The organism is Actinoallomurus sp. NBC_01490 (genome assembly GCF_036227085.1).
Classification (GTDB): Bacteria; Actinomycetota; Actinomycetes; order Streptosporangiales; family Streptosporangiaceae; genus Actinoallomurus; species Actinoallomurus oryzae.
Map to the genome: position 1 here is coordinate 10128329 of NZ_CP109433.1, position 57671 is coordinate 10185999.

A 57671-nucleotide genomic window follows, 5' to 3' on the forward strand; every position below is an offset into this window, starting at 1 on the left:
ACGAGCTCGGGGCCGTCCGGCGCGGACCGCCGGGGCGGACGGTCGGCGGTGGCCGTGGCCGACTCGCGCCGTGGGCCGGTCGTGGCCGTCCCCGTCCGGGTGGCCGACTTGGCGGCGCGCGCCGTCTGGCGCTTGCCGTACCAGTGCCGGTCCTCGGCCTTCGGGGTGTGGCTCGACCCCTTCTTGCGACGCTTGGCCATCCGTGTCCTCCGCTGGTGCCCGGGGCGATCCCGCCCCCGGCCACAGACTACGCGGAGTCGCGGCCCGAACCGTCCCGCAGCAGCCGTTCGATGCGCTCCAGACGATCTTCGATCGCGGTCAGCCGGCTCTCGATCGCGGACATGCCCGCCCCGCCTCCGACGCCGAAGAGGCCCGGCGACGGCCGTCGCTGCCGCTGGCCGGAGCGCAGTACGGCCAGGACGCCGCGCCGCAGCTCCTCGGTGTCGACCCCGAGCCGGCGCAGCACCTCCGTGCCACCGCCCTCTCCCTCACCCTCGCGGAGCAGCCCGAGCAGGATGTGCTCGCTGCCGATGTAGTTGTGGCCGAGCTGCAGCGCTTCGCGCAGCGAGAGTTCGAGCACCTTCTTCGCCCGCGCGGTGAACGGGATCTCGGCGACGGACGGCTTCTCGCCGCGGCCCAGCATCGCCTCCACCTGAACGCGCGCGGGTGCGAGCGCGGCGCCGAGTGACGTGAGCACCTGGACGGCGGTCTCGGTGTCGTCGCGCAGGAGGCCGAGCAGGATGTGCTCCGTGCCGATGAAGTCGTGGTCGAGCAGCAGGGCTTCTTCCTTGGAGTAGACCACGACGCGGCGGGCGGTGTCGGTGAACCGCTCGAACAACTGGACCACCTCGGATGCGGTGGGGTGTGGGTGTAAGCCTCTCGAACGTTACGTCCCCGGACTCCTGCCCACCAACCGTCTCAGGAGCGCTTGAGTTCCCAGCGCGGACCGCGTGGTGTGTCCTCGATGATGACGCCGGCGGCGGCGAGACGGTCGCGGATCGCGTCGGCGGCGGCGTAGTCCTTGCGGGTGCGGGCCGCCTGCCGCTGTTCGAGCGCCACCGAGACGAGCGCGTCGACGACGTCGCTGAGGTCGTCGCCGGCGCTCTCCCACTGCGGCGACAGCGGGTCGAGGCCGAGGACGCCGAGCATCGCGCGCAGCTCGCCGAGGACGCGGACGAGGGCGTCCTTGTCGCCGGCGGCCATCGCGGTGTTGCCCTCGCGGACCGACTCGTGCACGACGGCGAGCGCCTGCGGCACGCCGAGGTCGTCGTCCATCGCGTCGGCGAACGCCTGCGGAACCGCGCCGGCCTCGACGCGCCCGGCCATCTCCACGGCGCGTACGACGAACGCCTCGATGCGGCGGTACGCGGCGGCGGCGTCGTGCAGGGCCTCGTCGGTGTAGTCGATCTTCGAGCGGTAGTGCGCCGCGCCGAGGTAGTAGCGCACCTCGGCCGGGCGTGCCTTGTCCAGCAGGTCGGACAGGAGCACGACGTTGCCGACGGACTTGCTCATCTTCTCGCCGGCGACCGTGAGCAGCCCGTTGTGCATCCAGTAGCGGGCGAACCCGTCGCCGGCGGCGGTGGACTGGGCCAGCTCGTTCTCGTGGTGCGGGAAGATCAGGTCGACGCCGCCGCCGTGGATGTCGAAGGCCGGGCCGAGGTACTTGGTGGCCATCGCCGAGCACTCCAGGTGCCAGCCGGGACGGCCCGGGCCCCACGGCGTCTCCCAGCTCGGCTCGCCCGGCTTGGCGCCCTTCCACAGCGCGAAGTCGCGCGGGTCGCGCTTGCGCTCGTCGCCCACCGAGTCGCCGGCGGGCCGCATGTTGTCGAGCTTCTGGTTCGACAGCGAGCCGTACCGGTCGGCCCAGGACAGCACGTCGAAGTAGACGTCGTCGCCGACGTTGTAGGCGTGTCCCTGCTCGATGAGGCGCCGCATCAGCACGATCATCTCCGGGACGTGCCCGGTGGCGCGCGGCTCGACGGTCGGCGGAAGGCAGCCGAGCACGTCGTACCCGCGGTTGAACACGCGCTGGTTCGCCTCGGCGACCGCGAACCACGGCACGCCCGTCTGCGCGGCGACGTTGATGATCTTGTCGTCGACGTCGGTGACGTTGCGGACGAAGGTCACGTCGTACCCGGAGGCGAGCAGCCAGCGGTACAGCAGGTCGTACGTCACACCGGAGCGCATGTGTCCGATGTGCGGCGCGGCCTGCGGTGTGGCACCACAGACGTACACACCCGCCCGGCCCGCCGTCAGCGGGACGAAGTCGCGGATGGTACGGGTGCCGGTGTCGTAGAGGCGCAGGCTCACGCGTAAAAGGCTATTCGATGCGGGTCGGCGCCCGGCACGGAAATCCACATTGTTGGCGGATCCCGGACGCCGGCGATGCTCATTCCGTACGGGCCTGCCGCACGTAACGCGCCAATTCACTGAAGGCCACGGCATTCGGGACCTCCCCGGCCGTGGCCGTCATGCCGGCCAGCCGGTCGCGCCGGTCCACCCGGACCATGCCGTTGCTGATCTCCACCTCGGCCACGTCCTGCCAGGGCACTCTGTCCCCGTCCTTGGCGATGCCCTCGCGGGAGAGCGCGAACGGCCCGAAGCGCACCTCGCCGCCCGTCTCGATCCGGGACATGTACTTGGGCAGCAGGCGCTCGGTCACGGCCGCCGACACGGTCTCCACCACGTCCTGGACGCGAGGGAACTCCGGGCCCAGGACCGCCTCGGTGCCGTCGTCGCGCACCAGCGCGCAGCGCCAGCTGACCGCGTCCGCCGAGCCCATCCGCACGCCGGAGACGCGCAGCTCGCGGATGGCGTCCCAGGTGAACGCGGTCGTGTCGCGCCTCGTCACCAGGATCAGGCCGTTCTCGTAGACGTACAGCATGCGGCCGTACCCCGGCAGCACGTCGCGGACCAGGACGCGGCCGGCGGCGCCGAGGTAGCCGGCGGTCAGCAGGACGCTGAGCACCGTGGCCCAGCCGAACCCGTGGATCAGGAACCGCACGGCGAACGGCAGCAGCACGAGGCCGGGCAGCCCGAGGAACACCAGCCACGTGCGAGAGCGGGGATTGACGGTGCGGGGATCATGCACGCTGTGCAGGTCTCCGAGCCGTTGATCCTTCGCGAGGCTGTCGATGGGGGAAGGGGGAGTCACGTCTCTCAAGGGGACACCAGATCACAACCGTGGCCGACAGAACAACACTAATGCTCGCAAACCAACTAGCCGACCGCCGGAAGCGGCACAACATACTTTCGGCCGGGCTTCCGAGGGGCGCACCACGGGTATGCCGTCGGTGGCGAGCGTGGCCGGCGGGTGGCCGCCCTGGGTTCAGGCGGCGACACGCGGTCCGCGCTCACCCCGAGATCCGTTGGATACGGCCAAGATGGTGTCACCCCGTACGCCCTGATGGTTGGCTGCCTCCCAAATGACAATCACCCCCGCGCAATATTCGAAGGCACAGCGACGGCTCCTCACCACGCTCGGCGGCCTCGGCGTCGCCGCGCTGGCCGCGGGCACGTTCGTGCTGTCCTATGACGACCTTCGGCTGCTCGCGCTCCGCGGCGGCGCCGCCCGGCACTGGGCGTTCCTGTACCCCGGGATGCTCGACGGCCTGGTCGTCGTGATCATCCTGGCGATCCTGAGCGCCCGGCGGTCGGGCTGGTTCTCCCGCGCGGTGCGCTGGCTGCTGCTCGTGATCCTGATCGCGGGCGCCGGCGCGGCCGGCGTCCAGCGTGCCGTCAAGGGGTACGCGGTCCTGCCGGACACCCCGATCGACGTCGGTGTCGCCGTGGCGCCCTGGTCGATCCTGATCCTCGCGGTGTGGCTCTGGATCGCCATGATCAAGCAGGTGCTGAGCCGGCGGACACGGCGCTCGCGGCGCGGCGAGCCGGCCGAGGCCTCTGAGCCGGCGCCGGCCGCGCCGGCCGCGCCGTCCGCTTCCGAGGCGGAGGCCGTGCCCGCGACCGTCGTGGACGGATCGATCATTCCTGGCCTGGGCGGGGAGACGCGCCCGCTGCCGCGCCCGGCCTCCGTACGGGAGCTGGAGCCCGTACGCGAGCCCGCGCCGCCCGCGACCGAGGAGAACCCCTGGGAGGCCGCGCGCCTCGATCCGGAGCCGTGGGAGGAGGACACCGAGCCGGTGCCGGCGGCGTCCTCCGCCGAGCAGCGCGAGCCCGCGGCGTGGGACGCGCTGTCGACCGGGTCCTCCCCGGAGACGGCGCGTCCGCCCTCCGCCGAGGACGGCCCCGGCGCGTGGAACGGATTCGGCGCACCCGCGGCCGATGAGTCCTGGCCCCCCGAGCCGGGCGACGACGGCGCCGACTCCTCGTCGAGCGGCCCGGCCACCGGGTCCTGGAAGCTCGCGGAGCCGGGCGAGGCCCCACCCGGCCGTGCGGCGGACGAGCCCGCCGCCGGCGGGGAGGCGAGCGACGCGGAGCCGGGCGGCTCCGTTCCACCGTCGTGGGACGGCGGAGAGGCCGCGGGCGACGACGCAACGGCCGATCAGGGGGCTGAGCCCGCCTCGCCGGAGGCGCGCGACGACGAGTCCGAGCCTGAGGACGAGGCCGACGAAGAGCCCGCTCCCCTGCTGCCGCCGCTTCCCGGCCGGGCCGCGGCGGGTCCGGAGAGGCCCACCGGGCGCGCCGCGTCACCGGCCGTCGCGCCCGCCGAAGACGCGACCGAGCCCGAATCCGACGTGGAGGCACCCGTGAACGACACGCCCGCCCAGCCCGCCGAAGAGGAGCCCAGACCCCGCTACGTCGCCCGGACGTCACTGCCGACCGACGTCAGGCTGGTCGGCCCGAAGCCCCGGACGCCCCTCGCCGACACCCAGCCGGACGGGATCAAGCTGCCGGTCACCAAGCCGGACGGCATCCCGATCGTGACCACACCCCCGGACGACGAGCACGACACCTACGCCGACGAACGCGCCGAAGACCCGGAGGCCGGCATGGAGTCGAACCCGCCGTCGAGCAAGTTCCGCAGCGGCCCCACCCCACCCCGCGGCTGACCCCGGCGAGCGATCGCATCGAGTCCCGGCGGCGAGGACGCGGCCCGCATACGGCCGCGACCGACCGCGCAACGCCTCTGGCGAGCACCGGCGATCGGCAGGTTCGGGCGGTGACCGGCCGGTGCACGATCCCGTCGTAGGACAGTCGGCTCTGAGACGGGCCGAACCTTATGGCGGCGGCGTTCCGGCCGGCATCGGCGCCCGTGGCCGAGCATGTCCGCAATGCGCCGTGGCGGCTTGGTGAAAGCCGGGCTGAGGGGGAACGCTGAGGAGATGAGAACCTGGGTGCCCGTGCCTGAGGGCAGCGGCTTCGGAGTGAACAACCTTCCGTACGGCGTGTTCTCCCAGCGGGGTGAGCTTCCCCGGGTCGGTGTGGCGATCGGGGAGCAGGTGCTCGACCTGGCCGAGCTGGCGGCGTCCGGACTGCTCGCCGACCGGCGGTGGTTCGCCGCGGGATCGCTGAACTCCTTCATGGCCGCCGGACGCCCGGTGTGGCAGCCGACGCGGGATCGCATCATGACCCTGCTCACCGACATTTCCTACCGCGACGAGGTCGAGCCCGCTCTGTATCCGATGAGCGACGTCGAGCTGCACATGCCGTTCACGGTGGCGGACTATGTCGACTTCTACTCCTCGCGCGACCACGCGACGAACCTCGGGCGGATCCTGCGGCCCGGGGACGAACCGCTGCTGCCGAACTGGACCCGCCTGCCGGTCGGCTACCACGGCCGCGCCGGCACGGTGGTGCCGTCGGGCACCCCGGTCGTACGGCCCAGGGGGCAGCGCAAGGGCGAGCCGGAGCCGGTGTTCGCGCCGACGGCGAAGCTCGACGTCGAGGCCGAGGTCGGCTTCGTGATCGGGGTACCGTCGGCGCTCGGCCAGCCGGTGCCGACGGGCGCGTTCCGCGACCATGTGTTCGGTTTCGTGCTGGTCAACGACTGGAGCGCGCGCGACATCCAGGCCTGGGAGTACCGGCCGCTGGGCCCGTTCCTGGCCAAGTCGTTCGCGACGTCCGTCTCGCCGTGGGTGGTCCCGGTCGACGCGCTGGAGGCGGCCCGCGTCCGCCCGCCGGCGCAGGACCCCGAGCCGCTGCCGTACCTGCGCTGCGACGAGCCGTGGGGCCTGGACCTCACCCTGGAGATCGAAGTGAACGGCCACGTGGTGAGCCGACCGCCGTTCGCCGAGATGTACTGGACGGCGCCGCAGCAGCTCGCCCACGCGACCGTGAACGGCGCCGCTCTGCGCACGGGCGACCTGATGGCCTCGGGCACGGTCTCGGGCCCGAGGCGCGACCAGCGCGGCAGCCTCATCGAGCTGACATGGAACGGCACCGAACCGCTCGAACTGCCCGACGGCACGAAGCGCGTCTTCCTGGAGGACGGCGACACCGTACGCATCACCGCCACGGCACCTTCCCCGGACGTCGACCCGATCGGCTTCGGCGAGGTGATCGGCACGATCTACCCGTCCCCCACCTGACCGGAGCCACGCCGCGGCCGAGCGCCGCCGCCGTACGGCCGTGAGACGGCCGAGCCCGCCACCGACGGGCGACAACCGCCGGGAGACCCGGCCGTGGCCGTTCCGCCGCCCTCAGACGGCGGTGAGGCCGCAGACGACCGCGCGGGCAGGCGCCACCCGAACACCGCCGAGCAACGCGATCCCCGCCCGCCTCAGCCATGACTCTGCGGTCCGGCTGTACGGCCTCGGTCGGCGTCTCTCCGGCTCTTAGCGGTAGACGAGGGCGGTGGCGACGGCGGCGATGCCCTCGCCGCGGCCTGTGAGGCCCAGGCCGTCGGTCGTGGTGGCCGAGATGCCCACCGCCGCGCCGCCCAGGGCCTCGCTCAGTGCCTTTTCCGCCTCCTGGCGACGGGGGGCCACTCTTGGGCGGTTGCCGATGATCTGGACGGCCACGTTGCCGATCGTGTACCCGGCCTCCTCCAGGCGGCGGTGGACCTCCTGGAGGAGGGTGACGCCTGAGGCGCCCGACCAGCGTCTGTCGCTCGTGCCGAAGATGGCGCCCAGGTCGCCCAGGCCCGCGGCCGTCAGCAGTGCGTCGCAGATCGCGTGGGCCGCCGCGTCTCCGTCGGAGTGACCTTCCAGGCCGTCGCCCTCACCGGGCCAGTCGAGGCCGGCGAGCCGGAGCGGGCGACCAGAACCGAACGGGTGGACGTCGACACCGACGCCCACCCGTGGAAGAAGCGTGACCAAACCTCTAGCCCGCGAGGACTTCGTCGAGCAGCGCCTCGGCCTTGTCCTCGTTGGTCTTCTCGGCCAGCGCCAGCTCGCTGACCAGTATCTGCCGCGCCTTGGCCAGCATGCGCTTCTCGCCGGCCGACAGGCCGCGTTCCTTGTCGCGCCGCCAAAGATCACGGACAACCTCAGCGACCTTGTTGACGTCGCCGGACGCGAGCTTCTCGAGGTTCGCCTTGTAGCGCCGCGACCAGTTGGTGGGCTCTTCGGTGTAAGGTGCCCGCAGCACCTCGAACACCCGCTCCAGCCCTTCCTGGCCTACGACGTCACGAACGCCGACGAGCTCGGCGTTCTCCGCAGGGACACGAACTGTGAGATCGCCCTTGTCGACCTTCAACACCAGGTAGGTCTTGTCCTGACCCTTGATGGCACGAGTCTCGATGGCTTCGATCCGAGCAGCCCCATGATGGGGGTAGACGACAGTGTCGCCGACCTTGAAAGTCATGTGACAAGTACCCCTTCCGCTATGGATAGGGTAGCACGCTGCGCGGACCCTCTGAACCGCCGTTCTCGACATATGCGCAGGTCAGCACGGTAATTAGGGTATTGACAAAGGTTGAATCGCGTGCAATAGGCGCACCTGCGGATCGGATTGGCCCGCACCGCGCACACAGCGGCGGAAGCGGCTCATACTGGAGGTGGACGGATCCGTAGCGGGTCGCCCGCCCCTGCGTCGCGGGGTCTCGGCGCCCGCACGCGACCACAGCGGTCCGAGAAGGTAGGTGTGGCGTGGGGCTTCACGGCGACCATGACGACTACGGGCTGCCCAAGGTCGACGTCGTCGTACCGGACGACGCGCGGGAACTCGATCGTGACGTCATCGCGTACCGACGGGAGCTGCGGCAACAGCGCCGTCGCGAGCGCTGGCAGCGCATCGGCCGGCCCTTCACGCGTTACGGCATCGCCGCCCCCTTCATCGCGAGCGCGGTGCTCATCGCCCTCATCAGCGGCGTGTTGATGACCGTCATCTCCCCCCGTCCGGGCCCGCGGGCGATCCAGGTGCCACCGACGGGGCCGCAGCGCTTGCGTCCCGGCGACGTCGGCGGCGGTCTGCCCGCCGGCAATGTGATCTACCGCCATAAACCCGTTCCGGTGACCGAACTCATCAATGTCGCCGGAGTCGTCCTGGTCGTACCCCGTGAGTGCGGATGTGACGCAGTTGTGCAGGGCATCATCCGGCAAGCCGGAGACCAGCGGCTTCAGGTATGGCTCATCGCGGACGACCGCTCGGGCAAGGACGACGACGCCGATGTGGCGCGTCTCGCCGCGAGCGCCCCGCCCGGTTCCGCCCTTCTCGCCGACGACCCCGACCGGGTCCTCTCCTCCACGTACCGGGCCACCGGGCTGACCGCGGTGCTCGTCCGCACCGACCGCATCGTCCGTAAGATCCTCAAGAACCTCCAGACGGGCCGCGACATCACCGCCGACCTCCGCCCCCTCCAGACGCCGAGCTGACCCGAGCCGCCTTGGGCCGGCGCCTGGGCCGCCCCGGACGGATGCCGAGGCCGCCGCCGGGCCAACGCCTGAGCCGTCCAAGGACCGGCACCCGAGCGCCCGGACCACCCGCCCCGAGCCGACGCTGAGCCGCCGCCAGGACACGCCCGTGCCACCTCTGGGGCGCCCCGGCCGACGCCCGAGCCACCTCCGGGTGACGCCCCCTGGCCGCGGACCGCGTGGGCCTCGTTCGTGGCGCCGTCCGGGGGCGGCTCTCCACGGTGGGCGGGTCTCGGGCGGTCCGCCGGAGGCGCCGTGCTCGGCCCCCCGCGTTCCTCCCTCGCGGCTAGCGCTACGCTTCCGTGTGGCGTTTCGCGCGCCTGTCGAAACATCCCGGAATAACCCGCAAGGAGAGTAGGCCGCCGTGAGCCGCAACAGCCGCCGGGCGCTCGCCACCGCCGTCGTCGGCGTCTTCGCCATCGCCCCGCTGGTGACCGCTTGCGCCGCCGGACGGCATCCGCAGAGCGCGATGCCCACCCAACTGGCCGAAGGCGTCAACGCCTCCGTGCACGCGCTCGACGTACGCAACGCGTTCGTGCTCGGGCCCGCGCCGGGCAAGAAGCTGGCCGCCGGTGGCGACGCTCCGCTCTACGCGTGGTTCGCCAACAACGCGGCGTCCCCGGACCGTCTCATCGCGGCCGAGGCCCCGGGCGTGGCCCAGTCGGTGCAGATCGCCGGCGGCGCCCTCACCCTGCCTCCGGGCCGGCTCGTGAACACGGTGGAGAAGCCGGGCACCACGCCGTCGTCCCCGGCCTCGAGCCCCACGCCCACCCCGCCGAAGACCCCCGCCAAGACCCCCGCCAAGACTCCGGGCAAGACGGCGGGCCGCACCCGTACGCCGAGCGGGGGCGACGCCCCGAACACCACCAGCACGCCGCCGCAGAGCCCGCTGACGCCCGCGGCCGGCACGACTCCGACCGGCTCCACCCCGACCGGCGCCACGACGCCGACCGCGGCGCCCTCGGCGTCGTCCACGCTGATCCTCAAGGGCCTGGCAGGGGACTACTCCGGCGGTGAGACGGTGCGCGTGACCCTGCACTTCCAGCAGGCGGGCACGCTGAACCTCACGCTGCCGGTCGTGCCCTGGAACGGCTACTACTCGACGTACTCCCCGGCGCCGGCCGCACCGCCGGCCCCGCCGGCCGCGCCGACCATGAAGCCGCAGTCCACGCCGCCGGGTTCGACGCCCACGGCCACGGCCGCCAAGGCGCACAAGACGAAGAAGACGCGGAAGAAGGCCGCGGCCACCCCGTCGGCCTGAGGGCCCGCCCGGGACCCCGCCGCACGGCGGGCACAGGTCCCCGAGCGGTCGCTGAGACAACTGAGAGCCCCGCCCGTCGCCGAGCGACAGGCGGGGTTCTCACGCGATCCGCGGGCGCTCGTACGCAAAGGCGGCGCGCGTCTCCGTCCCGCGCCGCCTCCGCGGCATCACGGGACGGAGCGGCTCACTCGTCAGGCTCGAACTTGTAGCCCAGGCCCCGTACGGTGATGATGAAGCGCGGCGTCGAGGGGGCCGGCTCGATCTTGGCGCGCAGCCGCTTGATGTGGACGTCGAGGGTCTTGGTGTCCCCCACGTAGTCCGCGCCCCACACCCGGTCGATGAGCTGCATGCGGGTCAGCACCCGGCCGGCGTTGCGGAGCAGCACCTCCAGCAGCTCGAACTCCTTCAGCGGAAGCGGCACCTCACGGCCCGAGACGGTGACGACATGGCGTTCGACGTCCATGCGCACCGGCCCGGCCTCGAGCGTGGGCGGGGCGAGCTCCTCCACGTCGCCGCGGCGGCGCAGCACGGCGCGGATGCGGGCGACGAGCTCACGTGAGGAGAACGGCTTGGTGACGTAGTCGTCCGCGCCCAGTTCGAGGCCGACGACCTTGTCCACCTCGCTGTCCTTGGCGGTCAGCATGATCACTGGGACGTTGGACTTGGTGCGCAGCTCCCGGCACACCTCGGTGCCGGGCAACCCGGGCAGCATCAGGTCGAGCAGGACGAGGTCGGCACCGGCGCGGTCGAAGGAGTCGAGGGCGTCGGGTCCGGTCGCCGCGACGGCGACCTCGAAGCCCTCCTTCCGCAACATGTACGACAGTGCGTCGCTGAACGACTCCTCGTCTTCCACGACGAGCACTCGAGTCACTGGGGGGCCTCCCGTACGGTGGCTGGCTCAGGGGTTTCCTTCGCGATCGCGGAGGTTGTCAACAACGGCAGGCGGATGGTGAACGTCGATCCGGAGCCTTCCTTGCTCCAGACGTTGACCTCGCCTCGATGCCGGGTCGCGGCGTGTTTGACGATGGCGAGCCCGAGGCCGGTGCCGCCGGTCTGGCGGGACCGCGCCGGGTCGACCCGGTAGAAGCGTTCGAAGATGCGCTGCAGGTCCGCCTCCGGGATGCCGATGCCCTGGTCGGTCACGCTGATCTCCGCGTGCCGCTCGTCGGCGAGCCGGGTGCAGACGACCACGCGCGTGTGCTCGGGGCTGTAGGCGACGGCGTTGTCGATGAAGTTGCGCACCGCGGTGATGAGCAGTTCTTCGTCGCCGTGCACCTTGAGCCCCTCGCGGCCGCCGATGGCGAGGGTGATGTCCTTGGGCTCGGCCTTGAGCCGGCAGCGGTCCACGGCTTCGTGCACGACGTCGTCGAGGAACACGACCTTGGGTTCGGCCACCGGCTCGCCGCCCTGGAGGCGGGACAGGGTGATCAGGTCCTGGACGACGTTCGTGAGGCGTACGGACTCGTGCTGCATGCGCTTGGCGAAGCGGCGCACGGCCTCGGGGTCGTCGGCGGCGTCCTCGATCGTCTCCGACAGGAGCGAGAGCGCGCCGACCGGCGTCTTGAGCTCGTGGCTGACGTTGGCCACGAAGTCGCGGCGGATCGCCTCGACGCGGCGGAGCTCGGTCAGGTCCTCCGCGAGCACGAGGACGAGGCCGGTCGTGCCCATCGGCGCGACGCGGACCGCGAACCAGCGGCCCTCCCGCCGGCCGTGGATGACCTCGATCTCCTCCTCGCGGATCTCCCCGTCGCGGCGTACGAGGCGGGCCATGGCCAGGAGGGCGTCGACGACGAGCCGATCACCGCTGACGAGACCGAAGGCACGCGCGGCCGAGCTGGCCCGCAGGACGCGGTCCTGGCTGTCGATCACCACCGCGGACGAGCGCAGGACGCTGAGCACCGAGGCGACGCCCGGGGGAACGCCCGCGGACTGCGTGGGAGGGGCGACGGGGCGCTGGGCACGCTCGCTGACGCGCACGGCCAGGGCGGTCACCAGACCGGTCACCAGGCCAGCGGCGCCGGCAAGAGTCGCGACAACCTCCACATCCACATCTTGGATCGTAGGCGGGGCGGTGACCAGGTCTGACCCCGCATGCGCCTACCTGCAAGGACGTTCGCGCAAAGTTAACCTGCCCCTCCACAGTCGTTCACGGCGGAGGACCATCCTGCTATGCGGATAGAACTGCCTGTTGAGCGCCAAAACCGTAAGGAATCACATGCGAGACGCTTACCACGAGGAGCTGGACGGTCTCTCCGACAAGCTCGTGGAGATGACGCGGCTGGTGCGGTCGGCGATGGCCCGCGCCAGCACCGCCCTGCTCGACGCCGACCTGCGCCTCGCCGAAGAAGTGATCAGCGCCGATGAGCACGTCAACAAGATCGAGACGGACATCGAGGAGACCGTCTTCGACCTGATGGCCCGCCAGCAGCCGGTCGCCAGCGACCTGCGGACCCTCATCACCTCCCTGCGCATGGCCGGTGACCTGGAGCGGATGGGCGACCTCGCCGTGCACCTGGCCAAGACCGCGCGGCGGCGCCACCCCGAGTCGGCCATTCCGCCCGAGCTGCACGCGACCGTCCTGGAGATGGGCCAGATCGCCGAGCGCATGATCGCCAAGGCCGGCAGCGTGATCGCGTCGCAGGACGTTCAGATGGGCCTGGAACTGGACGCCGACGACGACCAGATGGACCGCCTCCACCGCCGGCTGTTCGACACGATGCTGTCGCCGAAATGGAAGCACGGCGTGGAGCCCGCCGTGGACATCTCCCTGGCCGGGCGCTACTTCGAACGCTTCGCCGACCACGCGGTGCACGTCGCGGAAGACGTCGTCTACCTGGTCACCGGACAGCACCCCGAAGACATCGGCGACATCGCGGACTGACCCCCCGTACGCGAGGGGCCCCGGCGACCACCGGGGCCTTCTTCGTCTTCCTGGCCGGATCACCAGCCCTCCAGGAAGAGACAGAACCGGTGCCCGTGCGGGTCCCGCATGACCCGGACGCCCTCCGGCGCCGGCTGGTGCTCCTCCACCGTCGCCCCCAATGCCGCGGCCCGCGCCACCTCGGCGTCGAGGACGTCGAGGTGCGCCTGCATCTGCTGGGTCCCGCGGCGCGGCGGCCAGACCGGCGGGACGTGGTCCGGTTCGAGCCGGAAGCTCAGGCCGGCCCCCATGACCACTTCAACGTCACAAGTCCGGGACGTGTCCGGTCTTTACGGCATGAGGCAATCCTTGGAGTCGACGACCGGCGTCGATGAGCCGGTCACCGTGATCAAGAACTACGCCGTGCCGGCGGACGAAGCCGAGTATTTCGTCGAGGTGTATCGGGAGAACGCCCGGATCATGTCGACCCAACCCGGTTTTCTCCGCTCGCGCCTGCACAGGGCGCTCGCCGAGGCGCCTGAGGCGCGGTTCGTCCACATCGCCGACTGGAGTTCGGGCACCTCGCTCGACAAGGCCACCGCCAATCCCGAGTGGCTTGCCTCCCTGCGACGCATGTTCGACGATCCCGGCCTCCACATCACCTCAGAACCCACCGCCTATCGCGTCGCCGTCGAACTTCACCCCTCCTGACCTCGGCCGCGCAGACGGCCCCACAACCACAACGGCCCTCTCATCTGCGACAGAGTCGCAGATGAGAGGGCCTTTCCGTGACCGTCCTGGAAATGGGCCAGATCGCCGAACGCACGATCGCCAAGGCCGGCAGCGTAACCGCGTCGCAGGACGTCCAGGCGCGGTCATCGGCGTCACCGCCGGCCGCCCATCGGCGTTCTGGCGGTCATCATGGCCGGGGGACCCGTAGGTGTCGTCGTTCGGCCAGTTCCTCCGCGCTGACCACGGTCAGGACCGGGGTGCCGGGTGGCGCGAACATGGTCACCACCAGCTGCGACTGCGCGTCCGGCAGGTTGTTGGCGCCCTGGATGTGGATCACGTCTCCCCCAGGCTCGAACACGGCGTCACCGGCCTTGAGCACCCTGGGCGGCTCCCCTTCCAGCTCGAAGAGGATCTCGCCCTGGGTCACGTAACCGAAGAGCGGCCCGGGGTGACGGTGCGGCGGCGCGCCGGGGTCACCGGGCGGCAGGGTGACCCGGACGGTCCTGGCCTCGGAGCCGGCCGGAATCCTCGCCGCCGCCTCCGGCAGGGTCGTGATCACCTCAACGCCTGGGGGCAGTTGTGGGTGCTCAGCGCTCATGTCTTCCTCCAAACAGGGATTGTCCGAAGTAACGACAAGACGGACTCCCCGTTCGTGACAGCCCCGCCCGGGTAAGGGCCGGAGGCGGCGCCTCCGCACGAGAGCACGACATGCAGGCCCTACGGACGGCCCAGAGACACGAACGGCCCTCTCACCCGCGGCGGAAACGCGGGTGAGAGGGCCCTTCCGTGATCAGGACTACTTCTTGCCCTGGTTCTTGACCGCCTCGATGGAGGCCTCGGCGGCCGCCGGGTCGAGGTACTCGCCGCCCTTCTTGCGCGGCTCGAAGTCGTCGTCGAGGTCGTACAGCAGCGGGATCCCGGTCGGGATGTTCAGGCCCGCGATGTCCTCGTCGGAGATGCCGTCGAGGTGCTTGACCAGCGCGCGGATGGAGTTGCCGTGCGCCGCGAGCAGCACGGTCTTGCCCGAGGCGAGGTCCGGGACGATCGCGTCGTACCAGTACGGCAGCAGCCGGTCGACCACGTCCGCGAGGCACTCGGTGCGCGGGATGAGCTCCGACGGCAGGAGCGCGTAGCGCGGGTCGTCGACCTGGGACAGCGGGTCGTCGTCGGCGATCGGCGGAGGCGGCGTGTCGTAGGAGCGGCGCCAGGTCATGAACTGCTCCTCGCCGAACTCCTCGAGCGTCTGCTTCTTGTTCTTGCCCTGCAGCGCGCCGTAGTGCCGTTCGTTGAGCCGCCAGGACCGCCGGACCGGGATCCACAGCTGCTCCGCCGCGTCGAGCGCGATGTTGGCCGTACGGATCGCGCGCTTGAGCACCGAGGTGTGCACGACGTCGAGCTTCAGGTCGGCGTCGAGCAGCAGGTCGCCCCCGTTGACCGCCTCTTCCTCGCCCTTCTCGGACAGGTCGACGTCAACCCAGCCGGTGAAAAGGTTCTCGGCGTTCCAGACGCTCTCTCCGTGCCGGAGAAGTACCAATGTCGCCATAGCCAGCGAGCCTACTGGGTCGGCCTTCTCCGCCGGAGCACGCGGGTCGCCCATCGGCGCGCGGCTCGCCGCCGCGAAGGCTCAGGCCTTGCGGGCGACGCCGGCCAGGAAGTACGGACGGCGGTACTTCTCGGCGATGCGGCGGGTCTCCACCGAGTCCGGGCGCCACTGGGCGACGTTGACCACGCCGGGTTCGAGGAGTTCGAGGTCGCCGAAGAAGCCCCGGATCCGGTCCGGCGTACGGGGCAGGATGGGGGTCGTGGAGTGGCGGTAGACCTCGGTGACGCCGGGGACCGACGCGGGAAGCGCGTCGCCGCAGACGTGGCTCAGCACGAGGTGGCCGCCCGGCGGCAGCGCGTCGCGGAAGCGCGCCACGATCGCCTCGGGGTCGTCGGTGTCGGGGACGAAGTGCACGATCGCCACCAGCAGGATCGCGATCGGCTGGTCGAAGTCGAGGCGCTTGCGCACCTCGGGGTCGTCCAGGATGTCCTCGGGGCGGCGCAGGTCGGCCTGGACGATGTCGACGTTCTCGTTCCCGCCGAGGATGGCGCGGCCGTGGGTGAGCACGACCGGGTCGTTGTCGACGTAGACCACGCGGGCGTCCGGAGCGACGCTCTGGGCCACCTCGTGGACGTTGTTCTGGGTCGGCAGCCCCGTGCCGATGTCGAGGAACTGCCGGGTGCCGGTCTCGGCCAGGTGGCGTACGGCGCGGCCCATGAACGCCCGGTTCTGCTGGGCCGCGAGCCGGATCTGCGGGGCGAACTCCAGGGCCTTCTCGGCGGCCTCCCGATCGGAGGCGAAGTTGTCCTTGCCGCCGAGGTAGTAGTCGTACATCCGGGCGACGTTGGGGGTGCTCAGGTCGACCTCGCGTGGTTCTCCGGCCCGGTCCTCCATGATGTACCCCCCGTCCGTTGGCTCACGGACAGAACTTAACCACCACTCGCCACATTCAGTAACGGAACCGTACAGAAAAGTGAAACGCGTTTCAATCGGCTGCGCCTGGGATGATCCGGGCGAACGCCTGGAGGTTGGCGAGGCTCTCCCCGCGCTTGACCCGCCAGTCCCACTCCCGCTGGATCGAGCCGGCGAACCCGATCTCCAGCGCGCGGTCGAAGTTGTCGTCGGAGTAGGTGAGCACGCAGCCGAGGATCCGGTCGATCTCCTCGGGCGTCACCGCCGACAGGGGAAGCCGGCCGACGAGGTAGACGTCACCGGTCTGGTCCAGCGCGAACGCCACGCCGTACATCCCGCCGTTCTTGCGGAGCAGGAAACGGTAGAACTCCTCGTGGTTCTCGTCCGGCTGGCGGCAGAAGAACGCCTCGACGTGCAGGCTGTGCTCGCCGGCGACGAGCCACGTCATCGTGGCGAGCTTGTGCTGCCCGGGCAGCTTGACCAGGTAGGCCCCGGGACGCGGCCGTTCGTACTCCAGCCCCTGGTCGTCCAGGATCGCCTTGAGTGAAGCATCCACGGCGCCGTCCATGAGACCTCCTTCGCCCCACCCCGCGGAAACATTCCGCGGGCTCCATGTTTCCCCGGGGACCCCGGGAGAGCGGAGAGACCAGGTGAGCTCGCCGATTCACTCGCTTCGCTCGCTCGTGATCGCTCCTCAGGTCGCTCTCGAAAGCCACCATCATCCACGACGCGGACCGACGCCGACGCGGCCGGAACCTACGCCGAAGCGGCCATCGCCCGCTCTCCCACGGCCTGCGTGTAGACCTCCAGCAGCCGGTCGACCGTCGTCTGCCAGCCGAACGCCCGGCTGTGCCGTACGGCGGCGCGGGACATCCGGCGCAACCGCCGCGGGGCGCTCAGCAGGTCGGCCAGCACACGGGCGTAGTCGGCCGGGTCGTGTCCGCGCACCAGCATCCCGGACTCGCCGTCGCGTACGGCCGTCCGCAGGCCGCCGACGCCGGCCGCGACCACGGGCGTGCCGCACGCCTGCGACTCGACCGCGACCAGCCCGAAGGACTCACTGTGGGACGGCACGACGGTGACGTCGGCCGCGCGGTACCAGTCGGCCAGCTCGGCCTGGGGGCACGGCGGTTCGAAGCGCACGATGTCGGCCACGCCCAGGCGCGTGGCGAGTTCGACCAGCTCCGTGGGGCGCGTACGGCCCGAGCCGCTGGGGCCGCCCACGACGGTGACGAGCAGGCGTTCGCGCAGCCGCGGGTCGCGCTCCACCATCGCCGCCGCGGCGCGGACGAGCACGTCCGGGGCCTTCAGCGGCTGGATGCGGCCGACGAACAGCAGCACCGCGCGGTCCCGCGGCACGCCGAGGCGGTGGCGCGCCTCCTCGGTGTCCTCCGGCGTGAACGTGCCCAGGTCGACACCGGGCAGGACGGTCTGCACCTGGTGCGGGCCGGCGTCGTACAGCGTGCGGAGCTGGTCCGCCTCGTCGGCCGTGTTGGCGATCAGGCGGTCGGCGCTGTCGACGACCCGCTGCTCGCCCAGCACCCGGCCGAGCGGCTCGGGCGTGTCCCCCTCGGCGAGCGCGGCGTTCTTGACCTTGGCGAGCGTGTGCATCGAGTGGACCAGCGGGACGCCCCAGCGCATGCGCGCGGCGTGGCCCGCCTGCCCGGAGAGCCAGTAGTGAGAATGGATCAGGTCGTAGTGGCCGGGCTCGTGGGCGGCCTCCGTACGCAGCAGGCCCGAGGTGAACGCGCACATCTGGCGCGGCAGCTCGGTCTTGTCGAGTTCCTCCAGCGGCCCGGCGGTGACGTGCCGGACCATCACGCCGGGCGCCAGCTCGACGTCCGGCGGCAGCGCCCGCGAGGTGGCCCGCGTGAACAGGTCGACCTCGATGCCGCGCTCCGCCAGCCGCCTGGCGACCTCGACGATGTAGACGTTCATTCCCCCGGCGTCCCCCGTACCCGGCTGGTCCAGGGGCGACGTGTGAACGCTGATCGTCGCCACCCGGGCAAGACGTGACACGGACACCACCTCCGATAAGAGAACCTATCCACCGCAATGCGACATTCCCCCGCCGGGTGTCCCCGGTCGGCCACTCCGCAAACGGCTGCGATGATGGCTCCCGTGCGTAAGACAGCAGTGGTGACCGGGGCGAGCAGCGGCATCGGCGCGGCGACCGCGCGCAGGCTCGCCGCCGACGGGTTCGACGTCGTACTGGCCGCGCGGCGGCTCGACCGCCTCGAAAAGCTCAAGGTGGAGATCGACTCCGCGGATCCGGCCGGGCGCCGTCCCGCCGCGGTCCACGCGCTGGATGTGACCTCGGCGGAGTCGGTCGCCGCCCTCGCCGAGGCCGTGCGCCGGTGCCACGTGCTGGTCAACAACGCGGGCGGGGCGTTCGGCCTGGACCCGGTCTCGGCCGCCGACGCCGACGACTGGCAGCGCATGTACGACACCAACGTCCTCGGCCTCATGCGGATCACCAAGGCCCTGCTGCCGAAGCTCATCGACAGCGGCGCCGGCCACATCGTCAACATCACCTCCCTCGCCGGGCACGCGGTGTACGAGGGCGGCGCCGGCTACACCGCGGCCAAGCACGCCGCGGCGGCGGTCAACGACACGCTCCGGCTGGAGCTGTACGACCAGCCGGTGCGGGTCACCGAGATCGCGCCCGGCATGGTGGCGACCGAGGAGTTCTCGCTGGTCCGCTTCAAGGGCGACGCGGAGAAGGCGGCCAAGACGTACGAGGGCGTGGCCGAGCCGCTGGTCGCCGACGACGTCGCCGACTGCGTCGCCTGGGCGGTGACCCGGCCCGCGCACGTCAACATCGACCGCATCGACGTCAAGCCGCGCGCCCAGGCCGCCCCGCACAAGGTCCACCGGGTCTGAGAGACCCCACGCGCGGCGCATGGCCGGGGTACGGCGTCCCGAGGGGACGATCACACGCGGCAAGACGGCCCCCAACCGGCTGCGGCGGGTCGACCGCTGGATCGTCCGCGTCCACGGCCCGCGGCTGCGCCGCCAGGAGCGGCCGCTCGTCGTGGACCTGGGGTACGGCGCCTCGCCGATCACCACCGTCGAGCTGTTCGGGCGGCTCCGCGCGGTGCATCCACGGGTCGAGGTCGTCGGCGTCGAGATCGACCCGGAACGCGTCGCGGCGGCCCGGCCGTACGAACGGGAGGGGCTGTCGTTCCGGCTCGGCGGCTTCGAACTGCCGGTCGGACGGCCGCCGGCGCTGATCCGTGCGTTCAACGTGCTGCGACAGTACGAGGAGGCGGAGGCCTGGCACGCCTGGGACCGGCTCTGCGGGGGCCTGGCTCCCGGCGGCGTGCTCGTGGAGGGCACCTGCGACGAGATCGGCCGCCGCGCGGTGTGGGTGACGCTGCACGGCACGGACGGTGGAGCGCCGGGGGTTCCGGCGCCGCGTGACCCGGCGGAGGGCGCCGGTGCCCGGGGAGCGTCCCGGCGCCGCGGGCCGGGAGAACGACGGACGGCGCTCCGCCCGCGCGCCGGCGTACCGCAGATGATCACGTTCGCCGCGCACCTCGCGACGCTGTCCCGCCCCTCGGAACTGACCGAGCGGCTGCCCAAGACGCTGATCCACCGCAACGTGCCCGGAGAGCCGGTGCACGCGCTGCTGACCGCGTTCGACCGCGCGTGGGCCACGGCGGCACCCCGGTCGGTGTTCGGCCCCCGCCAGCGGTGGATCGCGGCGGTGGAACTGCTCTCCCGCGAGCTCCCGGTGCACACCGCCCCGCCGCTCGGCGGCCGCGGGCGGTGGCGGCTCGGCGAGGTGACCGTGCCCTGGTCCGCCGTCGCTCCCCGGCCGGGCGGCCTCTGACCAGGAGTCAGCGGGTTTCGGTCGCTGACCGGCGGTGGGACTCACCGGGCCGGCGCGCCTTCGACGGGCGCGACGCCGCCGTTCGGATGCCGGGGCCGTGGAAACCCCGACTGCCGCGTCAGGGGTTCAGCGCGCGGGCGAACGCCGCGTAGACGTCCTCGCTGAACAGCACGAACCGGGCCTCCTCCACCCGGGACTCCGTCTCGCGTACGGTACCGACCGCGATGCGGGCCGCGTCGTCGAGCGGCCAGCCGTAGATGCCCGCCGAGACCGCCGGGAAGGCGACGGTGCGGGCGCCCAGCTCGGCGGCGACCCGGAGCGACTCGCGGTAGCAGGAGGCGAGCAGCGCGGACCGGTCCTCCGACTCGGCGTACACCGGCCCGACGGTGTGGATCACCCAGCGGGCGGGCAGCCGCCCGGCGGTCGTGGCCACCGCCTGCCCGGTCGGCAGGCCCCTGCCGTACTTCGAGGCCCGCAGCCGCCGGCACTCCTCCAGGATCTCCGGCCCGCCCCTGCGGTGGATCGCCCCGTCGACTCCCCCGCCGCCGAGCAGCGAGGAGTTCGCCGCGTTGACGACCGCGTCGGCGTCCTGCTCCGTGATGTCCCCCAGGACCAACCTGATGCGCATGCGTCCGAGGACTATCACGGTGGGAGGCCGCTTTCATCGGGATTCGCTCCTCACGGCAGCGGCGCCGCCTCTTATGAACAGTGATATCTGTTTGCTTGTTAGGCTGCGTTTCCGAGCCTGATCCGCGCTGGAGGACGTGAGTGCATCCGCTTCAGGCCGGCGACCCCGGCTGGATCGGCGAATACCGGTTGCTCGCCCGCCTGGGTGCCGGCGGCATGGGAACGGTCTTCCTCGCCCGGTCTCCGGGTGCCCGGCTCGCCGCCCTCAAGCTCGTACGGCCGGAGTTCGCCGCGGACGAGGGATTCCGTGCGCGGTTCCGGCGGGAGATCGCCGCCGCCCGCAGGGTCAGCGGCCTCTACACCGCGCCCGTGCTGGACGGCGACGCCGACGCACCGCTGCCCTGGCTCGCCGTCGGCTACGTGGCCGCCCCGACGCTGGCCGAGGCCGTCACCGCCACCGGCCCGATGCCGGAGGCCGGGCTGCGCTCGCTGGGCGCCGGGCTGGCCGAGGCGTTGCAGGCCGTCCACGCGGCGGGCCTGATCCACCGCGACCTCAAGCCGCGCAACATCCTGCTGGCCGACGACGGTCCCAAGGTCATCGACTTCGGCATCAGCAAGGACGTCGACGCGTCGCGGCTCACCGGCACCGGGAGCCTGGTCGGGACACCGGCGTTCATGTCGCCCGAGCAGATCACCGACAGCGCGGGCATCGGGCCGGCGTCCGACGTGTTCTCCCTGGCGGGCGTGCTGGTCTACGCGGCCACCGGGGCCGCCCCCTTCGGCGCCGTGGACTCGGCCTCCCTGCTCTACCAGGTGATGTACGGGGAGCCCCGGCTGGACGGGGTGCCCGCGTCGCTGCGCGGGCTGCTGGCCGCCTGCCTGGACAAGGAGCCGGCCGGCCGCCCGGAGCTGCCCGCCGTGCTGGAGGCGTTCACCCCCTCCGACCCGGCGGCGCTCATCTCCCCCGCGCTCCGCCGGGAGGTGGCGGCCCGGGAGGCGGAGGCCGCCGCGGTGTCGAGCGGGCCGGTCGCCCCGCCTCCGCCGCTGCCGCGACCGGACGAGACGGCCGCGGGCGGACCGAGCCGACGACGCGTCCTGGGCCTGGCCGCCGCCGCGACCGTCGCGGTCGCAGGCGCCGGCGGCGGCGCCACGGCGTGGGCGCTGACTCGCCGGAGCGCGAAACCCGTCAGGCCGGCACCCCGCGCGACCCGCCTCGTGGCCGCACCCACCCCCGCCTGGATCCTGGCCTGGCCCGGGGATCTCGCCGACGGGCTGGGGCTGAGCGTCGCGTCGGCGGGCGGCATCCTGGTGTGGCGCGGGCACCAGGGGTTCTGCGGGGTCGAGGCCGCCTCGGGGCGTCGGCTGTGGACCCTCGACCGCCCGACCGGGGGCACCTTCTTCATCCCCGGCTACCAGGTCTTCGGGAACACGATCTTCGGTCTCGGCCCCGCGAACACCTCCCAGGCGAACACCATCTTCGTCATCGACGCGCCGACCGGGGCCGTCAGGTCGATCGAGCTGCCCGGCGACGTCACGGAGCTCGTCGACACGTACGGGGTGATCGGCAACACGGTGTTCGTGGGTGCGCGCGTGCGCCACACCGGCGAGCAGACGACCGTACTCGCCGTGGACATCGGCAACGGGCGGGTCCGGTGGCGCTTCCCCTCCGACTCCGACTCGGTCTCCGGCGTCGCCGACGGCGCCTCGCTGTACGTCATGACCTCCTCGAAGATCTTCGGCCTCGACGCCGCCACCGGGGCACGGCGGTGGACCCACACCTGGTTCACGGGCGATCTGAACAGGTCCAAGGCGTACCCCCTCAAGCTCGGCAACGACCGGCTGTTCTTCGGCGCCACCGGCGACGGCAGCTTCCAGGCGATCGGCACCCGCGACGGCACCCTGGCGTGGAAGAAGCCCGCCGACGACGCCCAACGCCCCGTGCTGCCCCTGGGGCCGGCCATGGTGATGGTCGGAGGGAAGGGGTTCTACGCCTACGACCAGGCCACCGGGGCACTCCGCTGGCAGCAGACCTCCAGCCCCGTCGAGCTCGACTACCTGCCCGGCTCGTCCTACGGTGGCTCCTCCCGCCTTCTCGCCGCGACGTTCACCGGCAGCTCGAACGCGGCCCACGTCACCGAACACGCGGGCTTCTTCGCCGCCGGCACCGGCGACGGACCGGCGTGGACGCACTGGGGACCGGCCTACGACAGCGGCGAATGGGGCCTGGCGGTGTCCGGGTCGACGGTCTACGCGACCGACAACAAACGGTTGTACTGCTTCCGGGCGGGCTCCTGATGGCGGCCGCCGATCCCGAACGCATCGGCCCGTACCGGCTGCTGCGGCGGCTGGGCGAGGGCGGGATGGGCCGCGTCTACCTGGGCGCCTCGCCCGCGGGCCGGGCCGTGGCCGTCAAGGTCGTACGGCCGGAGCTGGCGGGCGACCCGATGTTCCGCGCGCGGTTCCGCGCCGAGGTCGAGGCGGCGCGGAAGGTCAGCGGCGCCTTCACCAGCCCGGTCGTGGACGCCGACCCGGACGGATCCGTGCCCTGGCTGGCGACCGCGTACGTGAACGGGCTCAGCCTGAAGGACGCCGTCGAGCGGTACGGTCCGATGCCCGAGCCGGTGCTGCGGACGCTCGGCGCCGGGCTCGGCGAGGCGCTGATCGCCATTCACCGGGCGGGACTGCTGCACCGCGACCTCAAGCCGGCCAACATCCTGCTGGCCAAGGACGGTCCGCGGGTCATCGACTTCGGCATCAGCAGGGCCTCCGACGGCACGCGGCTCACCTCCGAGGGCCAGGTCATCGGCTCGCCCGGCTACATGTCGCCCGAACAGATCCGCGGCGAGGACCTGACTCCGGCGGGCGACGTGTTCGCGTTCGGCGCGGTGCTGGCCTTCGCCGCCACCGGCCGCCCGCCGTACGGCACCGGGCCCGTGCACACCGTCATCCACCGGACCCTGCACGAGTCGCCCGACCTGGACGGCGTACCTCAGTCGCTGGTGGCGATGATCGCCGCCTGCCTGGGCGCGGACCCCGGACGTCGCCCGCCCGCCGTGCTGCTGCCCCGGCTCCTGGCCGCCCGGCCGGTGGCGGACGGCTGGCTGCCCGACGGCATCGACCGTGAACTCGAGCAGCGCGAGCACACTCTCGTGCTGGACCTGCGGGCCGTCGCCCGCGCGCGGACACGACGCCGGCTGCTGCTGGGCGGAGCCGCGGCGGCCGGCCTCGTGGCGGCCGGCGGCGGCACCGCGGCGGCGCTGGCGGCGACGTCCCGGGGCGGGCACGCGCCGTCCGGCCCCAGGTTCCTGTGGCGCGCCACACTGCCCGTCGGCAACGACACTCTGACGCCCCAGATCTTCGCCCGTGCGGTCGTCGTCTTCGCGTCCACCAGGAGGTCGTCGGCCTACGACGCGGCCACCGGACGGAGCCTGTGGTCGGCCTCGACGCACGACTTCGCCACCGACGACACCCTCATCTACGCGCCGTCCGCCAAGGACGGTGACATCGTCGCGATGGATCCCTACTCACGCGCGTGGCGCTGGAACCTTCCCCTGCCGCCCGGCTTCACCGCGCAGGATCTGGCCGGACCGGCCGACGGGTTGCTCGCCCTGGTCGGCGAGGACGGGACGGTCATCGGCCTCGACGCTCGTACCGGCAGGCGACGGTGGACCCACGACGCTCCGTCGACGACCCTGATCAGGGGATTCCATGGTGGCGGCCTCATCGCCATGTCCGGCGGGGACACCGACGCCGAGATGCGCCTCTTCGCACTCGACGGCGGGACCGGCGCGGTCCGCTGGAACCGCCCGTACCCCGGAATGAGCATGGTCTTCCTCAGCACGGGAGACCTGGTCTTCGGCAACCCCACCGGAAACACGATCGAGGCCCTGTCGGCCACCACCGGCCGGACGTTCTGGACCGCCGACGTCGGTGAGATCGGGGATCTCACGGTGGCGAACGGGACGGTCTACGTGCGCGGCACCGTGCTCCACGCCCTGGATCTGGCCACCGGACGGCAGAAGTGGGCGTACCAGCCGGTCGTGCCGGGAGACCAGGAGCGCACCTCCCTGGTGAACGACGGACGGGCCTACGTCCTCGACAACCGGAACCTGATCGCGCTCGACGCCCGCACCGGACGCCGCCTCTGGTCGGCCGGCACCCCCGCGGACGACACCGCTCCCCTGATCGCCGCCGGCGGGCTGATCTGCACCGGAGTGGCCGCCACCACCGGGGCGGGCCTGTACGGCTGGAACGCGGCCACCGGCGAGCTGGCGTGGAACCACCCCGTGGCGTCTTCGGACATCGCCGACCACTGGATTCTGACCGCCACCGGGCCCGTCCTGACGGCCGTCCAGAACATCACCCTGATGGCCTTCCGCTTCGGCCGCGCCTGAATAAAATCTCGTCGCGATAGCGATTTCATCCGGTATATAGTCGCCACCGAAGATCGGTAAGCGATTTCCACCGGCCTTGATCCGATTTTCGATAACGGCCCATCGTCATTTTCTCAAGAGGGCCGCTGTCACGATCAGGCCATTGGCCGCAGACGGTCAGCCTCCGCGCGGCGACCGCATCGGCACCGCCGGTGACGAGCGCCAGACCCGGGACGGCGGGGCCGTCGGCGTTCAGCCAGCCCACAGGCAAATCCGCACGGGATTCCCCAGCTCACCGTGTTTCGGACACCACGCCAAGGCCGACATAAGTGAATTTTCGTTTACCGCAAGAACGCGAAACTTGGTTACTGTGACCGCACTTGTCAGGTGACTTAACACCAGCAACCACCACAGGAATCCTGAATCGGACGTAGTGGGCTGCGTCGCGTGACGGATTCCGCGTACCGGCGGCCCACGCACCATTCCTAATGCGCCGCGCACCGGTCCGGTGGTGATGGGCGCGGGGGAACCTCTCGAATAGCGGGGAGAACATCAATGCCGGTCAAGCGCATCGAGTATGTCTTCGCCGAAAACGCCGGCCGGGTGAACGCGTGACCGCGGCACGGCCCGAGACGACGTGGCCCGCGCCGGCCTGCGGGACGTACGACGTGGCGATCGTCGGGCTCGGGTACGTGGGTCTGCCGACCGCGCTGGCGTTCCACGCGGCGGGGGGCCGGGTGCTGGCCATCGACACGAGCGCCGAACGGCTCGCGAAGGTGCGGGACGGCGCGGCCGACCTCCTGGAGTCCGACCGCGCCCGGCTGGAGGCCGCCCTGCGCGACGACGGCTTCGCACTGGTGGCGGACCCGTCCTACGCCTCGTGGGCGCGCGCTGTGATCATCTGTGTGCCCACCCCGGTCACCGCGCAGCTGGTGCCCGACCTGCGGGCGGTGGCGGTCGCCTGTGAGGCCGCGGTGCACCAGGCGGTGCCCGGACAAGTGATCATCCTGACGTCGACCAGCTACGTCGGCTGCACCGAGGACCTGCTCGCCGCGCCGCTGGCCGCCCGCGGGCTGCGCGCCGGACAGGACGTGTTCGTGGCGTTCAGCCCCGAGCGCATCGACCCGGGGAACGACCGGTACACCCACGAGGTCGTACCGCGGGTCGTCGGCGGGGCCACTCCGCAGTGCACGGCCGCGGCGGCGAAGGTCCTGGCGCACTGCACGCGCAACGTGCACGAGGTGTCCTCCACGGGCGCGGCGGAGTTGACCAAGCTCTTCGAGAACACCTTCCGGGCGGTGAACATCGCCCTGGCCAACGAGATGGCCGAGGTGGGCCGGACGCTGGGCCTGGACATCATGGAGGTGATCAAGGCCGCCGCGACCAAGCCGTACGGGTTCATGCCGTTCTTTCCCGGCCCGGGGGCCGGCGGGCACTGCATCCCGTGCGACCCGCACTACCTGCTCTGGCAGCTGCGCGAGAAGCGGCTGCAGACCCCGGTGGTCACCGAGGCGATGGCCGCGATCGCGGGCCGTCCGCGCCGGGTCGTGGATCGGGTCCGCGAGGTGCTGTCGGACGCCGGCCTGGGCCTGGCCGGGGCGCGCGTGCTCGTGCTGGGCGTCACGTACAAGCCGGACGTGGAGGACGTGCGCGAGTCGCCCGCTCTGGAGATCATGACCAGCCTGCTGGCGAGCGGCGCCACGGTCGACTACCACGACCCGCACGTCCCGGAGTTACGAGTCGGTGACCAGGTGCTCCGCAGTGCCGATCCGGCGGCCGTGACCACGGATCTGGTGATCGTGCACACGCGCCACCGCGCCATGGACCTGGGCTGGCTCCCGGAGGACCGGCTCGTCCTGGACACCACCTACCGGCTGCCCGGGCAGATCCGCCGGGTGGTGCTGTGACGGCCCGGCTCGCGTCCCTGGCCGCACTGGCCGGGACGCTGCTGATCTGCGTGCTGATCGGCTGGCACGTCGGGGTGAAGGTCGCCTTCCTGCGCGGCAACATCGTCACGCCGCTGTACACGATCCTCGTCAGCAGCTATGTGCTGAGCAGGTTCGTGCTCGCCGCCTTCTACCGGGCACCGCGCGACGCGGGCCTGACGCCGCGCGTGGCGATCGTCGTCCCGGCGTTCAACGAGGGCGCGGCCGTGGCGCGCACGATCCACTCGTGCATGGCGCTGGACTACCCGGCGGACCGCATGGAGCTCGTCGTCGTCAACGACGGCTCCACCGACGACACGTGGGAGCAGATGATCGCCGCGGCGGCCGACCATCCGCGCGGCGCGGTCCGCTGCGTCGACCTCGGCGAGAACCTCGGCAAGCGGGCCGCGATGGCGGCCGGCATCCGCGCCACCTCCGCGGAGATCCTGGTCTTCGTCGACTCGGACTCGATGCCGGCGCCCGGCGCGGTGCGCAAGCTCGTCCAGGGCTTCGCCGACCCCCGGGTCGGGGCGATCTCCGGCCTGACGTACGTGCGCAACGCGGAGACCAACACGCTGACGCGGATGCAGGCCGCGCGGTACTACGTGTCGTTCCAGCTGCTCAAGAGCGCCGAGTCGGTGCTGGGCGCGGTGACGTGCTGCTCCGGCTGTTTCGCCGCCTACCGGCGGGAGGCCGTGGCGCCGCTGCTGGACCGCTGGGAGCACCAGCGGTTCCTCGGCACGGCGTGCACGTACGGCGACGACCGGGCGCTGACCAACCGGGTCATCAAGGCCGGCTGGATCACCCGGTACGACTCCCAGGCCGAGGCGTGGACCGACGCACCGGACCGCTACCGCAAGTTCTTCCGGCAGCAGCTTCGCTGGAAGAAGTCGTGGAGCCGGGAAGGGCCCCTGCTGCTCTCCCACGTCTGGCGGAGCCGCACCCGCGCGCTGCCGTCGGTGGCGGTGCAGACCTGCGCGGGCCTGCTCAGCCCGGTCGTCATCGGGCTGACCCTGGCCCGGACCGTGATCGGCGGTCACTCGCCGCTGATCTACTTCCTCGGCCTCTACCTGGTGTCCATGGGGTACGCGCTGGTCTACCGGACGCTGCGGAACGACGGAATGTGGCTCTACGCCTTCCTCGGCACCTTCTTCTACATCGCCTTCTCGCCGCAGCTGCTCTGGGCGATCGCCCGGATCCGGGACGGCAAGTGGGGCACCCGGGCCGTCGACGAGGACGCGCCGCCCGCGTACCCGCGCGTGGTGGCGCGGACCGGGGCGGTGCGGGATGGCTGAGCCACGGCCGCTGGTCCGCCGGCCGTCCACGGGCGTCCGGCTGGCCCGCACCGCCACCGGCGCGGTGTTCGTCGCCTCGCTCGCGGTGGTGGTGCTGGTGTGGATCACGGTCAGCCGCCCGTTCGACCCGCACCAGCGCCCGCCGGTGCCCGCGGTCATCGACGCGGCGACCACCCGTGCGGCGGAGAAGCTGCCGGCCTACCCCGGCACGGTGGTCGCGCTGACCTACCACGCGGTGTCCGACGACGACCACGCCGGCAGCACGCTGACCCGGCGCCTGTTCGGCGAGCACCTGGCCGCGCTGGCGGCGGCCGGCTACCACACGGTCCGCCTGACGGACGTGGAGAAACTGATCTCGCACCAGCCGGTGCGGCTGCCCGCCAGGGCGCTGCTGCTCACCTTCGACGACGGCACGCTCAGCGACTGGACGACCGTCGACCCGGTGCTGAAGAAGTACCACTTCAACGCGGTGGCGTTCCTCACCACGTCCAAGGTCGTGGCGGCGGGCACCCCGTCCTACTACCTGTCCACCCGGCAGTTGCGGGCGCTGCGGGCGAACGGCCGCTGGGAGTTCGGCTCGCACTCCGACGCGCTGCACTCCCAGACCCCGGTGCCCGGGGACCTGGCCCCGCCGATGAGCAACCGGATCCTGGTCCACGGGCACGAGGAGTCGATGTCCGCCTGGCGCTCCCGGGTCGCCGCCGACCTGGCGAAGAGCCAGCGGTTCTTCCACCGGGTGTTCGGCCGGCCGGCCGGTGCGTTCTCCTACCCGTTCGGCGACACCGGCAGCACCGGCAACACCCCGGCCATCGCCGCGGCGATGCCGGATGTGCTCGCGGACGCCGGCTTCGGCGCGGCGTTCGTCGGCGAGAACGTGCCGACCGAGCACGTGAACGCCATCTCCGCGCGGTCCGCCCGCTGGACGCTGGAGCGCATCGGCGTACGGGCCACCACGTCCGTGGCCGACCTGCTGGAGATGATCCGCGACGCCGTTCCGGTGGCCCCGCCGAAGGCGCTGGCCGGCCTGCCGTGGCTGGGCGACCTGGCGACCTGCCGGCGCCGGCCGGCGTCGCTGGACGTCACCAGCGACACCTACGGCACCTGCCTGCTCAGCGGCGTGAACACCAGCCAGTGGGTGGACTACACGCTGGTCACCACGGTGCGCGGCATCTCGCGCCACGCGTCCGCCGTCATCGCGGTCCGCGACGGCGCGGGCGCCGGCCACCGGGGCCGGCTGGAGATCGTCCTCGGCGAGGGCTCGCTGGTCGTCCGCGAGCAGATCGGCGACGCCTCCCGCGTCGTCCTCGCCCGGACCCGGCTCGCGCCGGGCGGCGCCGTGCGACGGATCCGCATCCTTCTCCGGCGCGACACCGCCGATGTCCGTGTCGGGAGCGCACGGCATCTCAAGGTCGCCTTCGACCGCCGGCTGCACGAGGGCGGCGTGAAGTTCGCCGTCGCCGCCGACGGCGGACGGCACACGCTCGTCTACGGCTCACCCCATCTGATCACCGGCACCACCTGACAGGGAGACCGTCCATGTCCCCTCCGGCATCCCTCCGACTCGCGACGCTGGGCGCGCTCGCCCTGCTCGCCCTCCTGATCCCCTGCCTGCCGCGTGCGGCGCACGCGGCCACCCACACCACCGTCTCGCTCACCTTCGACGACGGCATCAAGGACCAGTTCACCAATGCCCGGCCGCTGCTGCGGTCGCACGGCATGAACGCCACCTTCTACGTCATCAGCGGCCAGACCAACCTGAGCGGCTACATGTCGCGCGATGACATCTCCACGCTCGCCGCCGACGGCGACGAGATCGGCGGTCACACGGTCGACCACCCGGACCTGACCACCCTGTCCTCCGACGACGTCAAGCGGGAGATCTGCAACGACCGGGTCACCTTGTTGGGCTGGGGCTTCACGGTCAAGAACTTCGCCTACCCGTTCGGCGCGGCCAACGCGTCGGTGGAGCAGGCCGCCGCGTACTGCGGGTACAACAGCGCCCGTACGGTCGGCGGGGTCGTCTCGCCCGGCTCGTGCGACGGCTGCGCGTACGCCGAGACGATCCCGCCCGCGGACGCGTACTACACACAGACGCCGGACTCCGTCCAGACCACCACGAGCCTTGCCCAGATGAAGGGCCTGGTCACCCAGGCCGAGCAGCACGGCGGCGGCTGGGTGCAGCTCGTCATCCACCACGTCTGCGACGGGTGCGACAACCAGTACGCGGTATCGCCGAGCGAACTGTCGGACTTCCTGGACTGGCTCGCTCCCCGGGCGGCCGCCGGCACGGTTGTTAAGACCGTCGACCAGGTGATCGGCGGCACGCTGAAGCCCGGCGTGAACGGGCCGCCGCTCAACCCGCCGACCAGCGGGAACCTGGTGCAGAACCCCTCGCTGGAAAGCGCCGTGGGCAGCGTGCCGCGCTGCTTCCAGTACGGCGGGTACGGCACGAACACCTTCGCCTGGACCCGGTCCACCGACGCGCACACGGGCTCGTACTCCCAGAAGCTCGACGTGACCGCCTGGACCAGTGGCGACCGGAAACTGGTCACCACGCAGGACGCCAACACGTGCGCGCCCATCGCCACTCCGGGCCACACCTACACGTCCTCGATCTGGTACAAGGGCACCTGGGCGGCCGATGTCGAGGTCAAACTGACGCTCTACTACCGCACGACCGCGGGCACCTGGGTGTACTGGACGAGCGGCCCGGCCGTGCCGGCCGCCGCCACCTGGACCAAGACGCCCGCCTACACCAGCCCGCCGGTGCCCTCGGACGCCACGGGCCTCAGCGTCGGCCTGTCCCTCGCCGGGACCGGCACGATCTACACCGACGATTACGACGTCACCGATACGGCCAACCCGTGAGCGGGCGCCGGACCTTTGTCGAGCTCGGGGTGGGGGTGGGTTTCCTGGCCCTCACCTCGGCGCTCGCCGTGAACGTACTCACGCCGCCGGCCAAGCCCGTCGAGCGGGCCCGCCGGATCGTGACCAACGCGATGCTGCAGCAGGCGAGCACCGGCAACAAGTGCGCCCGCGGACGGGTCGCGCTCACCTTCGACGACGGTCCCGACATCTACACTCCGCAGATCCTCCGGGTCCTCACCGCCTACAAGGTGCGGGCCACCTTCTTCGTCATGGGCAAGAAGGCGGCCGCGCGGCCCGACCTCATCCGGGCGGAGGTACGGGCCGGGCAGCTCGTGGAGAACCACAGCTGGGACCACCCGCACATGGCGGACCTGGATCCGGCCCAGATCCGCTGGCAGCTCGCGGCCACCCAGCACGCCGTCACGGCCGCCGGGGCGCCCGCGCCCGGGCTGTTCCGGCCGCCGTTCGGCAACACCAGCGCCCAGGTCGACACCACGGCCAAGGCGCTCGGGATGCGCGTCATCCGCTGGTCGATCGACACCAACGACTGGCGCGGTCGCGCGCCGGGCGACATCGCGGCCTCCGTCATCGACCAGGCCGTCGCGGGTTCGGTGGTGCTGATGCACGATGGCGTGCGTCAGTCGGCGGCCACCGTCCAGGCACTACCCACGATCATCCGCAGCCTGCGGGCCCGTGGGTTCTGCACCGCCCTCGCCACCGGCTGACCAGGGGGGACCGTGAGACCACAGCGCCATGCAGCCGACCAGCCGCCCCGGCTCCGGCCCGTGCCCGCGCCTCCCGCGTCACCACGCCCGCCACGCCCGCCGCGCCGGGGGCGCCGGCGCGTCGTGGCCGCCGTCGCCGCGCTCGCCCTCGCGGGCGCGGCGACCGGCGTGGCCTACGGCCGGCCGCGTCCGCCGCTGTTCGCCCCGCGCCTCTCCGGGCCGGACCGGCTGGTGACCAACGAGTACACCCACTGGAACCCGCAGGCGCCGGACGGCCGCAGGTCCAGGGACTGGGACGTCACCAGCGGCTCGCTGTTCGTCCGCGACGGCGTGGCCTGGTCGGGCACCCCCGACCGGGCCACGCCGAACGCCGGTTCCTCGAACGGGAGCGGCTCCAGCGTGTTCCGGATGACCACCCGGCGCCACGACTTCGGCGACGTGAACGTCTCGCTGAACCTGCGCAACCTCGGGCTGACCTCCTCCGGGCGCGCCGGCCCGTCCGCGATCGACGGAGTGCACCTCTTCCTGCGCTGGCAGACCCCGGCCGAGCTGTATGTGGTCTCGCTCAACCGCCGGGACGACCTCATCGTGATCAAGAAGAAACGGCCCGGCGGAACCGCGAACGGCGGCACGTACGTCACGCTCGGCCAGACGCGCTACACCGTGCCGTACGGCGTGTGGCAGCGGTTCGCCGTACGAATCAAGACCTCCGGCGGCGACCTCGTCGCCATCAGCGTCCGGCACGGGGACCGGGAGGTGCTCACGGCGGTGGACGACGGAGCCGAGGGCCCGGCGATCCTCGCCCGTGGCGCGGTCGGGCTGCGCGGCGACAACTGCGACTTCGAGTTCCGGGACTTCCGCGTCAGCCGCGCCTGAGCATCGCCGCGTCTCGCGCCCCGGCCGGCGGGATGTTGTGGTTCAGCCGGAACAGGTTCGCCGGGTCATGCACCGCCTTCAGCTCGGCGAGCCGCCGGTGGTCCGCCGGTTCGTACGCGTCGCGCACCTGGTCCGCGGTCCGGTCGCCGTAGATGAAGTTGAGGGAGCGCCCGCCGGTGCTCCACGGCTCCATCGCCTCGTACACGCGCCGGTGCGCCACGCGTACGGCGTCGAGGCCGGCGCCGGTCAGGGGCGACAGGACGCGCAGGATGAAGCGCGCGTCCCGGTGCCCGACCGCGTTCGGCACGGCGGGGGTGCGGGCGAGCGCTCCGCCCAGGTGACGCAGGTCGACCACGCACGGCACCGGGGCGTCCGCTCCGGCCAGCTCATCCACGGTGCGCACGGCCCGGTCGTCGAGGTCGCGCAGCAGGACGTTGGATCCGGTGTACCCGTGCGGCTGGGCCGGGTCGTTGTAGATGGAGCCGCCCTCGGCGTACGGCAGTTCGGCGAGTGTGTCGCGCAGCGGCGTCCCGGCGGACCGGAGCGGCGCGACGAGCCGCTCCCCCTCGGCCGCGTCCCCGAGGTGGGCTATGCGCACGTGGGTGATGTGACGGCCACGCATCGGCTCCGGGACGCCCGGCACGTCGGGGAACGGGATCATCCCCACCGAGGCCGTCATCGTCTCGGGCACCGTGGCCGTCCAGCTCCGGAAGGCCTCCAGCACGTCCGCCGCCTGGTCCGCGGGAAAGAACAGGCCGCCGCCGTACAGCCGGTCGACCGGCACGAGACCGACGCGCATCCCGGTCACCACGCCGAAGTTGTCCCGGCCGCCGCGCAGCGCCCAGAACAGGTCCGGCTCGCTTTCGGCGGTGACGTGACGCAGCCGACCGTCGGGTGTGACGACGTCGATCGCGTGCACGTGGTCGGCGGCGTACCCGTACGCGCGGGCCAGCAGCCCGAGGCCGCCGCCGAGCGTGTAGCCGACCGCGCCGGTGTGCGGCGCGCTGCCGTTCAGCGGCGCGAGCCCGTACGGCGCGGTCGCGCGGACCACCTGGTCCCAGCGGGTGCCCGCCTCGATCCAGGCCGTACGCGTGCCGGTGTCCACCCGGACCCCGGTCATCCGGCGCGTGCCGATCAGCAGGCCGCCGTCGGCGGGGACCGACAGCCCGTGCCCGGTCGCCTGCACCGCCACCGGGAGCGCGCGGGCGGCGGCGTACGCCACGGCCGCCTGGACGTCGGCGGCTCCCGTCGCGCCGACCGCCACGGCCGGCCGGTGCCGCCAGGCGGTCTGGAAGCCGTTCCGCTCGTCGTCGTACGCCTCGTCGCCGGGCACCAGCACCGGACCGCGCACCTGGTCCTTCAGCGCGGCGAGCGTTTTCATGGATCGACCTCCTGGACACGTCGGGTGACCCGTCCACCGTGGCGTCGCCCGAGCCATAAGTCCAAGATCTGATAGGTCTGGCAACTAGCATGATTCGTTATGGAGCTTCGGCAGTTCGAATACTTCGTGGCGGTGGTCGAGGAGGCGAACTTCACGCGCGCCGCCGAGCGGCTGCACGTGGCCCAGCCCGGAGTGAGCGCGCAGGTCCGGCGGCTGGAGCGGGAGCTCGGCGAAGAACTGCTCGACCGCTCGGGCCGTACGGTCCGCCTGACGGAGGTGGGCGCCGCGGTGCTCCCGTACGCGCGGGCGGCGCTGGAGGCGGTCGCCGGTGCCCGCGACGCGGCGGCGGAGTTCACCGGGCTGGTGCGCGGGCACGTCACCGTCGGCATGGTGTCCTCGGCCGCCACCCACGACGTGGACCTGCCGGGGATGCTGGCGGAGTTCCACGGGCGTCATCCGGCGGTGGAGATCACGCTGTCCGAGGCGGGCTCCGGTCCGCTGCTCGGCGCGGTGCGCGCCGGCCGGATCGACGTGGCGTTCGCCGGCCTGGCGGCGGACCCGCCTCCGGGCGTCGACGTGCAGGTCATCACCGACGAGCCGCTCGTCGCCGTCGTCGGGCGGGACGATCCGCTGGCCGGTACGGAGAGGATGACCCTGCGGGCACTCGCCGCACGGCCGCTCATCTGCCTGCCCCCGGGCACCGGCATCCGCGCGTGTGTGGACGACGCCTTCGGCGCGGAGGGGCTGCGTCCGCGCTTCGTGTTCGAGGCCGGCGACCCGCGGTTCCTCGCCGCACTGGCCGCCCGGGGGCTCGGCGTCGCCGTCCTGCCGGAGTCGATCATGGGCGGCCGGGAGGACGCGCTGCACGCGATCCGGCTGCGGCCCGCGGTCCGCGGCCGGCTGGTGTTCGCGTGGCGCTCCGAGGGCCCGGTGAGCCCGGCCGCGCGGACGTTCGTACGCCACGCCCGTACGTCCCTGGCGGTGCGTTTTCCCACCAATGAGTCAGGGCCCGCCGGAGCGGTGGTCGCGTCCGGCGGGCCCTGAGACCGAGGGTGATCAGTTGGTGATGGCCAGGCCCGTCTTGGGGTCGAAGAAGTGCAGGCTGCGGTTGTCGACGGCCAGCTCGATCTTCTGGCCGGCCTGGACGCGCGCCCGGGCGTTGACGCGGGCGGTCCACAGCGCCTTGTTGTCCGCCAGCGGCAGCGACGCGCCCTCGTCGCCGTCGGTGGCGTCCTGCGCGAGGTCGGCGGCGTCCTTGTGCTGCACGGGCGGCGCGTCGATCGAGAAGATGACGTTGATCTCGCTGCCCAGCTCCTCGGTCAGGTCGGCCGTGGCCTCGATCCGCGCCCAGTCGTTGTTGGCGTGGGCGGAGTCCTCGAAGTCGGAGGGACGCACGCCGAGGATGACGTCACGGTCGAAGTAGCCGTCGAGGCCGGGCCGGTCCGACAGGGTCTCCGCCGGGATCGGCAGCTTGTTGCCCGCGAAGGCCACGTGCGGGCCGTCGTCGCGGACCAGCTTGGCGCCCACGAAGTTCATCGCGGGCGAGCCGATGAAGCCGGCGACGAACAGGTTCACCGGGTTGTCGAACAGACGCTGCGGCGTGTCGACCTGCTGGAGCTTGCCCTCGCGCAGCACGCAGACGCGGTCGCCCAGGGTCATGGCCTCGACCTGGTCGTGCGTGACGTACACCGTCGTGACGCCCAGGCGCTCGTGCAGCTGGCCCAGGGAGGCACGCATCGACACGCGGAGCTTGGCGTCGAGGTTGGACAGCGGCTCGTCCATCAGGAACGCCTGCGGCTCGCGGACGATCGCCCGGCCCATCGCCACGCGCTGCCGCTGGCCACCGGACAGGTTGCGGGGCTTGCGCTCCAGGAACTCGGTGAGACCGAGGATCTCGGCGACCTCGTCCACGCGCTTGCGGATCTCCGCCTTGGGCACTTTGCGGAGCGTCAGCCCGAACCCGATGTTCTGGCGCACCGACAGGTGCGGGTACAGCGCATAGCTCTGAAACACCATCGCGACGTCGCGGTCGCGCGCCGGCGTCCGGTTCATGACCCGGTTACCGATGCGGAGCTCGCCTCCGGTGATCTCCTCAAGGCCGGCGACCATGCGCAGCGCCGTCGACTTGCCACACCCGGAGGGCCCGACGAGCACCATGAACTCACCGTCCTTGATCTCCAGGCTCAACGAGTCCACGGCCTTGTTCCCGGCCGGGTAGGTCTTGTCAAGGCGATCCAGCGTGATCGCAGTCATAGGGACGGTCTCCTTTCGAGCGGGCCGCGACCGAGGTACGAGTGCGTCGGGGGTGACGGCCCAGAGGCAAGGCGGATAAAGAGGGCTGTCGGCGAACAGCGTGCCGACTACTTTCGATCAACAGCGTTGAAACGTACGGACCCGGCGCCGGACGGGGCATCCCAATGGATCTCCGCCCAGGACACCTGGCCATCGGCCTCCGGATCGTGGCCGGATCGGTCGGCGAGCATCTGGATGATGCCCAGCCCCCGGCCGCGTTCGTCCTCCACGGCCGCGGGCCCCGGCTCGGCCCAGGAGGGGCTGCCCAGGTCGGCGACCTCGATCCGGGCCCATCCCTCGCGGCCCCGAATCCGGAGGGTCACCAGGGATCCCGCCTCACCACTCGGTGTGTGGCGGATGGCGTTGGTCATCAGCTCGCTGGTGACGAGCTCGACGTCGTCGCACCGGGGTGAGTGCTCGAGCGCCGCACGGACGAGCCTGCGCGCGACCGCCACGATGGCGGGCACGCCCGGGACCGAGATGCGCCAGTCGACGATGACGTCACGGCCACGAGAGTCGTCGGTGGGTGTGGTCCTGCTCATCGGGATCGATTCCTGGGCCGCCGGACGTCGACCGGCCGCCCATACGCGGTGGTTCGCGGTCACTCGCCCTCCTTCGTCGGAGGGAGTGACCACTGGGGCCGTGTCTTCGATTCCCTCGCTTCGCTCGGTCACGGGGCCACCTCCGTGGCTCGATCGCAGGCGCCGGGGAACCCGGAGTCCGTCCCCCCGATTCGGGCAGACCGTCGTCATGGGGGTTCTGATCATGGAACGCATCTCGACTACTCCCATGGCGGCCGCCTATACTCGATACATGCTTGTTATATATTGACGTTATCTAGTAGTCAATAGAGGATGCCGAGTTTGTGGGCATCACTGGCGCTTGACAGACCGACCTAACATGGCTGACATGTAGGTAGGAGAAAGGGGGTGGCGCTAGGTGCGACCGGTGTTGCTGGCGCTGCTGGCCAAAGAGCCGGCTCATGGATATGAGCTCAAGCAGGCGCTGGAGCAGACCTTCGGAGGCGCTTACCCCTCCCCGAACATCGGCCAGATCTATGTCACGCTGGGACGACTCGAGAAGGACGGCCTGGTCCGCAGCCAGGACGTCGAGCAGACCAGCCGGCCGAACAAGAAGGTCTACGAGCTGACCCCCGCCGGCCGCGATGCCCTCGCCACCTGGGTCGACGAGCAGAGCGACGGCCCCAAGCTGCGCGACGACTTCTTCGTGAAGCTCGCGCTGGCCCCGATGACCGGGGCGGCCGACCGGATGACGCTGATCAACCGGCAACGACGTCACCTCTTGAACCTCATGCGCGGCCTGTCGGACCTCGCGGCGGCGACCGACCGGAACAACACCGTCGCGCTCCTGCTCATCGAGGGCGCCCGGCTGCATCTCCAGGCCGACCTCGAGTGGCTTGAGCGCTGCCAGGAGGAGCTCACCTGAGCCTGCCGCGTACGGCACGGCGGACGAGCCCGGCGATTCCTTTTTGACACTGCCCTTAGGCGAGCCGAATGTCACGCGAACCCTTTCGTGGTCCGCGTGACATTCAGCCCGCCATTCTTATTTGACGGAGCCGGCGAGGACGCCCTGGACGAAGTAGCGCTGGAAGGCGAAGAACACGACCAGCGGAACGATCAGCGACAAGAACGCGCCGGGGGCGAGGATGTCGATGTTGCCGGTGAACTGCCGCATCTGCGACTGCAGCCACTTCGTCATCGGCTGAGAACCGGTGTTGGCGAACACCAGCGACACCAGCATGTCGTTCCACACCCACAGGAACTGGAAGATCCCCAGCGAGGCGATCGCGGGCCCACCGAGCGGGAAGATCACCTTGATGAAGATCGTCCATTCCTTACCGCCGTCCATCCGGGCCGCCTCCAGCAGGTCACGCGGGATCCCGGCGAAGAAGTTCCGCAACAAGAAGATCGCGAACGGCAACCCGAACGCCACGTGGAAGGCCACCACAGAAGGGATCGACCCGAAGACCCCCAGCCACCCGTACAGCTTCGCGACCGGGATCAACCCGACCTGAACCGGCACGACCAGCAACGCCACCACGATCAGGAACAACCAGTCCCGGCCGGGGAACTCCAGCCACGCGAACGCGTACGCCGCCAGCGACGCGATGGCCACCACCAGCAGCGTGGCCGGCACCGCGATCAGCACCGTGTTCCAGAACGAGTCCACGAAATCCGGCTTGGCCAGCAGATCGGAGTAGGCCTTGAAGGTCAGCTGCGACGGCGCGGTGAACACATGCCACCAGCCCGAGGAGTTGTCATCCTGCTGCGAACGCAGCGAGGCGACGAACAACCCCAGCGTGGGGACCAGCCAGATCACCGCGAGCAGGATCAGCACGACCTGGACCACACCACCCCCCACCTTGGAGACGATGCGGGAGGCGATGCTGCGCCGGGGCGCACCGGAGAAATCGGTGCGGGGCTTGTCGATCGCGGCCGGCGCGGCCGCGGTGTCGGTGCTCATCGGTTCTCCTGTCGAAAACGCCGCAGGTTGAACAACATCGCGGGCACGACCAGCAAGAACAACAAGATCGCGACCGCCGACCCGGCCCCTTGGTCATTACCGCCACCAAAGGACTCGGTCCACATCCGCACCGCCAGAACACTGGCGTTCGGATCACCGCCGCCGATGATGAACACCAGGTCGAACACCTTCAGCGCGTAGATCAACAACGTCACGAACACGACCGTCAGCACCGGCGCCAGCAACGGGATCGTCACCCGCCGGAACACCTGCCACTCGGTCGCACCGTCCACCCGCGCCGCCTCCAGCGCGTCCCGCGGGATCGCCGCCAGACCCGCCGCGATCAACACCATCGCGAACCCGGCCCACACCCACAGGTATGAGGCGATGATCGCCGGAGTGATCAACGTCGACCCCAGCCAGTCCACCCCCGCATACGCCGCCGTGAAATTCTCCTTCGGCAGCTTCAGGGTGTAGGAACCGGCGGGGAGTTTCTTGATGACGAAGGATCCGTCGTCCTTGGTGGTGGCCGACCCGACGACCTTGCCCGAGGCGGACACGGCCTGGACCTTCATCCCCGCCAGGCCCGCCTCGGTGGGATCGGGGGCGTTGAGCGTGCCACCGCCGCCCTTGGTGAAGTCGAACCACACCAGCCCCGAGATTCCGCCGGCCGCCGCCTGCGGCGCCTTGGCCGGGGTGATCTTCTTGGGCAGGTTCTCCGGCTTGACGCCCACCAGCGGCAGCAGCGCGGTCTGCCCGGCCTGCACCGGGGTGCGGGTCGTCACCGCACCCGCCTGGGCGACGTCCGGGCTCCTGTCGTTCTCCCGCACGGAGGCGCCGGGGTAGCGGGACCCGCCGGCGAAGGTGTCGTGGACGCTGGTGACCACCGCGTTCGCCACACCCATCGAGGGGTCCTGCTCGTACACCAGGCGGAAGATCACACCCGAGGCCAGGAACGAGACGGCCATCGGCATGAACACCACCATCTTGAACGCCGTCGACCAGCGGATCCGCTCGGTCAGAACGGCGAACAGCAACCCCAGGATGGTGACGATGGTCGGGGCGATCACGACCCAGATCGCGGTGTTCCGCACCGCGAGCAGGCTGTCGTGATCGGTGAAGATGGCGGTGTAGTTGTCCAGCCCCACCATCTTCTTACCCGTGGCGTCGAAGAAGCTACGGATCGCGGTGTAGATGATCGGGTAGACCACCAGCGCACCCAGCAGCAGAATCGCCGGGAGCAGGAAGCCCAGGGCGAGCCAGGACGGCGGGCCGAGCCGGCCCGATCCGCCCTCCGCCGGGGGCGTTCCGGCCCCGCCGCCGTCTTGCGGCGAGGCCATCTCTTCGGTAATCGCGGTCATGATCCGGCGCCTACTTGTAGGCCTTGGCCGCGTCGGCTTCCAGCTTGGCCTGCACGCCCTTGATGTCGCCCGGGTTCTTCACCAGCGCACGCAGGTCCTCCCACTCACCCTGACCCGGAGTCGCACCGAACGCCGCCGGGGTCTGGTCGGACATGTCATAGCGAGCCGAGTCCCCGGCCGCCTGCAGCTGCGACACCAGCTGCTTGGTCAGCGCGTCCGGGTAGGCGTCCGGCTTGACGTTCTTGCTCGGGGAGATGTAGCCGCCGCCCTTGGCCCACACCGTGCCCGCCTCCGGCGAGGCGAGGAACTTGATCAGCGCCATCGCGCCCTTGGAGTCCTTCATCGCCACCGCGGTGTCACCACCCAGCACCGCCGGAGTGGTGTCCCCGGCCTTGGGGAACGCGAACACCTTCGCGTCCGTCCCGATCTTCGCCGAGGTGGTGCTCACGTTCGCCGCGGCGAAGTCACCGCCGTACACCATCGCGGACTTGTTCTTGCCGAACGTGTCCGTCACCGAAGCGTCGAACTTCTGCTGCAACGCCCCCGCCGTACCACCGGCGATCATGTCGGACTTGCCCCAGACCTGCACCAGCGTCTGCAACGCCTTGGTCACCGACGGGTCGGTCCACTTGATCTCGTGCTTGGTCAGCTTGTCGTACATGTCCGGACCCGCCTGGGACAGGTACACGTTCTCGAACCAGTCCGTCAACGTCCACGAATCGGCCGCACCCGCCGCCAGCTCGAACGGCGTCGAACCCGCGTCCGACAACGTCTGCGCCGCCTTCGTGAACGACGCCCAGTCCGCCGGCGGCTGCACCCCCGCGTCCTCGAACGCCTTCGACCGATACCAGATGATCGACTTGTACGCCGCCTTCACCAGCACACCGTAGGCCTTGCCATCCACCGACCCCAGCTGCTTCCAGTACGGCGTGTAATTCGCATCGATCACCGCCGTCACATCCGGCGACAACGGCTTCAGATCATTCTTCTTCGCGTACTGCGCCACCAGACCAGGCTGCGGAAGAATCGCAACATCCGGCGGCTGATGAGCCTGCAGACGCGGCCCAAGATACGCATCCTCATTCTCACCGGTCGAAGCGTAATTCACCTTCGCACCGGTCTTCTTCTCAAAGGCCGACAACACCTTCTCGAAGTTCTGCTGCTCGACCCCGGTCCACTTCGCCGCGACCTCGATGGTCACGCCCTTCAGCTCCTGACCCCCGGCACCGGAGCTGGGCGAGTCGGAGGACTTGTCGTCACTGCCACCACACGCGGCGGTGGCGACGAGCAGGCCCGCGGTCACCGCGGTCGCCCAGAAACTTCTTGCTTGCATCTGCGTACCTTTCTGCATTTTTCCGGCCCCCGAGTCGGCCATGTGGGCATTCAGGGCATGCCAGGAAGAGCTCCTGGCGATGCTTTCCGTGTCCCCCCGAAAAAGGCCAGGGGGTACCTCGGTGAATACCGTTGTTCTAAGAAAATCAGCGGTTGGTGATGACGCTCCCGAGATCTCCGGCCATCTGCGCGATGGCTGCGTCGGGAGTTTGTCGGAAGGCGAGCGCCCCGCTCGCGGCATTGGAGATCGCGAGGCTCACCTGGTTGTAGTTCGGACTCACCGGCCGTGGCTTGGCGGCGAGAATGCTCTGTTTGAGCACCGGAAGGTAGGGAAAGCGTTTGATCAGCGCGGGGTCGTCATAGAGCCGCGCCCACACGGGCGGGAACGACCCCTGGGTGAGGACGGCCCGCTCGTTGTCGAGACCCGTGAAGTACTTGATGAATGCGATCGCGGTTTTCTGGTGCCGCGAGTAGGCGCTGACGGCGAGATTGGCACCGCCGAGCACGCTGGAGCCCGGGCCGTCCTGGCCGGGCAGGAGGGTGACGCCGAACTTCTTCCTGACCTTGCTGCCCGGGCGGGACACGAGCCCGTACACGTAGGGCCAGTTGCGCAGGAACAGCAGCCGCCCGTCCTGGAACTCCTTGCGGGACTCCTCTTCCTTGAACTTGAGGGACCGCTTGGTGATCCAGCCTTCGCGCAGGCCCTGGACCAGGAAGTTCAGGCCCTGCCGCGCCTGCGGGGAGTTCACCGCGACCTTGGTGCCGTCGTCGGTGAGGATCGCCCCGCCGGCGGACTGCACGGCCTCGGCGAAGTTCACGGTCAGCCCCTCGTAGGGGAAGAACTGGCCGGCGTAGCCCTCGAGCCCGTACTTGGGCCCGAGGGTCATGGCGAGCTGGCGGAGCTGGGCCCAGGTCTTGGGCGGCTTTTTGCCAGCTTTATCCAGAATGTCTTTTCGGTAGTACAGCAGGCCGGCGTTGCTGGTGTAGGGAACGCCGTACAGTTTCCCGCCGTACACCGCGGTGTCCACGACCGGCTTGAGGAACTGATCGAGGGGGAACTGCCGCCGGTCGAGCGGGATGATCCATCCCGCGTCGGCGAACTCCGCCGTCGACACGATGTCGAGGTTGAGCACGTCATAGCGGTCACTCTTCGCCTGAAGGTTCGTGACCATCTGGGCGTGCTGGTCGTCGGCGGCGTCGGGGAGCGTGAGCAGGGTGACTTTCTCGGACTGATGCACCGAGTTCCATTTGTCGACCAATGGCCGCATGTAACCCGTAAAATCCGGGCCGGTGACGAGCGTGATCGGGCCACTCGTCGCCGCCGTCGAGCCATCGCTCGCCGCGGGGGACGGACTCGACATGCCGCAGCCCGCGACGAGCACCATCGCAAGGAGACCGCCTGCCAACGACCGCACCATCGTCAACCTCTCTGTGACCCCTCAGTGGGGTACATGCATGTTATGCACACCCGTAATCCAGGTGTCAACGACAAGTTTCAAGTTCGTTACCTATGTCCAGGCATCACCATCACCCCTAACATGCCTGACATGCAGGAATCGTGAGGAGGTGGCCGCAGGTGCGATCGGTGTTGTTGGCCCTGCTGGCCAAGGAGTCCGCTCACGGATATGAGCTCAAGCAGGCTTTGGAGCAGACATTCGGCCCCGCCTACCCTTCGCCCAACATCGGGCAGATCTATGTCACTTTGGGACGGCTGGAGAAAGACGGCCTGGTCAGGGGCGAAGATGTCACGCAGAGCAACCGCCCGAACAAGCGTGTCTACGAGCTCACGCCGGCCGGCCGCGAGGCCGTCGCCGAATGGCTCGACGCACGCAGCGAGGGACCCCGCCTTCGCAGTGAGTTCTTCACCAAACTCGCCCTCGTCCCGCTGACCGGAGCCGCCGACCGTATGACCCTCATCAACCGGCAGCGCCGCCACTGCCTCAATCTCATGCGCGGCCTGTCCCAACCCGGCCAACCAGCGCAAGGCGGCAATCCCATCGCGAGTCTGCTCGTCGAAGGAGCCCGCCTGCACCTCCAGGCGGACCTCGAATGGCTCGAGCGCTGCCAGGAGGCGCTGACGTGAGCCCAGCCGAGAAGCCGGCCCCGGACGCCGCGATGATCCGTACCAAGGACCTGGTTAAGGTCCACCATTCCGACGGCACCGACGTGCACGCGATCCGCGGCATCGACCTCCTCGTGCACCCCGGGGAGTTCGTCGCCGTGATGGGGCCCTCGGGCTCGGGCAAGTCGACCGTGCTGCACCTGCTCGCCGGCCTGGTCCCCGCGACCAGCGGTGAGATCTGGCTGCGCGGCAGCCGCCTGAGCGACCTCAGCGAGGCCGAACGCGCGGTGCTCCGTCGCCGCCACATCGGCGTGGTGTTCCAGTTCTTCAACCTGATCTCGAACATGTCCGTCGCCGACAACGTCGAGCTGCCCGCGCTGCTCGCCGGCGCCAACCCGAAACAGGCGCGTGAGCGCCGGGAGTACCTCCTGGAGGAGCTCGGCCTCAGCGACCGTGCCGACGCCTCGCCCGCGCGCCTGTCCGGCGGCCAGCAGCAGCGGGTCGCCCTGGCGCGGGCCCTGGCCAACGAGCCCAGCCTGCTGCTCGCCGACGAGCCCACCGGCAACCTCGACAGCACCAACACGCGCGACGTCGTACGGCTGCTCGAACAGGTGCACGACCAGGGGCAGACGATCCTGCTCGTCACGCACGACGCTCGAGTGGCGAGCGCCGCCGACCGGGTGATATCCCTGTTCGACGGCATGATCGTCGACGACGCCGACGTACGGCCGCCGTCGGACAACAAGAACGCCATCGGCTCGATCCTGGATCTGTAGACAGTGCACGCCACCATCCGCTGGATACGCGCCGACCTGCGCACCCGTCCCGGCCAGGCCGTCCTGTCCGTGAGCGTCGTGGCCGGCGTCGTCACGGCGCTGATCCTCGCGACCACGATGCTCGCGGGCGCGATGGACCCGTGGAAGAGCGTGTTCACGCGCTCCCACGGCGCGCACGTGTGGATCCACGCGCGTCCCGGCACCGACCTGTCCTCGCTGTCGCACATGAGCGGCGTCACCGGTGTCTCCGGGCCGTTCCAGACCGCGGTCGCGACGGCGGTGCACGAAGGGCAGCGGGCACCGCTCGAACTGCGGGCGATGGGCAGCGAGCTGCCGGAGGTCGGCCGGCCGGTGCTCGCCAGGGGCCGCTGGCTCGACCCGGCCCGGCCCGACGGCGTCGTCCTGGAGCGCACGCTCGCCCGGACAATGCGCGCCGAGGTCGGTGACAGCCTCAGCGTCCGCGGACTCGACGGGCGGCGCTACGACCTGCCGGTGGCCGGCATCGCCGACGCCTCCGACCAGGGCCCCTATCCCTCGGTGACCCCCGGCATCGCCTGGGTGCTGCCGGGGGTGATGAACAGCATCGAGCCGAAGACCGCCAGCACCGAACTGCTCGTCGGGCTGAAGCTGTCCGACCCGAGCGCGAGCTCCTTCTTCGTCCAGCACGTGGTCACCGTCCTCGGCGGCGACCACGTGGACCGGGTCTCGACGTGGCAGCAGGCGCGCGCGTCGATGGAGACGGACAGCCGCCTGCTCGGCCTGCTGATGGGCATGTTCGGCGTCGTCGCGCTGATCGCCGCCGCGCTGGCCATCGGCAACGCGACGGGCGGGCGCATCCTGTCCCTGCTCCAGGACATCGCCCTGCTCAAGGCCCTGGGGTTCACTCCGGCGCAGATCCGGCGGATGCTGCTGCTGGAGCAGACCTGCCTGGGCGTCGCCGGAGTGGTGGCCGGCAGTGTGCTCGGCTCGGTGCTGACCGACTCCTCGTTGTCCCAGCGGCTGTTCGGCTCCGTCACCGGCGTGGCCGCGGCGCCCCTGTCGTTCGGCCGGCTGGCCCTGATCGCGATCGCCACCCTGCTGGCCGTGGTGGTGGCCACCCTGCTGCCCGCCTGGCGGGGTAGCCGGGTCTCCCCCACCAGCACGGTCACCGCGGAGCCGCCGAGCGGCCGGCTGTCCCGGTTCGCCCGCGTCGCCCTGCTCGTACGCCTGCCGCCGGCGCTGGTCCTCGGTGCCCGCGACGCGTTCACCCGCCGGATGCGGGCCGCCATCACGGTCGGCGGCCTGGCCATCCCGATGGTCATGGTGACGATCGCGCTCGGCTGCTGGTCGACGCTCGACAACTTCGAGGACCACCCCGAGCAGATCGGCCTGGCCGGCGCGCTCGTCGCCCATCCCGTCGGTCTGATCCCGTACGAGGCCAGCGCGGTCATCGCCGCCGACAAGGACGTGACCGCGGTCTACCCCGAGGTGCAGATGGACGCGCTGCTGCCCGGGCAGACCCGGACCATCCAGGCGCGGGCCCTCGGCACGTCCAAGCGGCCGTACCCGTTCCCGGTGCAGGAAGGCCGGATGTACGCCAAGCCGGGCGAGGCGGTCGCGGGCCAGGGTCTGCTCGACCTCCTGCAGGTCCACGTCGGCGACCGCGTACGGCTGACCATCGGCGGCGCTCCCGTGATCGTGCACATCGTCGGCCGCACGATCGAGCCGTCGCTGAGCGGCGAGGTGCTGTCCTTCGGCATGGACACGCTGGACCAGGCGGTGCGTACGACACCATCGCCGTCGTACCGGATCGTCCTGCGGCACGGCGCCTCGGTGGAGACCGCGCGCAGGCGCCTGCTGAGCGAGTCACAGGACCGGCTCGACATCCAGGCCGCCCAGAACCCGGCCCAGCGCCTCTTCGTCGTCCGCGTCGTGATCTTCGGGCTCGTCATCGTGCTCGCGCTGATCTGCGTGGCGAACCTGCTGACCGCGGCGTCGGTGGGGCTGCGCGACCACATGCGCGACATCGTCGTGCTGCGCGCCATGGGCCTGACGCCGCGGCAGGTGACCACGACGCTGGTGTCGGGCACGAGCGTGCTGGCCCTGATCGCGGTGGTCGCCGGGATCGGCGGCGGCCTCGCGATGTCCACCCGCCTCATCGACCTGCAGGGCCGTACGAGCGGGGTGGGCGCCGGCATCGGACGAGCGCCGAGCGTGCTCGAGCTGGTCGTGGCCGCCGTCGTCGCGCTGGCGCTCGCCGCGCTCATGGCCTTCATGCTGGCGCGCAAGGCGACGAACATCGACGTACGCGAGGTGTCGCGGTTCTAGGCCCCGTGGGACGGACGCGGGAGGTCAGTTCTCGGCGTAGAGCGCGGTGAAGGTGTCGAGGCTCTCCTGGTAGAAGGAGATGTCGTCGGTCAGCCGCGACCGGGTGAACCGGTCCGGCTCCCGCTGGTACGCCTCCCGGCCCATCTCGGTCCAGAACGCCGCGGACGGCACCTCGTCGACTCCCGGCGGCATGAACTTCAGCACCTCGGCCGCCGCGTCACGGGCGAACTCCCAGCCCAGGACCACGCTCTCGTACAGCTCGCGGTCGGTCGGGTCCTCGGCGAACCGGAGGTCCTCATCCAGCACGCGCCGCGCGTAGCCCGCGCTGACGAGCTGCCACTGCCCCGGATCGAGGAGCTCGGAGAGGCCGACGCCGAACTGCGATCCCTCCTCGCGGGCCTCGGCCTCGCTCGCGTACGGGACCTGGACCTCGATGGGCTCTCCGCTCCCGGTGCCCGGTGGGCCCTCGAAGCGTAGAGTCCAGGCCTCCTCGCCTTCGGTCACGGTGGTCCACCGCTCGTGGTCGCGGGCGACCTCCTCGGACGCGGCACCGCCGGCCAGCGTCACGTTGATGAAGAGGTGCGCCTCCACCAGCGTTCTCGCCTGGGAGTCGGGCACGCTATCACTCCTCTTGCCAGGATTACGCGGACCGGTATTCCGCCGCGAGGTCACGATAGGTGTCTTGGACGATCATGAGGCGTTCGCGGCGGAACCGGCCCGGCTCCTCGGCGCGCATCCGCGCCCCGCGTTCGGACCAGAACGCCTGGTCCGGCGCCTCGTCCTGGCCGTCGGGGATGAACTTCACGATCTCCTCGACCGCCGCGATCGCGATCGCCAGCGCCCGGAGCGCGGCGTCGGGGTCGTCGCGCGGCACGTTGCCCGCCGTCATGTCGGCCACCCACAGCCACTCTCCGGCGTCCAGGAGCTGCGACGGCTCCGGGCCGCCGAAGGTGGGGAACCCCTCCGGCACCACCTCGCGCCCGGGAAGCGCGAACACGAACTCGCGTTCGGCGCCGCAGGCCGAGCACGTGCCCGAATAGGCGGTGCCCATCGAGGAGCCGACGGCGACGACGCCGCTATCCCAGTCGGTCTCGACCGAACCGCATTCGCAGGGACGCAGGTCAAGGTAGAGATGGGCCTCGTCCCGGGTGCGCGCCACCGGAAGTTCCATGACCGGCTCCCCCTCGTCGCCTGAGTCCGTTCGGCCCTTCGGACCTGTCCGGCCGGGCGAGACCGAGGTTAGTGTGTCCGCCATGGGGTCGGCCAGCGCGTTCGATGAGCATCTCGCGGAGGCCCATGCGGCCGGCGACCTCACCCGGTGTCTCGGCCTGCTGCGGCTGGCCGACTTCGCGCTGCCGCTCAGCGATGAGGCGGCGACCGGCGCCGAGCCCGCCGCATGGCCCACCCTGACCTTCGGTGAGCGCACCTGGCTGATGGCCTACACCTCGGCCGAGGCCCTGGACACGGCGTTGGAACGTTCCGGTCACCGATTCCGTGTCGCGTCGCTGGCCGAGCTCTGCGCCGGCTGGCCCGACCCGAGCTGGGGGCTGGCCGTCAACCCCGGCCTGGAGGTCTCCTTCCTCCTCGAGCCGGGCACGGTCGCCAGGCTCGGCGTGCCCACGCTGTCCCAGGACCAGGCCGCGGAGCCGGAGTCCGGCCCGCCGATCGTGCAGAAGCTACTGCACCCGGACGAGATCCACGACCTGCTGGCCGCCGAAGAGCCGACCGTGTCGGGCTACTGCCACCACGCGCTCGACGTCGCGCACATCGCCACACCGGCGGTGCTGGCCGAGGCGCTGACGCGCTCCGATGTGATCAGCACCGCCGGCTCGGTGAACATCCTGCGCTGGCCGGCGCTCGGGCTCTCCCTCTACCGGACCCCGTACGGCGGAACCGACGAGGAGGGCAGGGCGGCGGTCGAGGGCTGGGTGATCGAGGAACCGCCGTTCATCGGCATGGGCCTCGTGCCCAACGTCGACCAGACGATCCGGGAGTACAAGATCGACGGCATCGGGCTGCCGCACGGGGCGGAGATCGTCGAGCTGACCGCCGACGGCGTGGAGCGCCGGCGCGCGGTCTACGACGGAGATCTCGGCAGGTGGCTCTTCATCGGCGACGAGCCCGCCGAACCCTCCGAGCCCGACGAACCCTCCGAGCCCGACGAGCCCGAGGAGGCCGGATGACCTACCGGGCCCGATGGGGCGATGCCGACTACGACGCGAGCCCCGAGCTGCGCTCCGGCCGGTTGTGGATGCGCCTGCGGAGCACCGCGCCGGCGCCGGAGTTCGAGGAGGTCCGGCCCGGCCGGTACGTCCGGGCCGTGCCGGCCGATGAGTGCGCGGCGGTGTGTTTCGTCTCGCTCGTGTGCCGCTGGCGCGGTGCGCCGTTCCGGGTACACGACCGGCGAGACGACGAGCTGCTGCTGGAGTACACCGGTGGCCGCGTGACCGTCGCCCAGAGCCTGGGTCTCGACCGGGTCGAGCGCGGCGTGTACCGGCGCTGGGTCTCCCGCGACGAGGTGACCGAGCTACGGGAACACGCGGTTCCCCTCGACGACGGACCCGGCGGCGTATGACAGCCATATGACAGGGTCTTACGGAAAACGGTCTTGGTCTGTTACATTCATATGAACTCTTGACGTCGCATACGTGTCGTTCGATCGGCGCACTTCGTTAGGTGGTGGCGAGCCGTTGTCCGAAGAGATGGAAACGGCTGGTCTGCGGATCTACGCCGATGAGTTGCGTGACGCCTTCATGCGCATGAATGCCGAAGCGCTGAGCCTGCACGCCCAGGGGCGCGCCGTGCGGGTGACCGAGAAGTCGAGCGACGGGCTGGTGGCCGCGACGGTCGGCGCGCGCGGAGAGCTCATAAGTCTCGACATCGATCCACGGGTCTTCCGGCGACCGGATTCCCGGCAGCTCGCCGACGCGATTGTCAAGACCGTCAATGAGGCTGCGAGTAAGGCTCAGGAGAAGGTCGTGGAGATCTTCGAGCCGCTCATTCCGGCCGATCAGATGCGAGCGCACCTCGACGGGGACGTGGAAAGTGTGCTGGAGCAGATGGTCCAGCAGATACGCGGGGAAAGGTGACTCACAGATGACAGAGCTCCAGGGCCTGCGAGTCGACAACACCACGGTGGGACGGGGACTGTCCGCCTGGGACTCGATGTCGTCTGAACTCCAGAGCATGTGGAACAAGGCCGTGACCAGAGTGCGCGCACTCAACGATGAGACGCCGTGGGGAGACGGCAGTGACGGCGCCTCGTTCTATGCGGCCTATGTGGCGAACGGCGGGCCCGAAATGCTCTGCGCCGAGGGCACCCGGCTCGTCGACGAAATCGTCAAGGTGGGCCCGACCATGCGCAAGTCGGTCCAGAACATCACCTCGACAGATCATGGGATGGCCCAGGACCTGAACAACAGCATTTCGGTGTAACACGTTGCGAGGCGGGGTCATCACAGTGTTCACATCTTGCGGGCACCCTCCCCACCGGAAGCGGTAGGCCATGGCCGGGGGCAGGTCGACTAACACCAACGTCAGCCATAATCCCAATGATGATGTCAATAGTCAGATTCCGGCGCTTCCGGATCCGGCCGGGATCTCGACCAAGGACGTGCAGCCGGCCTGGGAGACCGAGGCGCTGCCCGACTGGGTGAACTATTGGCTCGTTCCAATGCTGACGTCCGGGCAGAGCTGGCCGGGGGCCAGCGAGAGCAAGATGTGGCAGCTCAGGCTCGCCTTCGAAGACATGGTGAAGGTGGCCGCCGCGGCGTTCGAACCGGCCGGGACGTCGGTACGCACGATCTCGACCGGGTATGAGGCCGTTTCGGCGATCCTGGCCAAGGCCCGGGTCTCCGAACTGTTCGGCGATCAGGCCGGCATGCTGGAGAAAATGGTCTCGGCCTATCTCTACTCCCGGCAGACCGACAGTTTCGCGCAGAACACCCAATATTCCAAGATTTCGTGCAACGTCGCTTTCTGGGTGGCCGTGACCGCCGCTTTCGTCGCGCTGGTGGCCGCCTACTTCACCGCCGGCACGACCGTTTCCCTCATCGGTCCGTACGCCCAGGCGGGGCGGAACGCGATCGCCCAGATCCTGGAACGGCTGGGCATGGCGGCCGGACGCTCGTTCGGGGCCAACGGCGCGGCACGGATCACCGCTCTGGCCGGCAACTCCGCGGCCGGCCGGTTCGTCTCCCACGCCCTGATGCACGAACTGATCGAGGAGCTCGGCGAAGAGGGCTTCACGGACGCCTACAGCCAGTACCTGCAGATGAAGCAGGGTACGCGGAGGGACTTCGACTGGCACATGGCCGCGGCGACGGCCATCGGGGCGGGCACCGGCGCGTTCGTGGGCATGAAGCTGCACGGCCCCGTCTCCGGCATCGCCGACAACCTGCCGGGGATCCGCACGCTGAACCGCATCGCCGGGGACGCGCCGGGAGTCGGCAACGCGTTCCGGCGTTTCCCCGGCCGGGCGATGAACACCGGCCTGAACAACGTGGCGGCCTCACCCGCGGGCAGCTTCCTGGCCAACGGGCTGGTCTACGGCCAGTGGGAACCCCCCAACGCGGAGTCGATGCTCGGCGGTTTCATGGGAGGCGTCGGCCGGACCAACACGGTCAGCCCGTTCAATCCCAGCGTCTTCCACGCGGTGACCAACCCGGGTGTCAGTCTCGCCAACGCCTCCCACACCGCCCTGACCACCGACCTCAGGCATCTGGGGATCGATCCGAACGCCACGGCGGACCCGTCGGCCGCCGGAAACGGCGGGCAGGATGGCGCGAAGCACGACTCGCAGCCCCAGCCGGTGCAGAACGGTACGCCGCCGGTCACGTCGCAGGTAACGCCCAACTCCCTGACCGGCGGCGAGACGGTCAAGCCGATGAAGGGCCCGCTGCCGGCGGGGTCCCCCACCAACACCACGACCGACCCCGCCCGCGTGAACACCGCCACGCATTCCACGCAGGCGAACGCCGAACCGGAGCACGCGGCGCCGGACAACGCCGCCGACCCGGCGCCGTCGGCGGCCCAGGTCGATCCGAACGCGGCACAGCACGGCCAGAGCGTTCCGGTCAACGCCGACGTCCCGCAGGCCGGCAACGGCCCCGCGCACCCGGAGGCGACGGCGGCTCCGACTGTGACGAGCCACCCCACGGCGACCCCCGCGCCCACCACGGGCCACGAGACGAGCCTGGTCGGCACGGACCCGGTGACGGCGCCCGTCACCGGACCGCAGACCGCACCCGCCAACGGCACGCCGACCGGACCCGTCGCCGGCTCGCCGTCCGGGCCCGTCGCCGGGTCCGGCGACACCGGCACCGGCCGGCCCGGCTCCTCCCAGTCCACCCCGTCCTCGGCGCAGTCCGGCGACCCGATCGTCAACGCTCTGGTCAACCACTGGATCCGGCCCGACAGCGCGCCGAGCGCGAACACCGCCGGTCCCGGGCCGACCGGGAACACCGACGCCCAGACGCACGCGCCGTCCCACGGCCACCAGTCCGACTTCGGCCTGGTGGCGGCGGGGCGGATCAAGGGAACGGGGTTCGTCCCCAATGGACGGCAGGGACCGGTCGAGCTGACGATGGCCGAGGCGCGCGCGCTGTTCGACGCCGAGCTGCGGCCCACCGACTTCGGTCCCCACGTACGCGGCTGGACCTGGTCCGCCGACGGCACGACGCTGACGATTCACTTCCAGGACCACCTGAACCGCCCCCCGCAGCACTTCCGGTTCAAGGTCCAGGACAAGGGGGGCCGCAACCGCACCCGTCAGGCCAACGCGCGCGGTCCGCGTCACCCACGGCTGGGGCGGCGCCGTCTCGGCCGTACCCGGGTGCGGACGGGCGCCGAGAGAGATCCGCATCTCTCGACGCTGGCGCGGGGGATGGCGTCCGATCAGGTGGCGCGGGTGATGCTGCACGAGATCAGCGACACCTTCCAGCGCCAGACGGCGGCCGAGGCCCGCTCGGGGCAGGGCATGATCCGCAAGTTCCGCTCCCGCCTGGCCGAGCGCCGCGACGGCTGCCTGTCCGCCCGGCTCAACGAGCACTGGTACCTCTCGCGCAAGTGGCAGGCGGCCACCACCGACGCGGAGCGGCAGGCGCACCGCACCGAGATCGAGGGTGTCGCGCGCTACCTGCGCAAGCACGGCCACACGCCGCCACCGCCGCCCTGGTCCGGCGAGGGACGGCCGACGACGGGGCCGAACGCCGACCTGTCCGACCTGCACGCCAATCTCCACACCGCGGCCACGGCCACGGCGCAGGCCCTCACCCACCTGCGGCAGGGCATCGTCGACCAGCTCGCCGCGCTCGACCTGACCAGCGACGAGCTGCACCGGCTCACGTTGGAGAACTACGACGCCGCCACCCGGCTGGCCCGTGAGGCGAGCGACGCCATCATGAGCGGCGACCCGGCCCGCGGCCGTGAGCTGCGCGAGGCCGCCCTGCGTCACCGCCAGGCGGCCGAGGTCTACAGCAACATGCGCGACCCGGTGATGGAGGTGCACGAGGCGTACCGCAAGGCGACCGGTCTGCTCGACCGGCTGGCCGCCGGCAGGTCCGTCCAGCCGGACGACATCGCCACGGCGATCCAGGACGCCGGCCGGCGACACGAGCAGTACCAGCGCGATCTCACCCGCGCCGGGCAGAGCCTGCCGTCAGGCGATCCCGCCGTGGCCGGCGAGCGGCACACCGAGCTCGCCGAGCGCCTCATCGCCCGCCAGGCCGCCGCCACCGACCTCAAGCAGGGTCTCGAGCGGCAGGCCGCCTCACTCGACCAGGCCGCGGCCGACCAGCAGAGGGTCGCGGAGTACCACCGCGGGGCCGCCAAGTACGCCTTCGACCAGTCCCAGCGGCTCGCCGCCGGCGGGCCGTCAGCCCTCGCGCAGACCCACTACGACGCCGGCGTCCGGCTGAACGGCGAGGCGACCGCGTACGGCCAGGCGTCCCAGCTGGCCGGCCAGGCCGCGTCCTCCTACCGCGAAGCCGCGAGCCGGCTGGACCAGCTGATGGCCGGCGGACCGCTGGACCTGACCAGGCTCGCCCGGAACCTCGGCCAGGCACAGGCGCACCATGCGGGATACAAGGAGGCGATCGCCGACCGGCCGTTGCCGGCTCCCGTCGCCCGGGCGATCCACGAGGCCGAGAACACTCCCGAGCCTCCGCGGGCCGAGGTGGCCGACCTGCGGGCCAGGCTGGCCGCGAGCATCACGGTGTCGGGCCGGACGGCCCTGGCGCTACAGCAGGAGATCGGCAACCAGCTCGCCGTCCTCGAACGGGACGCCGGCGAACTGCAGCGGCTCGCGACGGAGAACTACGACGCGTCCCTCCGGCTGCTCCGAGAGGCGAGCGACGCCATCGCGGGCGGCGACTTCGACCAGGCACGCGAGCTGCGCGAAACCGCCCGACGGCACCGTCTGTCCGCCGACGCGTACAGCGACCTGCGCATTCCCGCGGTCCAGGCCCGCGCGGCGTACCAGAACGCCGCCGACCAGCTCACCGGTTTCGCGAGCGACCGGGGTGTCCGCCTCGGCGACCTGGCCCAGGCCGTCCAGGACGCCCGGACTCACCACGACGAGTACCACCGCGCACTCGCCGCCTCCGGGCAGAGCCCTACGACTCTCGGCCCCTCGGCCACCGTCCGCCTGCACCTTGATCTGCACGGCCAGCTCACCGAGCGCAACCGGATCGCCGCCGACCTCGCCGCCGAACTCCAACGGCACGCGGGCACGCTGGCCGACGCCGGCGACGCGCTGCACCGGCTGATGAACGAGAAGTACGACACCGCCGTCCGGCTGGCCGAGGAGGTGAGGGAGGCCATTCGGGACGGTGATCTCCAGCGTGGCAACGAGCTGCGTGAAGCCTTCCTGCGCGCGCGGAAGGCCGGCGACGAGTACAGCGACATGCGCATCCCCGCGATGCAGGCCCACGCGGCGTACCAGAGTGCCATCGACCAGCTGAACGCCATGGTGTCCGGCAACGACTTCCAGCGGGGCCGTCTCGCGGGGAGTCTCGACGAGGCCCGGGAGCACCAGCTCGCCTACCGAGAGGCGCTGGAGAAGGGAACGCTGCCGACGGACGCCGACTCGGCCATCCAGGCGGCGGACTCCCGGCTGGCCACCGACACGCGGCCGCCCGACGAAGCGATGACCGCCACCACGCCCGCCGGGGCACTTCCGGTCGGCCATCTCACCCGCCTCGTCAACCAGGTGCTCTCCCGCGCCGGTATCGATCACCGCTTCACCGTGGAGGACCTGGACCGCACTCTGCGAGGCGACTTCCGGCGCCTGATCTCGGAGGACGGCGCGATACTCCCGGTCCCCGGCGGCGAGGTACGCGTCAAACTGCGGGTGCCCCACCTGCGCATGGTCACCGACACGGACGTCGAGGCGTCGGAGACCATGGTCGGCACGCTCCCGCAGGGTGGCGCATCGGTCGCCTCGGCGGCGAACCGCAGCGTCGACCTGTCGGGGTCGGTGGACGCGGGGGCCCTCGCGAACCTGACGCCCTGGGAATGGGCCAAGGCCGTCGCGCAGTTCGCCATCCTCAAGGGAGGCGGCGGGTACAACTGGAGCGGCTCGGACACGCACCACGCGTCCGAGTACACGCTGAACGGTGCGGTCGAGGACGACCGCAGCCCGCACTCGATGTTCGAGACCCCCTGGTCCGAGAAGCAGTCGGCCGACAACCCCGTGTTCGAGGTCCAGATACGCCGGTCGGCCGACGGCCCTGGGCACGGATGGAGCAACGCCACGGCGGTCGGCGCCGACGGCCCCGTCCGGGTGTGGGTCTCGCACACCTACACCGACGGCGCGCCGGCGGAGAAGGCGCAGCTCGACGTGGCCGACCGGCAGAAGACGCCGTTGCCGGAGAGCTCGGTCACCGGAATGACCGGGCTGAGCGAACTCACCGACCGCACGGCCGAGGAGATGGGGCTCGGCCCCGACCTCGACGACGTGGCCCGGCGACAGGTGCGCACGCTGTTCAACGACGAGCTGCCGAGCCGTCTCACGGAGGCGGTCAACGACCCGCACGGGCTGCAGCGGACGATCGTCAAGGACGGCAAGGAGATCGGCACCGTCCAGATCAAGTCGGAGATCGTGCTCGAGCCGGATGAGGACCCGCGGGTCGGACCGGCCAGCAACAAACGCTGGCTGGAGCGGCTCCGGATCACCTTCTCGGGCGCGTCGCGGGACTCCGCGAGAGGCCGCGCGCGGCACTTCAACGTCACCGGTGGCGTGCAGGTCGCTCCCGACCACCTGAGCGCGCTGAACGCCATCGGCGGCGTGACGCCCAAGTTGTCGGGCACGTACGCCCGCACCCGGTCGCGCTCCAAGTCCCGGAGCGCGGGTGGCACTTCCATCCACCCGAGCGTGCAGCGGTGGAAGGGGCACACGCAGGGGTACCGGCTGCGGGTGAAGCACACCGTCACGATCCACATGGCGGGTGAGCGGCGGGCCCGGCCGGCGATCGACGGGGAGAGCAAGGCGCTCTTCCGTATACCGGAGCCCCTCGCCTACCGGTACGGCCTGCCGGTGGACCCGGCGGCGATCGCCCGCGACGACAAGGGAGCGATCCAGTACAACCCGGATGGCACGGTCAGGCTGCGGGACGACCCCGATCCCAAACCGCCCAAGGGCCGCAAGGGCGAGCTGCCGGAGGTGTTCGGCCGGGACAAGCTCCGCGGGGCCGGGCCGGCGCTGGTCGAGGACGTCACCGGCGTCGACGAGGTCCGCAGGAAGCTCGAGGAGCACCTGCGGAAGCTCGGCCTGCTGCCGAAGATCAAGAACGGGCAGAAGGTCTACTCCCGCGACCCCGTGAAGCGCGCCAGCCAGATGGCCAACGAGCGTGAGGTGGACGAGCAGCTGAGCATGAGGGCCGGCCAGAACGGAAAGCCGACCGGCCCGCGGTTCGAGGCGGGCTATGACCAGCTGGCACAGGAGGGCCTGTACCTCGACCTGATGCACGCCGCCACCGGCCACTCCCCCAAGAACTTCACGCTCCGGATCAAACTCGAGCAGGATTTCGACAACGCCGAGTTCAAGGGGGTGAGCGAGGCCGAGTCGGTCGTGAACCTCGACATCGGCTCCGACACCACCAGCGTCAACGAGGGCCAGTCGACGACCAACAGCGGCACCGGAACCGCCGCCGTCGACGCGGCGAAGGGCCCCGGTCTCACGCCTTCGGGCGGCGAGGTCGACGTCACGTACAACAGCACCGAGGGTGCGAACACGGCCGTGGGCGACACCACCAACCAGGTGGTGCTGGTGGAGGGCGCCGGGCCGGTGGCGGTGTTCGAGATCCCGCACAAGCTGCGGGTCGACATGATCACGTCCAAGGGCGCACAGAAAATGATCGCCGAGGACATCGACGGGTCGGCGCGGGTCGTGCTGCCCGCCGACCTGCTGCCGTCGAGCGAGAATCACCCGACCTCTCCGACGCACCCGACCTCGGACGAGGCCAAGCGGGCGAGCAGGCTGCTGCACATGGATGCCGGCGACGAGCTCACCATGAAGGCGGCGAAGCTCCTCGGCGTCAAGGTGAACTCCCCCGAGTTCCACGAACTCGCCGCGTCGCTCAACGCCCGCGGGCTGCTCGCCCACCCCGAATGGATGTACAGCGCCTACCACACCGGCCAGGTCACGGTGACCAGCGAGCTGGGCGACTCCGAGTTCGTCACCATGTCGCACCTGGTGGACGGCGACATCAACCTCACGATGGGCAGCCACGCCGTCGGCCACAACGAAAGCCACGGCTGGGCGGTGAAGGGCGCGGGCGGCATGGGGGTGAACACCTCCGGCGACCCGAACGGCGGTGTGAGCGCCAGCCTCTCCCGGTCGTCGTCCAAGTCGCGGTCACGGACGGACACCGACATCTGGGGGACCGAGCAACTCGCCATCGACACCGGCAACAAGTACATCTTCCGGACGCACGCCAACCTCCGCGTCTCCACCGCACCGGACGCCAAGGGCCACGCTCGGTCGGAAACGGTCGATGGCCGCCCGGTCCTGTACGCCCTCGCCGAGCGTGACGCCCTGAACATGTACGCCCACAAGAAGCTGCCACTGCCCCTGCACCAGGTCGCCGACGC

51 protein-coding genes (2 of these 51 running past the window's edge) are annotated in these 57671 nt (G+C 70.9%); 26 read left to right on the forward strand and 25 right to left on the reverse strand.

What is annotated here, in order from left to right; genetic code table 11:
• The 4 genes from rlmB to OG417_RS46525 all read right to left on the reverse strand — a co-directional run.
• Nucleotides 1-200, reverse strand: the 5' end (the start) of a protein-coding gene (gene rlmB, locus OG417_RS46510; protein ID WP_329243758.1) for a 23S rRNA (guanosine(2251)-2'-O)-methyltransferase RlmB. 712 nt of this gene lie to the left of the window's left edge; only the first 200 of its 912 coding nucleotides appear in the window; the start codon lies at nt 198-200; the stop codon falls past the left edge of the window.
• Between the two features lie 47 nt (nt 201-247).
• Nucleotides 248-838: a Clp protease N-terminal domain-containing protein gene (locus OG417_RS46515; protein WP_329243760.1), complete on the reverse strand. Its 591-nt coding sequence runs from the start codon at nt 836-838 to the stop codon at nt 248-250.
• Nucleotides 839-918: 80 nt separating this feature from the next.
• Nucleotides 919-2310: a cysteine--tRNA ligase gene (cysS, locus tag OG417_RS46520; RefSeq protein ID WP_329243762.1), complete on the reverse strand. Its 1392-nt coding sequence runs from the start codon at nt 2308-2310 to the stop codon at nt 919-921.
• 79 nt (nt 2311-2389) lie between these two features.
• Nucleotides 2390-3154, reverse strand: coding sequence for a DUF6585 family protein (locus OG417_RS46525; protein ID WP_329243765.1), 765 nt, complete (start codon nt 3152-3154; stop codon nt 2390-2392).
• 271 nt (nt 3155-3425) lie between these two features.
• Between OG417_RS46525 and OG417_RS46530 the strand changes: the two genes are divergently transcribed.
• Together OG417_RS46530 and fahA are read left to right on the forward strand one after the other, a co-directional pair.
• On the forward strand, nt 3426-5009 hold the full coding sequence (locus OG417_RS46530; RefSeq protein ID WP_329243767.1) for a DUF2637 domain-containing protein: 1584 nt from the start codon (nt 3426-3428) through the stop codon (nt 5007-5009).
• A 273-nt stretch (nt 5010-5282) separates the two neighbouring features.
• Nucleotides 5283-6488, forward strand: a complete 1206-nt coding sequence (gene fahA, locus OG417_RS46535) for a fumarylacetoacetase (RefSeq protein WP_329243770.1) — start codon at nt 5283-5285, stop codon at nt 6486-6488.
• Nucleotides 6489-6734: 246 nt separating this feature from the next.
• Here the strand turns inward: fahA and ispF are convergent, their stop codons facing one another.
• On the reverse strand, nt 6735-7196 hold the full coding sequence (gene ispF, locus OG417_RS46540; protein WP_329243773.1) for a 2-C-methyl-D-erythritol 2,4-cyclodiphosphate synthase: 462 nt from the start codon (nt 7194-7196) through the stop codon (nt 6735-6737).
• A gap of 25 nt (nt 7197-7221) precedes the next feature.
• On the reverse strand, nt 7222-7704 hold the full coding sequence (locus OG417_RS46545) for a CarD family transcriptional regulator (RefSeq protein WP_285568317.1): 483 nt from the start codon (nt 7702-7704) through the stop codon (nt 7222-7224).
• Between the two features lie 284 nt (nt 7705-7988).
• On the opposite strand from OG417_RS46545, the gene OG417_RS46550 reads away from it, so the two are divergent.
• The gene (locus OG417_RS46550; RefSeq protein WP_329243776.1) at nt 7989-8714 is read left to right on the forward strand and encodes a hypothetical protein; all 726 of its coding nucleotides are present in this window, start codon (nt 7989-7991) and stop codon (nt 8712-8714) included.
• A 403-nt stretch (nt 8715-9117) separates the two neighbouring features.
• Nucleotides 9118-10014, forward strand: a complete 897-nt coding sequence (locus tag OG417_RS46555) for a hypothetical protein (RefSeq protein WP_329243779.1) — start codon at nt 9118-9120, stop codon at nt 10012-10014.
• Nucleotides 10015-10198: 184 nt separating this feature from the next.
• Here the strand turns inward: OG417_RS46555 and OG417_RS46560 are convergent, their stop codons facing one another.
• The gene (locus tag OG417_RS46560; RefSeq protein WP_285568311.1) at nt 10199-10885 is read right to left on the reverse strand and encodes a response regulator transcription factor; all 687 of its coding nucleotides are present in this window, start codon (nt 10883-10885) and stop codon (nt 10199-10201) included.
• Nucleotides 10882-12063 (reverse strand): sensor histidine kinase, encoded by a 1182-nt coding sequence (locus OG417_RS46565; RefSeq protein WP_329243782.1) that lies wholly within the window; start codon nt 12061-12063, stop codon nt 10882-10884. Before OG417_RS46565 ends, OG417_RS46560 begins: the two co-directional genes overlap by 4 nt.
• A gap of 166 nt (nt 12064-12229) precedes the next feature.
• Between OG417_RS46565 and phoU the strand changes: the two genes are divergently transcribed.
• Nucleotides 12230-12895: a phosphate signaling complex protein PhoU gene (phoU, locus tag OG417_RS46570; RefSeq protein ID WP_329243784.1), complete on the forward strand. Its 666-nt coding sequence runs from the start codon at nt 12230-12232 to the stop codon at nt 12893-12895.
• A gap of 59 nt (nt 12896-12954) precedes the next feature.
• Here phoU and OG417_RS46575 read toward each other — a convergent pair whose 3' ends face one another.
• Nucleotides 12955-13185: a VOC family protein gene (locus OG417_RS46575; protein WP_329243787.1), complete on the reverse strand. Its 231-nt coding sequence runs from the start codon at nt 13183-13185 to the stop codon at nt 12955-12957.
• A gap of 58 nt (nt 13186-13243) precedes the next feature.
• Between OG417_RS46575 and OG417_RS46580 the strand changes: the two genes are divergently transcribed.
• Nucleotides 13244-13585, forward strand: coding sequence for an antibiotic biosynthesis monooxygenase family protein (locus OG417_RS46580; RefSeq protein ID WP_329243789.1), 342 nt, complete (start codon nt 13244-13246; stop codon nt 13583-13585).
• A gap of 208 nt (nt 13586-13793) precedes the next feature.
• Here OG417_RS46580 and OG417_RS46585 read toward each other — a convergent pair whose 3' ends face one another.
• The 5 genes from OG417_RS46585 to mshA all read right to left on the reverse strand — a co-directional run bounded on the left by OG417_RS46585 (nt 13794) and on the right by mshA (nt 18080).
• Complete coding sequence (locus OG417_RS46585) at nt 13794-14204, reverse strand: cupin domain-containing protein (protein ID WP_329243792.1); 411 nt, start codon at nt 14202-14204, stop codon at nt 13794-13796.
• A gap of 198 nt (nt 14205-14402) precedes the next feature.
• A complete protein-coding gene (locus OG417_RS46590) occupies nt 14403-15149 on the reverse strand; it encodes a phosphoglyceromutase (RefSeq protein WP_329243795.1) in 747 nt (248 codons plus the stop codon).
• Between the two features lie 81 nt (nt 15150-15230).
• A complete protein-coding gene (locus OG417_RS46595; protein WP_329243799.1) occupies nt 15231-16043 on the reverse strand; it encodes an SAM-dependent methyltransferase in 813 nt (270 codons plus the stop codon).
• A 91-nt stretch (nt 16044-16134) separates the two neighbouring features.
• The gene (locus OG417_RS46600; protein ID WP_329243803.1) at nt 16135-16629 is read right to left on the reverse strand and encodes a YbjN domain-containing protein; all 495 of its coding nucleotides are present in this window, start codon (nt 16627-16629) and stop codon (nt 16135-16137) included.
• 188 nt (nt 16630-16817) lie between these two features.
• Nucleotides 16818-18080, reverse strand: coding sequence for a D-inositol-3-phosphate glycosyltransferase (gene mshA / locus OG417_RS46605; protein WP_442875620.1), 1263 nt, complete (start codon nt 18078-18080; stop codon nt 16818-16820).
• Between the two features lie 102 nt (nt 18081-18182).
• Between mshA and OG417_RS46610 the strand changes: the two genes are divergently transcribed.
• Together OG417_RS46610 and OG417_RS46615 are read left to right on the forward strand one after the other, a co-directional pair.
• Nucleotides 18183-18944, forward strand: a complete 762-nt coding sequence (locus tag OG417_RS46610) for an SDR family NAD(P)-dependent oxidoreductase (protein WP_329243808.1) — start codon at nt 18183-18185, stop codon at nt 18942-18944.
• Nucleotides 18945-18963: 19 nt separating this feature from the next.
• Nucleotides 18964-19896, forward strand: a complete 933-nt coding sequence (locus OG417_RS46615; protein WP_329243810.1) for a class I SAM-dependent methyltransferase — start codon at nt 18964-18966, stop codon at nt 19894-19896.
• A gap of 118 nt (nt 19897-20014) precedes the next feature.
• Here OG417_RS46615 and OG417_RS46620 read toward each other — a convergent pair whose 3' ends face one another.
• Nucleotides 20015-20524 carry an O-acetyl-ADP-ribose deacetylase gene (locus tag OG417_RS46620; RefSeq protein ID WP_329243813.1) on the reverse strand — a complete coding sequence of 170 codons (510 nt, stop codon included), beginning with the start codon at nt 20522-20524 and terminating at the stop codon, nt 20015-20017.
• A 140-nt stretch (nt 20525-20664) separates the two neighbouring features.
• Here OG417_RS46620 and OG417_RS46625 point away from each other — a divergent pair, with 140 nt between their 5' ends.
• Together OG417_RS46625 and OG417_RS46630 are read left to right on the forward strand one after the other, a co-directional pair.
• Nucleotides 20665-22818, forward strand: a complete 2154-nt coding sequence (locus OG417_RS46625; protein WP_329243816.1) for a protein kinase domain-containing protein — start codon at nt 20665-20667, stop codon at nt 22816-22818.
• Nucleotides 22818-24917 carry a serine/threonine-protein kinase gene (locus OG417_RS46630; protein WP_329243819.1) on the forward strand — a complete coding sequence of 700 codons (2100 nt, stop codon included), beginning with the start codon at nt 22818-22820 and terminating at the stop codon, nt 24915-24917. Before OG417_RS46625 ends, OG417_RS46630 begins: the two co-directional genes overlap by 1 nt.
• 25 nt (nt 24918-24942) lie before the next feature.
• On the opposite strand, the gene OG417_RS46635 is transcribed toward OG417_RS46630, so the two are convergent.
• The gene (locus tag OG417_RS46635; RefSeq protein WP_329243821.1) at nt 24943-25161 is read right to left on the reverse strand and encodes a hypothetical protein; all 219 of its coding nucleotides are present in this window, start codon (nt 25159-25161) and stop codon (nt 24943-24945) included.
• Nucleotides 25162-25507: 346 nt separating this feature from the next.
• Between OG417_RS46635 and OG417_RS46640 the strand changes: the two genes are divergently transcribed.
• From OG417_RS46640 to OG417_RS46665, 6 genes are all read left to right on the forward strand, one after another.
• A complete protein-coding gene (locus OG417_RS46640; protein WP_329243824.1) occupies nt 25508-26803 on the forward strand; it encodes a nucleotide sugar dehydrogenase in 1296 nt (431 codons plus the stop codon).
• On the forward strand, nt 26800-28116 hold the full coding sequence (locus OG417_RS46645) for a glycosyltransferase family 2 protein (RefSeq protein WP_329243826.1): 1317 nt from the start codon (nt 26800-26802) through the stop codon (nt 28114-28116). The genes OG417_RS46640 and OG417_RS46645 overlap by 4 nt, the downstream gene beginning before the upstream one ends.
• Nucleotides 28109-29638, forward strand: a complete 1530-nt coding sequence (locus OG417_RS46650) for a polysaccharide deacetylase family protein (RefSeq protein ID WP_329243829.1) — start codon at nt 28109-28111, stop codon at nt 29636-29638. Before OG417_RS46645 ends, OG417_RS46650 begins: the two co-directional genes overlap by 8 nt.
• A gap of 14 nt (nt 29639-29652) precedes the next feature.
• Nucleotides 29653-30984: a polysaccharide deacetylase family protein gene (locus OG417_RS46655; protein WP_329243832.1), complete on the forward strand. Its 1332-nt coding sequence runs from the start codon at nt 29653-29655 to the stop codon at nt 30982-30984.
• Nucleotides 30981-31709, forward strand: coding sequence for a polysaccharide deacetylase family protein (locus tag OG417_RS46660; RefSeq protein ID WP_329243836.1), 729 nt, complete (start codon nt 30981-30983; stop codon nt 31707-31709). The genes OG417_RS46655 and OG417_RS46660 overlap by 4 nt, the downstream gene beginning before the upstream one ends.
• Before the next feature lie 123 nt (nt 31710-31832).
• The gene (locus OG417_RS46665) at nt 31833-32585 is read left to right on the forward strand and encodes a hypothetical protein (RefSeq protein WP_329243838.1); all 753 of its coding nucleotides are present in this window, start codon (nt 31833-31835) and stop codon (nt 32583-32585) included.
• On the opposite strand, the gene OG417_RS46670 is transcribed toward OG417_RS46665, so the two are convergent.
• A complete protein-coding gene (locus tag OG417_RS46670) occupies nt 32572-33966 on the reverse strand; it encodes an FAD-binding oxidoreductase (RefSeq protein WP_329243840.1) in 1395 nt (464 codons plus the stop codon). The genes OG417_RS46665 and OG417_RS46670 overlap by 14 nt on opposite strands.
• Before the next feature lie 99 nt (nt 33967-34065).
• Here OG417_RS46670 and OG417_RS46675 point away from each other — a divergent pair, with 99 nt between their 5' ends.
• Nucleotides 34066-35010 carry a LysR family transcriptional regulator gene (locus OG417_RS46675; protein ID WP_329243843.1) on the forward strand — a complete coding sequence of 315 codons (945 nt, stop codon included), beginning with the start codon at nt 34066-34068 and terminating at the stop codon, nt 35008-35010.
• A gap of 12 nt (nt 35011-35022) precedes the next feature.
• On the opposite strand, the gene OG417_RS46680 is transcribed toward OG417_RS46675, so the two are convergent.
• Together OG417_RS46680 and OG417_RS46685 are read right to left on the reverse strand one after the other, a co-directional pair.
• Nucleotides 35023-36219, reverse strand: coding sequence for an ABC transporter ATP-binding protein (locus tag OG417_RS46680; RefSeq protein ID WP_329243845.1), 1197 nt, complete (start codon nt 36217-36219; stop codon nt 35023-35025).
• Nucleotides 36220-36326: 107 nt separating this feature from the next.
• Entirely contained in the window at nt 36327-36800 is a 474-nt protein-coding gene (locus OG417_RS46685) for an ATP-binding protein (RefSeq protein ID WP_329243848.1), read from the reverse strand.
• A 397-nt stretch (nt 36801-37197) separates the two neighbouring features.
• On the opposite strand from OG417_RS46685, the gene OG417_RS46690 reads away from it, so the two are divergent.
• Nucleotides 37198-37704, forward strand: a complete 507-nt coding sequence (locus OG417_RS46690) for a PadR family transcriptional regulator (protein ID WP_329243851.1) — start codon at nt 37198-37200, stop codon at nt 37702-37704.
• Between the two features lie 117 nt (nt 37705-37821).
• Here the strand turns inward: OG417_RS46690 and OG417_RS46695 are convergent, their stop codons facing one another.
• The 4 genes from OG417_RS46695 to OG417_RS46710 form a co-directional block, all read right to left on the reverse strand.
• Complete coding sequence (locus OG417_RS46695) at nt 37822-38742, reverse strand: carbohydrate ABC transporter permease (RefSeq protein ID WP_329243854.1); 921 nt, start codon at nt 38740-38742, stop codon at nt 37822-37824.
• Nucleotides 38739-40103, reverse strand: a complete 1365-nt coding sequence (locus OG417_RS46700) for an ABC transporter permease (RefSeq protein ID WP_329243856.1) — start codon at nt 40101-40103, stop codon at nt 38739-38741. The genes OG417_RS46695 and OG417_RS46700 overlap by 4 nt, the downstream gene beginning before the upstream one ends.
• A 10-nt stretch (nt 40104-40113) precedes the next feature.
• Nucleotides 40114-41454 carry an ABC transporter substrate-binding protein gene (locus OG417_RS46705; RefSeq protein WP_442875791.1) on the reverse strand — a complete coding sequence of 447 codons (1341 nt, stop codon included), beginning with the start codon at nt 41452-41454 and terminating at the stop codon, nt 40114-40116.
• A gap of 127 nt (nt 41455-41581) precedes the next feature.
• Nucleotides 41582-42820, reverse strand: coding sequence for an ABC transporter substrate-binding protein (locus OG417_RS46710; protein WP_329243861.1), 1239 nt, complete (start codon nt 42818-42820; stop codon nt 41582-41584).
• 191 nt (nt 42821-43011) lie between these two features.
• Between OG417_RS46710 and OG417_RS46715 the strand changes: the two genes are divergently transcribed.
• From OG417_RS46715 to OG417_RS46725, 3 genes are read left to right on the forward strand one after another with little or no spacing between them, the layout of a single operon-like run.
• On the forward strand, nt 43012-43518 hold the full coding sequence (locus OG417_RS46715; RefSeq protein WP_329243864.1) for a PadR family transcriptional regulator: 507 nt from the start codon (nt 43012-43014) through the stop codon (nt 43516-43518).
• Nucleotides 43515-44273 (forward strand): ABC transporter ATP-binding protein, encoded by a 759-nt coding sequence (locus OG417_RS46720; RefSeq protein ID WP_329243866.1) that lies wholly within the window; start codon nt 43515-43517, stop codon nt 44271-44273. The genes OG417_RS46715 and OG417_RS46720 overlap by 4 nt, the downstream gene beginning before the upstream one ends.
• 3 nt (nt 44274-44276) lie before the next feature.
• Entirely contained in the window at nt 44277-46580 is a 2304-nt protein-coding gene (locus OG417_RS46725) for an ABC transporter permease (RefSeq protein WP_329243869.1), read from the forward strand.
• A gap of 24 nt (nt 46581-46604) precedes the next feature.
• Here the strand turns inward: OG417_RS46725 and OG417_RS46730 are convergent, their stop codons facing one another.
• Entirely contained in the window at nt 46605-47198 is a 594-nt protein-coding gene (locus tag OG417_RS46730) for a hypothetical protein (RefSeq protein WP_329243871.1), read from the reverse strand.
• A gap of 22 nt (nt 47199-47220) precedes the next feature.
• On the reverse strand, nt 47221-47751 hold the full coding sequence (locus OG417_RS46735; RefSeq protein ID WP_329243875.1) for a hypothetical protein: 531 nt from the start codon (nt 47749-47751) through the stop codon (nt 47221-47223).
• An 82-nt stretch (nt 47752-47833) separates the two neighbouring features.
• Here OG417_RS46735 and OG417_RS46740 point away from each other — a divergent pair, with 82 nt between their 5' ends.
• The 5 genes from OG417_RS46740 to OG417_RS46760 form a co-directional block, all read left to right on the forward strand.
• Nucleotides 47834-48763 carry an SseB family protein gene (locus OG417_RS46740; protein WP_329243878.1) on the forward strand — a complete coding sequence of 310 codons (930 nt, stop codon included), beginning with the start codon at nt 47834-47836 and terminating at the stop codon, nt 48761-48763.
• The gene (locus OG417_RS46745; RefSeq protein WP_329243881.1) at nt 48760-49155 is read left to right on the forward strand and encodes a hypothetical protein; all 396 of its coding nucleotides are present in this window, start codon (nt 48760-48762) and stop codon (nt 49153-49155) included. Before OG417_RS46740 ends, OG417_RS46745 begins: the two co-directional genes overlap by 4 nt.
• 115 nt (nt 49156-49270) lie before the next feature.
• Nucleotides 49271-49669: a YbaB/EbfC family nucleoid-associated protein gene (locus OG417_RS46750; RefSeq protein ID WP_329243883.1), complete on the forward strand. Its 399-nt coding sequence runs from the start codon at nt 49271-49273 to the stop codon at nt 49667-49669.
• Between the two features lie 7 nt (nt 49670-49676).
• A complete protein-coding gene (locus OG417_RS46755; RefSeq protein ID WP_329243887.1) occupies nt 49677-50015 on the forward strand; it encodes a hypothetical protein in 339 nt (112 codons plus the stop codon).
• 178 nt (nt 50016-50193) lie between these two features.
• A protein-coding gene (locus OG417_RS46760) for a WXG100-like domain-containing protein (RefSeq protein WP_329243890.1) crosses the window boundary here: on the forward strand, nt 50194-57671 show its 5' portion. It continues 2353 nt past the right edge of the window; only the first 7478 of its 9831 coding nucleotides appear in the window; the start codon lies at nt 50194-50196; its stop codon lies off the right edge, out of view.

Excerpts from the sequence above, each read along its gene's own strand:
- OG417_RS46620 (WP_329243813.1), bottom strand. The coding sequence starts at position 20,524 with ATGCGCATCAGGTTGGTCCTGGGGGACATCACGGAGCAGGACGCCGAC.
- OG417_RS46740 (WP_329243878.1), top strand. The coding sequence starts at position 47,834 with ATGGGGTCGGCCAGCGCGTTCGATGAGCATCTCGCGGAGGCCCATGCG.
- OG417_RS46575 (WP_329243787.1), bottom strand. The coding sequence starts at position 13,185 with ATGGGGGCCGGCCTGAGCTTCCGGCTCGAACCGGACCACGTCCCGCCG.
- OG417_RS46530 (WP_329243767.1), top strand. The coding sequence starts at position 3,426 with ATGACAATCACCCCCGCGCAATATTCGAAGGCACAGCGACGGCTCCTC.
- OG417_RS46680 (WP_329243845.1), bottom strand. The coding sequence starts at position 36,219 with ATGACTGCGATCACGCTGGATCGCCTTGACAAGACCTACCCGGCCGGG.
- OG417_RS46675 (WP_329243843.1), top strand. The coding sequence starts at position 34,066 with ATGGAGCTTCGGCAGTTCGAATACTTCGTGGCGGTGGTCGAGGAGGCG.
- phoU (WP_329243784.1), top strand. The coding sequence starts at position 12,230 with ATGCGAGACGCTTACCACGAGGAGCTGGACGGTCTCTCCGACAAGCTC.
- OG417_RS46755 (WP_329243887.1), top strand. The coding sequence starts at position 49,677 with ATGACAGAGCTCCAGGGCCTGCGAGTCGACAACACCACGGTGGGACGG.
- OG417_RS46685 (WP_329243848.1), bottom strand. The coding sequence starts at position 36,800 with ATGAGCAGGACCACACCCACCGACGACTCTCGTGGCCGTGACGTCATC.
- OG417_RS46670 (WP_329243840.1), bottom strand. The coding sequence starts at position 33,966 with ATGAAAACGCTCGCCGCGCTGAAGGACCAGGTGCGCGGTCCGGTGCTG.
- OG417_RS46650 (WP_329243829.1), top strand. The coding sequence starts at position 28,109 with ATGGCTGAGCCACGGCCGCTGGTCCGCCGGCCGTCCACGGGCGTCCGG.
- OG417_RS46700 (WP_329243856.1), bottom strand. The coding sequence starts at position 40,103 with ATGACCGCGATTACCGAAGAGATGGCCTCGCCGCAAGACGGCGGCGGG.
- fahA (WP_329243770.1), top strand. The coding sequence starts at position 5,283 with ATGAGAACCTGGGTGCCCGTGCCTGAGGGCAGCGGCTTCGGAGTGAAC.
- OG417_RS46590 (WP_329243795.1), bottom strand. The coding sequence starts at position 15,149 with ATGGCGACATTGGTACTTCTCCGGCACGGAGAGAGCGTCTGGAACGCC.
- OG417_RS46705 (WP_442875791.1), bottom strand. The coding sequence starts at position 41,454 with ATGCAGAAAGGTACGCAGATGCAAGCAAGAAGTTTCTGGGCGACCGCG.
- OG417_RS46595 (WP_329243799.1), bottom strand. The coding sequence starts at position 16,043 with ATGGAGGACCGGGCCGGAGAACCACGCGAGGTCGACCTGAGCACCCCC.
- OG417_RS46585 (WP_329243792.1), bottom strand. The coding sequence starts at position 14,204 with ATGAGCGCTGAGCACCCACAACTGCCCCCAGGCGTTGAGGTGATCACG.
- OG417_RS46710 (WP_329243861.1), bottom strand. The coding sequence starts at position 42,820 with ATGGTGCTCGTCGCGGGCTGCGGCATGTCGAGTCCGTCCCCCGCGGCG.
- OG417_RS46745 (WP_329243881.1), top strand. The coding sequence starts at position 48,760 with ATGACCTACCGGGCCCGATGGGGCGATGCCGACTACGACGCGAGCCCC.
- OG417_RS46630 (WP_329243819.1), top strand. The coding sequence starts at position 22,818 with ATGGCGGCCGCCGATCCCGAACGCATCGGCCCGTACCGGCTGCTGCGG.
- OG417_RS46615 (WP_329243810.1), top strand. The coding sequence starts at position 18,964 with ATGGCCGGGGTACGGCGTCCCGAGGGGACGATCACACGCGGCAAGACG.
- OG417_RS46655 (WP_329243832.1), top strand. The coding sequence starts at position 29,653 with ATGTCCCCTCCGGCATCCCTCCGACTCGCGACGCTGGGCGCGCTCGCC.
- OG417_RS46735 (WP_329243875.1), bottom strand. The coding sequence starts at position 47,751 with ATGGAACTTCCGGTGGCGCGCACCCGGGACGAGGCCCATCTCTACCTT.
- OG417_RS46545 (WP_285568317.1), bottom strand. The coding sequence starts at position 7,704 with ATGACTTTCAAGGTCGGCGACACTGTCGTCTACCCCCATCATGGGGCT.
- OG417_RS46695 (WP_329243854.1), bottom strand. The coding sequence starts at position 38,742 with ATGAGCACCGACACCGCGGCCGCGCCGGCCGCGATCGACAAGCCCCGC.
- OG417_RS46600 (WP_329243803.1), bottom strand. The coding sequence starts at position 16,629 with ATGGACGGCGCCGTGGATGCTTCACTCAAGGCGATCCTGGACGACCAG.